Consider the following 57,671-nt stretch of genomic DNA (forward strand, 5'->3'; position numbering starts at 1 on the left):
CAGAAACGCGCAGTCGGCGGCCAGGCCGTATTGGTGCCAGCTCTGGAACGCCGCCGCGTTGGTGACGTTCGGTCCCATCGCGGCCAGCGCGTTCTGGCGTTCCGGGCTGCGGTAGCCTTCCAGGATCGCCATGTCGTAGCCGTGCTTCTCCTTCATGATCTTGAAGGCCATCAGCAGGCGCTGGGCGTAAGCCGCATCCATCAGCGCCCAGTCTCGGCTGGCCGACACCAGCATCGGTCGTTCCAGCGCCACTTCTGCCGAGGCGAATACCAGCGGCGGCAGCGTAGGCGGCGGCACCAGCTGCTCGCCCTGCAGCAGATCGGCGACCTGGGTGTTGACTTCCCGGGTCGAGGTTTCGAAGCCGCTCAGCGTGCTCCTGGTACTCATCATCAGCGCCAGCAGCGGCGGGATGCAGATCAGCGCCGCGCCGCCCAGGCACAACACATAGTGCTGACGCAGGAACGCGCCGATCTCGCCGGCCGACGCGCGGCCCGTGCGGCCCAATGCGCCGGCGTCCTGCTGCCCGCGCGCGGCCAGGCGGCCGACCCGTTGTTGCAGCCGCTGGCCGGCGCCGGCCAGCGCGTTCAGCACGAATTCGCGGCCGGCCGGGAACAAGACCATCCAGCTGATCAGGCAGGCAATGACGAAATATAGTGCGATTGCCAGTATCAGCACGACAGCATCTCCCCAGCGTAACGGTGCATCATTAGTGTCCTTAAAGCATTGCTTTGAGTATATCTTACAGTTATGACAATCCAGCGCACGATTGAAATCCCTCTGGCAAAGCACGGAAATATGAGGTGCGCACTGTTGACTTCGTACTATGCGTCGTGTTTTTCTTGAATCGCGTAAAGTAATGTGAAATTAACAAGGAGTACATTTTGCAACGTCAAGACGATCGCCCTTCGAAAGGGGGCAGGCCCAGTCTTCTTTCTTCGGAACAGCAGGCGGAAGCCGAACGCAGCCGCATCCTGAGCACGCTGGACAGCAAACCGGCCGCGCCGGCCGCTGCCGGCGTGCCCGGCCAGGCCAAAGGTTCGGGCCGGCTGGTGGTGTGGGGTGTCGTAGGCTTGGGGGCATTGGCGGCGGTCGGCGGCGTGCTTGCCTGGATGAGCAACACGCCCGACGTCGACAGCTTGCCGGTGGTGGCCGACGCCGCGCCGGCCAAACCGGCTGTGGCTGCGGCCGCGCCGGCAGCCGCGCCGGCCGAGGCGGAAGTGTCCACCGCCGCGATCCTGGAAGAGACGACGGCCGCCGTCAGCCCGCCGGCGGAAGGCAAACTGCCGTCGCTGAAGGAAATGCTGGCCGAGCCGCCCAAGTCCAAGTCCGGCCATGACGAGTTGACGCAGGCGCTGGAGCGGCCGCAGCCGAAGGCCGCGCAGCTGGCCAAGGTGGAGCGCAAGCCCGAGCATAAGCCTGAGCACAAGCCCGAACGCAAGGCCGAGAGCAAGCCGGAGCGCAAGTCCGACAACGTCAAGCTGGCGCAGAAGACCGCGCCGGCCAAGGACAAGGCGCCGGGCAAGCCGGCCGATAACGATGTCACGCTGATCAGCGCGCTGATGGCGCATTTGCAGACCCGTCCGCCGGTCAAGAAGACCAGTACGCCGGCCGACCAGCTCAAGACCTGCAAGCAGTACAACGCCGCCGGCGAAGAGCAGTGCCGCGCCCGCCTGTGCGCGGCCGACGCCAAGAAAGAGCCCGAATGCAAACCGGCGCCTGCCGCGAAGACAGCATCGAACTCATGAGCGTCGCCTTGCTTCAGCAAATCACCACGGCATTGGCGCAGTTCTCAAGCGCCACGCGTTTGTATGCGCTGAAGCTGGGCGATGACGGTGACGAGCCCGGCTCCGGCGGCCTGCTGGTGGAGGCTTTCTGCGCCGACGACATCGTGCAGGGCAGCGGCGCGCGCGACATCATCGTGCTGTCGACCGACGCCCATATCGCGCTGGCGCCCTTGCTGGGCAAGCCGGCCAGCCTCGAAGTCAGCCTGGTGGACGGCAGCCGCACCACCTTCAGCGGCGATATCACGCAGGCAGCCATGCTGGGCAGCGAAGGCGGCCTGGCGCGCTTCCGCCTGCGGCTGACGCCGTGGCTGTGGCGCCTGAGCCAGGTCCGCAACAGTCGCGTATGGCAGGACAAGACGGTGATCGAGATCGTCGAATCGGTGTTCGCCGCCTATCAACCGCTGGCGCAATGGCGCTGGAGCGAAGAGGTCGACAGCTTCCTGGCCGATGTCTGCGCGCGCAGCTATTGCTGCCAGTACCGCGAGTCCGACTACGACTTCGTGCTGCGCCTGCTGACCGAGGAAGGCCTGGCCTGGCGCTTCGAGGAAACCGAAGACGGCCTGTGCCTGGTGCTGTTCGCCGACAGCAGCCAGCTGGGCGCGGTGCCCGAGGATGCCAGCAGCGCAGCGGGCGGCGGCATCCGCTTCCATGGCGTGCGCGCCGGCGAGCAGCAGGACACGATCCAGGCCTTGCAGGCGAGGCGCAGCGTGACGGCGACGCTGACCACCTTGCTCAGCTACGATTACAAAGCCAGGAAAGCCGTCGCCGCCAGTGCGCCGGCCCAGCAGCAATACAAGAAACTGCCGCCGCTGGAAAGCTACGATGTGCCGGGACAATATGCCTATGCGAGCGGCGCGCAGGCACAGCACTATGCCGAGCTGCAGATGCAGGCACGCGAGGCGCGCAGCCAGCAGTGGCGCGGGCGTTCGACGGTGCGCACCCTGGCGGCCGGCCGCCGCATCAACGTCACGCAGGGGCCGCTGGCCGCGGCCGACGGCGCGGAGACCCCGGCTTACACGGTGCTGCGCGTCACCAGCGTCGGCGTCAACAACCTGCCGTCGCCGGCATCGCATGGGCTGGCTGAACTGTTCGGGCCGATTCCGGAATTGCTGGAGGAACTGGCGCCGGCTTACGACGACGACTTCGCGCTGGTGATCGAGCAGGCGCGCAAGACCGGCTACGCCAACAGCTTCGAAGCGGTCGCCGCCGATGTGATCTGGCGTCCTCAACGGCCGGACAGCGATGGCCGCAACCATCACAAGCCCACCGCGTCGGGCGCGCAAAGCGCCATCGTCGTCGGTGCCGACGGATCGGACCAGCCGGCCGGATCGGACGAACTTCATTGCGACGCGCTGGGCCGCGTGCGCATCCGCTACCACTGGCAGGACAACGGCGACGCGACCTGCTGGGTGCGCGTTGCGCAGCGTTCGGCCGGCGGCGGCATGGGCAGCCAGTTCCTGCCGCGCGTGGGGCAGGAGGTGCTGGTGCAGTTCATCGAGAACGATATCGACCGGCCCATCATCCTCGGCGCTTTGTACAACGGCCAGGGCGAGGGTGGCGTGGCGCCGACCCCGGCGGGACAGGCGGGAGGCGACAGCCAGGCTGCGCTGTTCAATCCGGCCAGCGATCATGCACCTTCGGCGCAGGGTAATCTGGCGGCGGGCAATAGTCCCTTGTGGCATGGCGCTTCCGCCGATACGGCCGGTCATGGCAATGCGGCCGCGCAGTGGGGTTTGCGCAGCAAGGAGTTCGGCGGCTCCGGTTACAACCAGTTGATGTTCGACGACACCGATGCGCAGGGCCGCGTGCAACTGCGCTCGACGCACGCAGCCAGTGAGCTGACGCTGGGCCATCTGATCCACAGCGCGGACAATTATCGCGGCAGTCTGCGCGGGCAGGGCGCCGAGCTGCGCACCGATGCTTATGGCGCCTTGCGTGCCGGCGGCGGGTTGCTGGTGTCGAGCTACAAAATCGATCATAGCGCCAGCGAGCGCGAGCCGATGGGCGACAACACGGCCGGAATCGCGTTGCTGAAGCAGGCCGTGCAGTTGGGGCAGACCTTCAGCGAGGCGGCCAAGACGCATGAGACGGTTGCGTTGGCAACGCACATCGGCGCGGCCAAGGCCGATGCGAGCGTGATGGACGACAAGTCCGCGCCGTTGAAGGCGATGTTGACTGCGGTGTCGGGCATGGTGGGTAATGCCAGCTTGAACGCAGCCAGGGCCGACACCGAGGAAAAGAAAACCGCTCCGGGTGATGATCAGTTGCCGCATGCCAGTTCACCGATCATCGCCGTCAGTGGCAAGGGCGGGCTGAGCGTCACTGCAGGTCAGGGTATGCAGCTGTCCAACGGCGAAACGATCGCCTTGATGAGCGGCGCCGATACGCAGTTCGCCAGTGGCGGGCAGTTGCGCGCGCACAGCCGCCAGGCGATCGGCGTGCTGGGCGGGGCGGTCAAAGCGGGCGAGAACAATATCGGCCTGCAAATCATCGCCGCCAAGGATGCCATCGATGTCCAGGCGCAAGCCGATGTGTTGAAGGTGCAGGCGCGGGATGAGGTCAACCTCGTTAGTGCCAATGCGTTTGTCGATTGGGCCGCCGCCAAGAGCATTACGCTGTCGACCGCAGGCGGCGCCAACATCACCATTGACGGCGGAAATATTACTGTTCAGTGCCCTGGGAAAATTACAGTCCGTGCTGGGACTAAGTCGTTCAGTGGCGCCACAAGCAAGACCTATTCGCTGCCTGTAATGCCGGTGTTCATTCCTGCGATCGTTCAGGATAGCCGTCTGGAGAGTACTTTTGCGTTCGACCAGTTGACACAGGTTGCGCAACGCTTCTCTAAAGTCGAGTTTGTATTTTTACTGGTGCCGATTTTTGGGTACGACATCCCGGCCGAGACGTACATCAAATTATATGAGGGGCTGCGAGCCGGTTCCATTCCTCAACCAAAACTTGTGTTAATGACGGGGTGCCACTATCCAGCGGAATTCGATAACAAGAAGCGCGAGATTCATGTGCATAAGGCCGCAGCGGACAGGGCGGCTACAAACCGTGACGAATCCTGGGAGTTGCTGACTGCGCTGCTGCACGAGTTTGGGCACTATATTGATGTGGTTCTGCGTAAAGACCTGGCACCGAAAGATGAACATGGCCAGTCCACTTTAGCTGAAGATGCCGAGGGTGAAGAGGGGGCGAAATTTGCCTATCAAATCGCTTTCTATGACTTCGAAGGCAGCAAGGAGACTACCTATGCCACGTATACTTCCCCGAGGTTTAGCGGCGACCTGAAGGTAAATTATGTCCAGGTTCGCGATGCTATTCGAAAATCACAAGGAGCTGATGCACAAGCTAAAGAGGGTAAAGACGGCGATGTCGAATACTTCGGCGCGGGCATGGGGGAGCACCACGACAAGCATCCGTCAAGCTCTTTTGGCCACCAGTCGATTGAACGAGCGCTAGGCCCGGCCTCCGCCAACTTCGGCCCCAATGTTCTGAAGCAGATTTATTTTGGCAACTGGCTAAGGGATTTTTCGCAGATTTTAGATCCTGCGATCGTCCGAAAGCCAACCGAGGAAAAGAGTTTCCCCGAAAAGATATCGCGCGCTCACTTGACAAGAGTCGTTGCGGTTCTGGCGGAGTCCGAGTTCGTTGCTAACGCTAAAGACAAAGAACTCTATAAGGTTACTGAAAAAAATCTCGGCGTGTATCGCCCAGTCGAGCATATCGACAACCCAACCAACAACGATCCACACGCACCGAATCCGCAGACGATCGATAAGGATTTTCAGCCATTGCCTGACAAGGCGTACCTGTCTGTTGATCCTGCGGTATCGATGAAGCGGTATATTGCTGCATCGCGCGATTTTATGAAGGCGGAGATAGACAAAGCTGTTGCCGCTGGTCCTGTGCTAGCCGGCTTTATGTCTTTCGGGGCTGCACTGCACGTGTTAGAGGACTATTTTGCGCACAGTAATTTTGTCGAACTGAGCCTTCGAAAGCTCGGGTATTCGAAGGTATTACCCTGGACATCGGCGGCGCCGGGGAAGCACAAGTATCCGGTAGTGACGGGGATGTTTGACAAGGATGATGTTATCGCGAGTACGGCAGGCATGATTGCTGAAACGCTGTTTAAAGTGGAGTGGGAGTTTAAGGCCAGCGAACCATTCAAGCGGACGAAGGCTCAAAAAATTGCCTTGATTTTACTCGAAGAACAAAGGGACTCAAGATATCTGACGGCATATAAATTTTTCCTGGGTGTGGGTGATAAATGGTCATCCTTGCCGGGCCATCAATATCCGGAGGGCGCGATGCACTACACCTTGGGGATGGTTGGTAATTCCACTAATATGGTGTTTTCTACGCTGATCCAGTTGATGGGCAATAGTGTCGATGATGAGCAGGTCGTGCGCGTTGGGGATCCCAATACTAGCGGATCGACAGATCCATCCCACTCACAGCTGGCGAAAGACCACGATAATCATCCTTTCCATACGCTTGCAGCGCAACTGGCAATGAAGGCGGTACAGGACGTGGGGCGAGCAATGGCGCAGCGTTGGTGGAACGAGCCTGGCGTGGCGAGATCGCCATCTGCTGTCGCTGCCGCCTATCTGGTTCACCCAGAGGACACGGGCTGGCAAGATGAACTCGTCAAGAAATGGGCTGAAACCCACGCGCGTGAACTGATCCGGGGTGAGTCGTCTACTGAATGGGCAGCTCTGGAAAAAGCGCACAAAAAGGAAGTGCTTGATATGCTGGAGAAGATGAACAGCGATTCCAAGAAACGCTGGGACTATATCAACAAGAATTTTGACGAATTGTTTGGTAAGGGTAAAGCAGGGAAATGAACTATTTTTTAACTATATTCTTGTTTATCCTGCTGATCTTAAGCGGGCCGGCGCACACTGCTTCCGAGCAGAAGCCAGCGGATTCTTCGGTTAAGAAATCGATGGCCGATCTGTGGAATAACGCGGTACGGAAGGCTGCTCAAGCTACGGGCACCGAGACTCAGGAACATAGTTACGGTGAGCCAAGAACGGTCTCGCGTGGTGCTCGGCCTGAAATTATTCTCCGGCAGGACAAAATACTCTATAACGGGAAAATGCTGGAACTAGGCAGGACGGCTTCTCAATGGGATTCGATACTTCCTGGCGAACGGCGCTGTGATGACCTCTCAAGCCCGAGCTGGTGCAATTGGGATGATCTTGGCATCCTGGTTGGATTCACTGATAAAAAACCCAAAAAAATATCATATGTCACCATATATCTCCGCTTGCCGGAAGTCGATCCAAATGACGGCTTGGTGACTATGTCGGCTGACGGGACAGTGTTGCCGCCGCTGGTGCGGTTTTATCCCAAGTCTCCATTTCCTGGCTATCTTGAGCTCGATGGTTACGGCATGGACAGGCACACCATGTTTTGGGAAGTACTGAAGCGCGCGGAAAAAAAGCGAAATATACATTGCGGTCTGCGCGATTGCGTCGCTCCGGGCGGTACGTTTGGAAGTAACACGGTTATGTATTTTGATCTTGATACGCCGGTAGAGACCGGCGCCGTAAACAACATAAATATCAGTTCTAGAGCAGTCAAATAACCGGAAAAACTCTGCCTCAGCTTTTAAGATGCCGAGTTGCCTTTTGAGATGCCAGGACTCCGTGCATACCGATAACGAACTTCTCCCTCGTTCAAGCCGCCGACGCGTCTGTGCCGCCGGTCTGATGTTTTGTTTCTTGTCTGCTTGTTAGGCGAAATCATTGAGCATCGTTGATTTGATAAAGAAAAACAGAAAAATGAAACACTATCTCATCAGATTGACCATCGCCTTGATGTCCTTAGGCAAAGGGGAGGCATTCGCAGCTCCGGTTCAGGATGCACCCGGACCTTCGGTCAAGAGCACATTTATTGAAAAATGGAATAATGCAGTAAAAAAAGCCGCCGAAGCTACTGGGACCGAATCCAAGGAAAGGGATTACGGCGAACCAAGAAAAGTCTCTAGAGGTGGTCAACCAGAAATTATTCTTCAGAAAGACAAAATAATTTATAACGGTCAGATATTGGAACTAGGAAAGACGGCAGCGCAATGGGATGCGATATTGCCTGGTGAGAGACGCTGCGATCGCCCTGCCAAGCCCAGCGCCTGTGCTTGGGATGAACTTGGCATTATGATCGTTTTTGCTCACAAGCTTCCAACAAGAATCAAGGATGTAACAGTTTATCTACGCCTTCCTGAGGTGGAAGTGGATGACGGGGTAAAACTTATGTCGGTGACTGGCGCACCGTTTCCTGCTTTTGATCGCTTCTATCCTAAGTCTGCGTTTCCGGGTTATCTTGAAATTGATGGTTATGGCATCGACAGGAATATTATGTTTTGGGAGGTTTTGAAGAAGGCAGATAGTAAACGTAATATCCATTGTGGTCTGCGCGACTGTATTGTTCCCGGTGGAATATTTGGAAGGCAATCCCTTATATATTTCGATCTCGATAAGCCAGTGATGACCGGAATGATCAATAACATCAATATTACGTATCGAGCATTAGACTAATTATCGAGTCGCTACATCCACTTTGACGATGCAGCGTTGCCTTTGAGGTGCCAAGACTCCGTGCATACCAATAGTGAACTCATCCTCCTGTCAAGCCGCCGACGCGTCCTTTGTGCCGCCGGTCTGATGTTTTGTTTCTTGTCTGCTTGTAAGGCGAAATCATTGACCATCGTTGCCGAGGCAGTGCTGTTTAGTTATCTGGACCGGCCTATTTTTGACGTAGTCGTTGGCGACACCGACGTCGGCGTATCTGGCGTATATCCAAATACGGGCGGTGGAACCATTTCGGGTGCAAGGTTCTCCGGCGGCGCGCAAGCCGTGCGTTGGACGCTTGATGGGCTTCAGGGCACGCCGCGCAACGGCGAGGTCGTGCACGCGCAAAACCATCCCGAACTTGCACCGCCTACGGCAGGTGAACACTATCTCTCCGTGCATATCTATCCGGATAACACCGTTGAACTCATCTATTCGAAAAATTACCCGCAATTTTCACCACGAGGGTTGCAGCTCGCAGCGTCACGCCAGCCTGGGTAAATGGCAGGTCTAACGGAATCCGTCATGAAGTTTATTGTCACAGTTATTGCTGCCTTATGCGGGACAAACATCTCCGTGCGCCCTCCAAACTCAGGCTGGTATGGAGTGTGGTGTACGACCTCGATCTGTTCGAAGGCGAGAGCGGAAGAAACTATGACGATCGCGCCAACACCGTGGCTCGCTATTCCCAGGGCGCCGCACAGGGAATAGCCAGCGGCCGCCTTACCTGAGGCGCCGCCTGACCCACGCGACGCCGGCGCTGAAGCAGCGGTGCATATGGCAGACCAGGCGATTCCTCAAACTCGCGCGCATCAGCAACACGTGGGCGCGTTGCACCGTGACGTTGGTAGAGGTGTAGCTGTGGCCCGGTTTGCCGTAGCCGAGGTCGATGCGCTTGAAATGGCGCCGCTTGCACATGTCTTCGATGGCCATATGCAGCATCGTGGTGCCGACCGACAGATGGTCCAGCGTGCTGTCGTGGAAGATGTTGAACAGATGCAGCGTGTCGCTGGACTGCAAGCCGAGCATCAGCGCGCAGGGCCGGCCGCCGCTGTCGATCTGGTAGCACAGCAGCATGCCGTGCCGCGCCAACTCGTGCATCTCCTGCGGAGTCCACAACTGTGCCCGGTGCTCCGGGGTGCTCAGCCGCGACAAGGCCTCGCCCATGGCCGCTAGCTGCCCGGGCTGCTCGATGCAGTGCAGCGTCAACTGCCCGCCGCCGCGCTCGCTTAGCTGGCGTTGTTGCCGCTTCAGATTGTAGCGGCGCTTGGAGTTGAACTGCGCCATGAAGGCGTCGAAGCTGGCGGGCAGGGGGATCTGGTGGCAGTCGCGCCAGTCGTTCAGTACGTGCGTCCGATAGCTGCGCCGGCTGCGGGCGATGTAACGCCACAGGCCGCTGTCCGACGGCAGCGATGTCAGCGAGATCGCCTGACATTGCGGGAAGTGCTTCAACAGAAAATCCAGCAGCAAGTCCAGCAGCGCCGGCTCGGCCGGCATCAGCGGCGCGCTGCCGAGCAGGACCACGCTTGGCACCGGCAGTGAGCCGAGGCGCAGCCGGCCGGCGGAAAAATCCATGTCGTGACACCGCAGCGTCAGCGGCACCATGCCGACCACGACGCCACTCGCGCGCTCCTTCACGGTGAACAGCTGCGGGGGCGCATGCAGCGTCGCCGTGGAGAGCAGATAGTCGAAGAATTCCGGACTCTGGTAGACGCGGCCATGGCTGTCGCTATCGGCCAGCAGTGCGCGCCAGCGGGCGATCAGGGCGTGGTCGCCGACCTGCGTGCTGGCGTCTTCAATGAGGTAGGTATGGTTGGACATGGTCGCCAGACGATCCCATATCCCGCGCTGGCGCTTGTTGATGCAGGTCGAAACGAGGCCATCAGCGGCGTCGGCGCCACACCGTATCCATCAGCGGCTTGACGCTGAAGCCGTGCACCAGTATCGACAGCATGATGACGAACAGTGTGGTGCGCGTCAGCTGCGCCGCCAGTTCCGGCGCCAGTCCCGCCTCGATGGCGAACATCAGGTAATAGATCGAGCCTATGCCGCGCACGCCGAACCAGGCGGTCATGCCGCGCATGCGCAGGCTGGTGTCGCTGCCGAGCAGGCCGGTGAAGACGCTGAGCGGGCGGGCGATCACGAACAGGAACAAGGCCATCCACAACGCATCCCACTGCATGCTTTTCAGCGAAATCATGCCGCCCAACAGCAACACCAGCGTCAGCTCGGACAGTCGCTCCAGGTGCTCCTTGAATACCAGCGATCCGGCGCTGACGATCAGCGGCGCCTCGTGCGTTGCGCTGCTCATGGCCGCTTCGGACTTCGCCGTGTCCGGCTCCATCATGCCGTGCCTGTCCTTGGGGGCGCCGGCCAGGACCAGCTCGGTCTGGCGCAGCGCGACGGCGGCGAAGAACACCGCCAGGAAGCCGGACGTCTTGGCCAGGGTGGCGACGCCGTAGACGACGGCGATCATGCCCAGCCCCACGAGGTCGTCCATGATCTCGTGCTTGGGTTCGCTGCCGCGCAGCTTCCAGCCCAGCCGGGCGACGCAGGCCCCGGCCGCCACGCCGATCAGCACCGCGCCCGCCGTGCCCCACAAGACATCCACCAGCAGCCAGCGCAGGTGGCGGCCACCGGTATCGCCCAGCCCCAACATGCCGAGGCCGAGGATGACGAAGGGGAAGGCGCTGCCGTCGTTCATGCCGGCCTCGCAGGTCAGCGTGAAGCGCAGCTGGTCCTTGTCGCCGGCGTGGCGCACCTGGACATCGGTGGCCAGCACCGGATCGGTGGGCGCCAGGATGCCGCCCAGCAGGACCGCTCCGCCCGGCGGCAAGTGCAGCACGTAGTAGCCGAACAGCGCCACCAGCCCCACCGTCAGCGTCATCGACAGCCAGGCCAGGCGCAGCGGCGCGTTCCAGCGCTGGCGCTTGAACGGCACGGGCATCTTGATCCCGGCCGAGAACAGCGAAATCAGCAGGGCGATCTCGGTCAGCACCTCCAGCAGCGCGGATTGCAGCTTGGGGTCGAAGCCGAAGATGTTGAGGAAGGTCGGGCCCAGCAGGATGCCCACGCCCAGGTAGACGATGGCGGACGTGAAGGGCGACTTCGAGATCGTGGTGGCCGCCAAGCCGCGCGCCAGCATCAGGCAGCCAACGAGCAGGAACCATTGCGTGGTGTTCACAGGCCTCCTTTGCAGCGGGACGCTGACTTTCGACATAGTCTCCGCCGTGCCGGGACTTTTGTCTGTGGCATAACCCACGGTCGGCGGCTCAAGGGCTATACATTGTGTAGGCGTCCTCCTACAATAGCCTGCAAGAATGATTTATTGCTAATGGAGAGGGCATAGATGACCGAAGTTGTGCATTGTCTGTTTATCGCGCGGAAGGGTAAGCCTGCGCTGGTCGTCAATCTGACCAAGACCTATACCGTGACGTTTTCGGCGCCGGAGACGTTGACCGTCGCCCGCAATACCAAGCGCTATGTGACGAATGGCATGAAGGCAGCCGGCGTGGCAGGCATGGCGGTTTTGTACGGCGAGAACGGCGCGGGCAAGACGAGCGCAATGATCGATATGGCCACCGTGTTTGGCGACAATCGGAAATTTAAAACTGCCGGCGGTTTGTATGAAAAAGACGGCGAGTTGTTCGTGCGCCCCGGCAAAGCGCTCCAGGGATACGCGATTGTTGGCAAGGGGTTTGCCGTCAAAAAAAGCGACGAGCAGCTGCGTTGCCTGTCGGTGTTCTATACGACTTCGCCTTTCGATGCGGATCGCCGTCGGCGGCTCGGCAACAACCATTGGGTCCGCGATGTCTCGCCGGCATATGGAGAGCGCAATACATTCGACGGCTTGTCCTTGTTGAAGGTCCGCGATCAGTTGCAGATGCCGTTTCTTGACCACGCCGGTATCAGCATCCGGTTATTGGTCAGGAGTGTGTCGAATTCGATGATCGCGATCTCCAACCTGATCGGCAACAACCGCAATCCGCTTGTGCCGAAAATCCGCCGCGCGGTGATGGCGGCTGCGGACGAGCTGCCGGAACATGAACAAATGCAGTTGCGCTGCTGGCTGAGTTTATTTGTTGCGGCCCATGAACGCAAGGCGCGGCCGTTTCCTGTCAAATTTGTCAGGCAGCTCGATCTGTTCCTGAAGTCGGCTGATACGCAGGCGGACTTGTACGGGCTTTGGAAGACGGTGATCCGCGCCACTTTCAGTTGCATGAAAAAGGATGACGTGGTGCAGGTAATGGAGCTGTTGCAACTGCTGTCGCAGCCCGATTTTTCCAAGCGGCTGGCGGCGCGCTACACCCCTGGGGAATTGCAGGCGATGCTCGCGCTGCACCTTGCCGGCCGCAACGAAAGCTTGCGGCAGTGTACGGAACTGGGTTTGCTGGAGTTTTCTTTGTCCGGCCTGAGCTCGGGCGAGACGGCGCATGCGATCATCTTTGCCTCGCTCCACGGCGGATTGGAGCGGATGAGCCGGGAAGGTGGGCGGCATCCGGTTTTCCTGCTGTTGGATGAAGGCGAAATGTTCCTGCATCCAAGCTGGCAGCGCGCCTACATCGAGAGGCTGCTGGACTTTGTACGGCATATGCGAAGACTCAAGGGCCGCCTATACCTGGTGCTGGCCACGCACTCGCTGATCGTTGCGGCGGATGCTCCGCCGTATAGCCTGGTCAACGTCACTTCCGGCGAACAGGTCAACGGTTTCGGCCTGGGTCCCCGCAGTACGCTGGCCGACGTCTACAAGGTCGCGGTCTTCCAGGGGCAGAGTTCGGAGGCCGAGTTCAAGCGTATTGAGGCGTTTATCAGGGATCCCCGACGTCAGGACCATGAGCCGATCATGAAGCTGACAGCGGCGCTCGCCGACCCGAATGTCAGGCGATTCCTCGAACAGCAGGTCGCCGAGGCGTTGGAGCGGTGCCGCGCATGATCAAACTCGAATATTTCGATCAGGCCTTGGTGGACATGCATTTCGACCGGCTTGGCAAGCATGCCGGGGGACGCCTCGACGATCTGGTCCTGAAGCAGCTGGATGCCAAAACGCGCAAGCATGTGTCCAAGTCCGATTTGGACGATATGGTCGTTTACTTCCGGTCCAATCTCCAGCAGATATTGGTGGCTCAGCCTGCCCAACTAAGGAAATTCATCGCCAAGACCAGTAAAAACAAGACCCTTGCGTGGCTGGAGGCCATCCTGTCCAAGGATGCGAAAGACCGCGATGAATGGGAGCAGGATATCGTGGCCGGCTTGCTATGGGTGTTCGACTACGATGCCTTCAGCGGTTGGGCGCACTCAGGATGGAATGCATACCAGCTGGTGGACGAGCACAAGCTGAGGATTTGTCCCTACTGCCACACCTCGCATCTGAACTACCACGTACACGGTTCGAAGGACATGCGTCCGCCGCTCGATCACTTCTATCCACGGTCGCGTTATCCCTACCTTGGCACCAGCTTGTACAACCTGATACCGAGCTGTTACCAATGCAATTCAAGTATCAAAGGCGCTGAGAATCCCCTGCTCAAGGCGTTGACGCACCCGTTCGAGATCGGGAAAAAATCGGTCAAGTTCCGTCTGCGGCTGGCGGATGGGACGCGCTTGCAGCCCAATGCGGAGAAGGTGGCTGCAAAGCAGATCAAGATCGAAGTGCTTGGCACAGGTACAGCCCAGGCTTCGGTGGACTTCTTCATCCTGCAGCAGCGCTATCAGTGGTACACGCGCGAAATCGCGGAGGTGCATTCGCGCGTATTGTCGCAGTTGGACGCGGGCGGCACGCTGGCCCATCTGGTCGGCGTGAAGCGGTTTGTGTACGGCTTCAGGGAATCGGAGGTGCGCGATTATGCGCTGGGGATCTGCATCAAGGACATCGCCGACAGCCTGATATCGAGCTACTCGCCTTGATCGTTCGAAGCGTCCCCCGGCAGCGGTGGCCGGGGGACGGGATGTGCATTAAGCCTTGTTCAGCTGCGAGCGGCTGCGGGCGTAGCCGAAGTAGATGCCCAGGCCCAGCACCAGCCAGACGGCGAAGGCCACCCAGGTGAACCAGCTCAGGTAGGTCATCAGCATGACGCAGAAGATCACGGCCAGCGCCGGGATCACCGGCACGCCAGGGCAGCGGAAGGCGCGCTTCAGGTCAGGGCGCTTCTTGCGCATGATGACCACGGCGATCGACACCAGGCTGAAGGCGGCCAGCGTGCCGATGTTGATCAGCTCGGTCAGCACGTTCAGCGGCACCACGGCGGCGATCAGGCCGAACACGATGCCAACCATCCACGTGGCCAGGAACGGCGTGTGGAAGCGCGGGTGAACGGTCGACAGCGCCTTCGGCAGCAGGCCGTCGCGCGACATGGCGAAGATGATGCGGGTCTGGCCGTAGGCCATCACCAGGATGACGGTGGTCATGCCCAGGATCGCGCCCAGGTCGACGAAGCCGGCGAACCAGTTCTCACCGGCGTGCTTCAGGGCCAGCGATACCGGATGGTCGACGCCCAGGTACTGCTGGTAAGGCACGATGCCGGTCATGATGGCCGATACCACCACGTACAGCACGGTGCAGGCGGCCAGCGAGCCGATGATGCCGATCGGCAGGTCGCGCTCGGGACGCTTGACTTCCTCGGCCGCCGACGTCACCGCGTCGAAACCGATGAAGGCGAAGAACACCAGCGCGGCGGCGCTCAGCATGCCGTTGTAGCCAAACGGCATAAACGGTTTCCAGTTCGCGGGCTCGACGTGGCGCGCGCCGACGAAGATGAACAGCAGCACCACGCCGACCTTGATCGCCACCATGATGTTGTTCAGGCGGGCAGATTCGCGCACGCCCCAGCTCAGCATCGCGGTCAGCACCAGCATGATGCACAGCGCGGGCAGGTTGATCAGCGTGTGCACGCCGGGGATGGCGCCGGGCGCGGCCGTGAGCTCGACCGGCAGGTTGATGCCGAAGCCGGAGATCAGCGACTGGAAGTAGCCGGACCAGCCGACCGACACGGCCGAGGTGGCCAGGCCGTATTCCAGCAGCAAGTCCCAGCCTATCATCCACGCGGCCAGTTCGCCCAGCGTGGCGTAGGTGTAGGTGTAGATGGAGCCGGCCACCGGCACGGTGGAGGCGAATTCGGCGTAGCAGAGCGCGGCGAAACCGCAGGCGATGGCGGCGACGACGAAGGACAGCGTCAGCGCCGGGCCGGCGGTGACGGCGCCGGTGCCGGTCAGTACGAAAATACCGGTGCCGACGATGGCGCCGATACCCATGAGTATGAGGTCGAAGGGTCCGAGTACTTTCGCCAGGCCGCCAGGTTTGCGGCTGTTGGCGATCATATCGTCCAGGTTCTTAGTGCGAAATAGGCTCAAAATGGCTCCAGTTTTATTTTGGTGGTCTCCGTCCCCGGATTGGTGCCTTGTGGGCGGCCGGGCGACGGCAAATAATACAGTAACTTCGAGGTGATGCCGAGAAGTTAAGTTGTTAATAACGATGATACGTAGATCAAGAATCGGTCTTCCAGCTTGCCCAGGTCCAGCCCGGTCGCTTCGCCGATGCGGCGCAGCCTGTAATCGAGCGTGTTGCGGTGGATGTGCAGGGCGGCGGCGGTGGCGGCGGGATGACCGTCGTGTTCAAACCACACTTCCAGCGTGCGCCGCAACAAATCCTTGCTTTTGTCCACGGCTTGGAGCCGGGCCATGGGCCGGCGCAACTGCTCCGCCTCCCAGCCGGAACCCAGCCCGGACAGCAGCACCGGCAAGGCTTGCTCGTAATAGCTGAAGCGCGAACGGCGCGGATGGCGGGCGCGGCCGATGCGCGCCGCCGTCTGCGCGCTCTGCCAGGAAATCGCCACCCCGGCCATGCCGGACTGGGCGATGCCCATGGTCAGCGTGTGCGGCTGCTGGCATTCCTCGCGCAGCATGGCGGCCAGCGCCTGCAGGCGGCGTTGCGGCCAGTGCGCGTCGTGCGCGCCCGGGGCCTCGTGGAAGTCCAGCAGCACCATCTGGTGTGCGGCGGCCGAAGCCGTCAGCACCGATGGCTGCCGCGCCAGCATGCGCAGTTGCAGGCGCTGGAGCTCGCTCAACGCCTGGTCGGTGCCGGCCGCCTTGTCGTCCAGTTCCAGCAGGAACACCAGGTGGCTGCGCTCGAAATTGACGCCCAGCCGGCGGGCCCAGGCGGCCAGGTCGGCCTCGCGCGCCGGTTCGTAGCGGATCAGGTTGAGCACGAAGGCTTCGCGGTAGCGCGAGTCGCGCTGGAGTTCGCCGGCCAGGTGGGCCTGTTCGAGGATCATCTCCGCCGTCAGCCGCACCAGCTCGCCGAACTGGCGCACCTGGTCCGGCACGCCGCTCAGGCCGACCGCGCCGCAGACCTGGCCGTTGACCGTCAACGGCAGGTTGATGCCGGGCTGGGCGCCGTGCATATTGCGCGCGCCGGCGGCGTCGACCTCCACCGTCAGCCGCTTGGCCAAGGCCAGCATCGCGCCCGCATGCAGCTCGCCGATGCGCGCCGGATTGCCGCTGGCCAGGATGGTGCCGTGGGCGTCCATCACGTTGACGTTGTAGGGAATGATCTTCATCGTCCGGCTGACGATGTCCTGCGCCAGCTCGGTGCTGAGTATGTACATGGAAGGTTCTCCTTGCCCGCCATTGTGCCAAAGAACAAAGAAATCAAAAAGATATGGATGTTTTCATGGCTTCTGTTGTGCATATGCCCAATAAGCGGCCGCACGCCGTCGGCTTTATGGTGCATTTGGCCGATGTTTTTTCAGCGGCGATTCCAGATAATCGTCTGCACAAGCCCCTAAAAAAACCAAGGAGACAAGCATGAACACCACCACCACCGCCACACTGTGGCCGGCGGCGTCCGTCCTGGACGGCGCCTACAGGAAGGCAAGCTGGCACCTGATACCGTTTATCTTCGTCTGCTACTTCTTCAACTACCTGGACCGCGTCAATGTCGGCTTCGCCAAACTGGAGATGCTCGATGCTCTCCAGTTGAGCAATACCGTCTACGGCCTGGGCGCCGGCATCTTCTTCATCGGCTACGTGCTCAGCGGCGTGCCCAGCAACCTGATCCTCCACAAGATCGGCGCCCGGCGCTGGATCGCGGTGATGATGGTGGCCTGGGGCAGCCTGTCGGCCTGCATGCTGTTCGTGCACAACCCGGTGTCGTTCTACGTGCTGCGCTTCTTCACCGGCGTGGCCGAGGCAGGCTTCTTCCCGGGCATGGTGCTGTACTTCACCCACTGGTTCCCGGCGCAGAAGCGCGGGCAGGTGATGGCGCTGTTCATGTCGGCGATACCGATTTCCGGCCTGGTCGGCGGCCCGCTGTCGGGCTGGATGCTGCAGCACTTTTCGGCCGGGCAGGCCGGCATGGCGGGCTGGCAGTGGCTGTTCCTGCTGCAAGGCTTGCCTACCGTGCTGCTGGGCGTGGGCGTGTACTTCTACCTGAACGACGGCATCGCGCAGGCCAAGTGGCTGAGCACCGAGGAAAAAGCCGCGATGCAGGCCGCGCTGGCCAGCGATGAAAAGCAGCGCCAGGCCAACAGCACTGTCGGCCAGGCGTTCTCGGATGTGGTGCGCAACGGCAACGTGTGGATGCTGGGCGTGCTGTACTTCTGCATCCAGATGGGCGTGTATGCGATCAACTTCTGGCTGCCGTCCATCATCAAGTCGCTGGGCTTCCAGAGCTCGGTCGCGGTGGGCTGGCTGAGCGCCATCCCTTATCTGTGCGCCGCCATCTTCATGGTCTGGGCCGGCCGCTCGGCCGACCGCCGCCGCGAACGCCGCTGGCACGTCAGCCTGCCGATGCTGATGGGCTTTACCGGCCTGATGATGGCTGCCAACTTCTCCAGCAATGTGGTGGTCGTGATGGTCGGCCTGAGCATGGCGACCATGGGCGCGCTGGCGGCGCTGGCGATGTTCTGGTCCTTGCCGTCGGCCTTCCTGGGCAGCGCGGCGGCGGCTGCCGGGCTGGCGCTGATCAACTCGCTGGGCCAGATCGCCGGCTTCGTCAGCCCCTTCCTGGTCGGTTGGATCAAGGACGCCACCCAGAGCACCGATACCGCCCTGTATATTTTGTCCAGCGTGCTGCTGCTTGGTGCGATACTGGTGCTGCGCGTACCCGCCAAGCTGGTCAACCGTTGATAGAGTTCTTCGATGAAAATAGTCATAGCGCCCGATTCGTTTAAGGAAAGCCTGACCGCCATGGCGGTCGCCAACGAAATCGAGGCCGGCTTCCGCGAGTTCTATCCCGATGCCGAGTACGTCAAGCTGCCGGTGGCCGACGGCGGCGAAGGCACGGTGCAGGCGATGATAGACGCCAGCGGCGGCCGCCGCGTGAACCTGTCGGTGTCCGGCCCGCTGGGCGAGCCGGTGGACGCGTTCTACGGCCTGATGGGCGACGGCGCGACGGCGGTGATCGAGATGGCCGCCGCCAGCGGCCTGGAGCTGGTGCCCACGGCGCTGCGCGACCCGCTGCGCACCAGCAGCTACGGCACGGGCCAGCTGATCCGCAACGCGCTGGACGCCGGCGCCCGCCGCTTCGTGCTGGGTGTGGGCGGCAGCGCCACCAACGACGGCGGCGCCGGCATGGTGCAGGCGCTGGGCGGACGGCTGCTCGATGCCGACGGCGTTGAGTTGCCGCCCGGCGGCGGCGCGCTGGACCGTTTGCAAGGCATCGACCTGTCCGGCCTGGACGGGCGCATCAAGGACTGCGTGTTCGACATCGCCTGCGATGTCAGCAATCCGCTGGTGGGGCCGCAGGGCGCGTCGCACATCTTCGGCCCGCAGAAGGGCGCCACGCCGGCCATGGTCGAGCAGCTGGACGCCAATCTGCGCCATTACGCCGGCGTCATCGAACGCGAGCTCGGCCAACAGGTGGCCAACGTGCCCGGCGCCGGCGCGGGCGGCGGCATCGGCGCGGCCATGCTGGTGTTCCTGGGCGGCAGCTTGCGTCCCGGTAGCGAGATCGTGACGGCGGCGGTCGGCCTTGACGCGGCCGTGGCCGACGCCGACCTGGTCATCACCGGCGAGGGCCGCATCGACAGCCAGACCATCCACGGCAAGACGCCGGTCGGCGTGGCCCGGGTGGCGCAGCGGCACGGCAAACCGGTGATCGCCATCGCCGGCTGCCTGGCGCCGGGCGCGGCCGTCGTGCACGGGCACGGCATAGCCGCCGTGTTCAGCGCGGTCAGCCGGCCGTGCACGGTCGAGCAGGCGCTGGCCGAGGCGGCGCAGAATGTGCGCAGTGCCGCGCGCAATGTGGCGGCCGTGCTCAGCCTGGGCGCGCGCCTGTAGCATCGGCGCTGGTTGCGCCGCTTCTGTGCTAGAGTTGTTCTCGTGTAAGTAAATGACCACGAGGATGAATGAAGTCCGCCGCACATCGCCCGCTACCATCGATACGAGCGCACATTTACACGCTGGTGTGGGCCTGCGCGCTGCCGGCCATCGTCGGCTTTGCGCTGCTGGCCAATAATTTCTACGAACGCGAACGCGACCAGATCCAGCTGGAATCGCTGATCACCGCGCGCGCGCTGATCCAGGCGGTGGACCGCGACCTCAACACCGGCATCACGATGGCGCTGGCGCTGGCCAATTCGCCCAGCCTCGACAACAACGACCTGGCGGCCTTCCACGCGCTGGCGAGCAAGGCCCTGCGGCCCGAGTTCCCGGGATTTAATTTCGTGCTCAGCGACCGCGACTCGGTGCAGCTGCTGAATACCGTGCGCCCCTTCGGCGCCCCCATGCCCGACCCCGGCAGCCTGGAACGGATCAGGAAAGTGTTCGACACCGGCCGCGCCGTGATTTCCGACGTCTTCATCGGCGGCGCCCTGAAGCGGCCGCTGGTGGCCGTGCATGTGCCGGTGCTGAGGAACGGCAAGGTGATCTACTGCCTGTCCGTGGGCTTCGTGCCGGAACGGCTGGGCATGGTGCTGCGCGAGCAGCGCCTGCCGACGGACCGCGTGGCCGGCATCTTCGATTCGCAAGGCGTGATCGTGGCGCGCACGCGCGAGCCGGAAAAATACGTCGGCAAGCGCGGCTCGCCGTCACTGCTGGCCAGGATGGGCAGCAGCGGCGAGGCGGCCATCGAAACGGACACGCTGGAAGGCACGGCGGTGTATTCGATGTACAGCCATTCCCGCATATCCGGTTGGGCGGTGGTGATCGGCGTACCGCGCAGCACCGTGCTGGCCGAGATGGTGGCATCGATACGCTGGATCACGCTGATCGTGGCCGGCCTGCTGGTCTTCGGCGTGGCGTCGGCCTGGTACTTCGCGCGCCGCATGGGCCATTCGGTCCAGGCGCTGTCCTATGCCGCCAGCGCCCTGGGCAAGGACACCGACCTGCGGCTGGACCGCGTGCGGCCGGTATTCCGCGAAGCCGACGACGCCATCCACACCTTGCAGGCGGTGGAGTCGGAACTGCAGCGCTACCGCCACCGCCTGGAAAGCGCGATCGAGGAACGCACCTTGCAGCTGCAATCGGCGCAGCGCGAGGCGAGCGACCGGGAGCTGCGCACCCGCACCGTGATGGATAACGTCGGCGACGGCATCATCGCCATCAACGCGGAAGGCGTGATCGAATCCTTCAACCGCGCCGCCTGCGGCATTTTCGGCTACACGCCGGAGGAGGCGATAGGCTCCAACATCATGCGGCTGATGCCGGAATCCATGCGCGGCGCCCACCACGCCGGCATGGCGCGCTACCTGGCGGGCGGCGCTCCCACGGTGGTCGGCAAGAACAACGTGGAGCTGCAAGGACTGCGCAAGGACGGCAGCACTTTCGTGCTGGAGCTGTCGATACGGGCGCTGTTCGTCGAAGGCCATCATCTGTTCGTCGGCATCGTGCGCGATGTCACGGAGCGCAAACGGGGAGAGCGGGAGCTGCGGCAGGCCATGGAGCAGGCGCAGATCGCCAGCGCCGCCAAGGATGTCTTCGTCGCCAATATGAGCCACGAACTGCGCACGCCGATGAACGCGGTGCTGGGCATGGCCCACCTGCTCAACACCACCGGGCTGTCGCCCGAGCAGGGCCGTTACCTGGAGATGATACGGGCGTCCGGGCAATCGCTGCTCGGCATCCTCAACGACATCCTCGATTTCTCCAAGATGAACGCCGGGAAGATCGAAATGCATCCGGTGCGCTTCCAGTTGGACGATGTGCTGCATTCGCTGGCCAGCATCATGAGCATCAGCGTCGGCGAGAAAAACCTGGAACTGTGCCTGGGCGTGGAGCTGGACGTGCCGCGCGCGCTGGTCGGCGACGCGTTGCGGCTGCAGCAGATCCTGGTCAACCTGACCGGCAACGCCATCAAGTTCACCGAACAGGGCGAAGTCTCGGTGCTGGTGGAGCGCGCGGCCGGCGAGGGCGCGGTGCTGTTGCGCTTCACCGTGCGCGACACCGGTATCGGCATGAGCGAAGAGCAGCTGGCGCGCCTGTTCTCGCCGTTCACCCAGGGCGACCTGTCCACCACGCGGCGCTTCGGCGGCACGGGCCTGGGCCTGACCATCTCCAAGGGCTTGATCGAGCTGCTGGGCGGCGCGATAGAAGTGAGCAGCACCGTGGGACTGGGCAGCGCCTTCTCCTTCACGCTGCCGATGAAGCTGGGCGATGGCGCCGGGGCGCCGAAGCCGGCCCACCGCCGCCACCTGCTGGTGGTGGACGACAATCCGACCAGCCGCTCCTACCTCGGCAAGACCATCCAGGCCTGGGGTTGGACCTGCGACATCGTCGCCACCGGGGCGGAGGCGCTGGCGCTGCTGCGCTCCGGCCGCGCCTACGACGCCGCGCTGGTCGACTGGCAGATGCCGGACATGGATGGACCGGCCACCATGCGCGCGGTGCAGCAGGAATCCGGCACGCCGGTGATCTGCATGGTCAACGCCTACGGCCGCAGCAAGCTGGTTCAGGACATGGAGGCCGTCGCCGCGCCGGTGTTCCTGACCAAGCCGGTGACGGCGTCCAGCCTGTACGACGCGGTGCAGACCGCATTGGCGCACCGCCATGGCGAGGCCGCCGCCGGTCCTGCCGCGCCGGGGCCGAAGGTGCTGTCCGGCGTGCGCGTGCTGCTGGTGGAGGATAATCCGATCAACCAGCAGGTGGCCAAGGGCATACTGGAGCAGGCGGGCGCCGTGGTGGCCGTGGGTGAAAACGGCGAGGAAGCGCTCAAGCTGCTGCGCGACGGCCTGCAATGCGACCTGGTGCTGATGGATGTGCAGATGCCGGTGATGGACGGCTTCACGGCGACGCGCGCGATACGCGGTGAGCTGCGCATGACGCTGCCGGTGATCGCCATGACGGCCGGCGTGATGGAATCGGAACGCGAACAATGCATCGCCGCCGGCATGGATGATTTCATCGGCAAGCCGGTCGACGTCGATCAGATGTTCGCCACCATCGCCAAGCATCTGCGCTGGGTGGCGGCCTAGAAGAAGGTGTTGATGGCGCGTTGCACGGTGTAGTCGTCGTCCACGGCCAGCAGCAGCGGCCACTTGTCGAAGGTGGTGCAGGGGTGCGAGATGCCGCAGCCTATCAGGTCGCCCACCGCCAACTCGCCAACGATGGCGTGACCTTCGGGCAGGCGCAGGTACGCGTGCTGGTCGTTCATCTTTTCGATGCGGCAGCCTTCTGGCAGCGCGGACGGCAGGCCGGCGCCGGGGCGGTGCGAAACCAGGGCGCGCGGCAGCTCCATGTCATAGGAGGCGTCGCGCTTGCCCATGCCGAGGATAGCCAACGTTGGCTCGGGCCGCGACAGCACCATGCTCCACACCTCCAGCGCCGGCCGCAGGCCTTGGCCGGGCGCGTAGCCCTCGCGTGCGTTCAGCTGTTCGATCAGGTCGTGATAGAAGCCGTGGTCGTTGGTCAGGTAGCAGCCGCTGCGCAGTACCGGCAGCACGGGGCGTGACAAATCCTGGACTTGCGCGAAGCCGCTGGCGACGAAATCGAAATACGCCGATCCGCCCGCGGTCAGCAGGATCTCGCTGCGCTTGAACAGACGCTCTGCATCGGCCTGGCGCAGCAGGTTGGACAGCTGCGCGACGAAATGGCGTACTTGCTCATGGTCCTTGTCGCGGTCGGGGCTGACCAGCAGGCCTTCGTAGCCCTCGATGCCTGCCAGCTCCAGGCCGGGCGCGGCGGCGATTTCACGCGCCAGCGCCAGTGCTTCCTCCATGCCGCGGCAACCGGCGCGCTTGCCGGCCAGGCCCAGTTCCACCAGCAGCGGCAAGGGCCGCTCGATGCCGGACTGCTGCGCCATTTGCGACAAGCGCGCAACGCCGGCGCTGGAATCGGCAAGCGCGAAAAATTCAAACGATGGATCGTCGCGCATCAGCGTCAGTACGGCGCCGATGTCGGCCGGCGCCACCAGCTGGTTCGCCAGCAGCACGCGCCGCACGCCGTAGCGGTGGGCGATTTGCGTCTGCGACACCGTCGCCAGCGTCATGCCCCAGGCGCCGTTGGACAGTTGGGCGTCGAACAGCTGCGGGCTCATGGTGGTCTTGCCGTGCGGGGCGAGTTGTACGCCGTAGCGTTCGCAGAAGCCGCGCATCCATTGCAGATTGTGCTCCAGCGCCGAGGATTTCAGCAGTGCGACCGGGAAGCTGGTGTCGGCGTTCAGTACGTTCCATCGCCGGGCGCCGATGTCGCCCTGGCGCAGCGGCGCGGTGATCGGCAAGCCTTTGACGCCGGGTTGCAGTAGTTGCTTGTCCAGTTCCATCATGGGGGCGGTGCGTGTCAAGTGGTGCTCCTGCGGTCAAAAGAGTGGAGTGCTGCGCCCAGCATCTGGAGGCGACCGCGGCGCAGCATGCCGTAGTTGTAGAAGCCGATATGGCGGATGCCCAGTTCCCACAGGCCTTGCAGCGCCTGCGGCAGCTGTGCGCCGTCGCCCAGGTCCGGCGGACCGGGACGCAGGATGGCGCGGATGCGGTCCGCTGCGCCGATGCGGCGGATACAGTCCCAGGCGTCGCTGCGGACGGCGGCGGCATCGGATTCGTAGAACGGAATCTCCAGCCAGTCCGCGACCCTGGACAGCGCGTGCAGGTCGCTGCCCTCCAGCCAGCTTTGGGCGGTAGGGCGCTGCACCGTCGCCACCACGGACAGCTGCACCTGCGGCGGCATGGCGGCGCGGATGGCGGCGACTAGTTGCGTGACGCGGTCCTGCCGCAGGCGGTTCAAGGCGGCCAGGGCGCGGTCTTCCAGCAGGTCGGCGCTCAGCCAGGCGGCTGCCTGCGCCGGCGTGGCGTCAACCGGCGCATCGAGATAGCTGTCGATGCTGCGTCGGACGCGCTGGCGCAGGCCGTCCATGTCGATGTCCACGGCCAGGCCTGCGGCCATGCAGGCATCGCAGAAGCACAGGCCGAGCATGGAGTCCAGCCACAGGTTGCTGCGCACTTGCGCGAACTCGTGATGGTAGCCGTGGGCGTAGGGCAGCCAGCCCGGCGTCTCGACCACCACGCTGGCGACGCCGCGCGCGGCCACGTCGGCGCTGAGCGCGACGGCGTAGTCGAACACCGGCTGCTGCATGGGACAAAGGCTGTACAGGTAGCCGTCGCCATAGGCGTTGCGGGCAGTGTATTGCGGATTTGCCGCGCCGAGGCGGCTGTTGTGCAGCAGTACAGTCCACGCGTGTACTGCGACGCCGCCGTTGGCGACCAGCTTGGGCAGCACTTCGCGCAGCGCCGGGTCGGAGTGGGCTTGCGGCTTGATGTCGCCGTAGCGCGCCATGTCCGGCTCGAAGTAGACCACGCCGTCTTCGGGGAAGACGACACGCGGCCCGCTGGACGCATGCGGGCGCAGGAATTTGCCGGCATGGTAGCTGACGGCGAGCGTCGCGCCGTTCATGCCCAGGCTGCGGGCCTGGTCTACAAAGCGGTCCACATCCGTGACGTCCCACGGATAACAATACAGCGAGGTGTTGTTTGGAGAATTCATGCGCGTCATTCTAGCCCAAGGCCGGGGATCGCGGCGCATCTTCAATCCTGCATTGAAGGTCTTTCAATAGCCGGGCCAATTCTCAATTGGCGTTCAGCGCGGGAGAATGGACCACTTCATCATCATCATCAGGGAATGAATTATGAAAAACAGCTCTACGCCGACGCCGCGGCGTCGCCAGTTCTTGACGCAGGCTGCCGGTGGTGCGGCCTTGCTGGCCGCCGGCCTGGCGCACAGTACTCCGGCTCCAACTACGGGTGCCGCTGCGCCCGGGGCGTTCTGGCCGAACGGTGCGCGACTCGTGATCTCGATCTCCATGCAGTTCGAAGCGGGCGGCCAGCCGGCCAAGGGCGCCGACAGCCCTTTCCCCAGGGTGGACTTCCCGGCCGGCGTGCCGTCGGACGTGGCGGCCAATACCTGGTTTGCCTACGGCTACCGCGAGGGCGTGCCGCGCATGCTGGACCTGTGGGACAAGCACGGCGTGAAGGTGACGTCGCACATGATAGGCGAGGCCGCGCGCCGGCATCCGGAGCTGGCGCGGGAAATCGTCAAGCGCGGGCATGAAGCGTCCGGCCACGGGCCGCGCTGGAGTTCGCAGTATGCGATGAACCGCAAGGACGAGCGGGCATTCCTCGTCGCCGGCCGCGAGATGGTGCGACAGGCGACGGGCGAGCAGACCGTCGGCTACAACTGCAACTGGCTGCGCCGTGGTCCCAATACCTTGTCGCTGTTGCAGGAGCTGGGCTTCCTCTACCATATCGATGACGTCAGCCGCGACGAGCCGTTTATCGAACAGGTGAATGGCCGCGATTTTGTCGTGGTGCCGTACACGCTGCGTAACAACGATATCCTGCTGATTGAGGGGCGAAATTATTCGCCGCAAGCCTTCCTGGCGCAGATCAAGGGCGAATTCGACCAGCTGTACGAAGAAGCCGGAACGCGCCGCCGCATGATGTCGATCAGCGCGCACGATCGCATCAGCGGCACGCCGCAGATGGTGCGGGTGTGGGATGAGTTCCTGACTTATGCCCGCAGCAAGGCCGGCGTGGCTTTCATGCGCAAGGACGATATCGCCCGCTACGCCCTGGGCAGCCCCTTGACGGTGCGGGAGGGCGAAACCATCTGATATATTGGGCGCTCCAATTCGTCGACAGGAGTTTGCATGCTCAATCGCCGCAGTTTTTTTCATGTTGCAGCCGGAGTCGCCGGCGGTTCGCTCATAGTGCCGCCAGCCCTGGCCGATTTGCCGCCCGCCGCCGAGGCGCTGCCGCAGAACGAAAGCTACTGGGCCAAGGTCGCCGCCCAGTACGACCCCGCACCGGATTTCATCAATCTGGAGCAGGGCTACTTCGGCATGATGGCGCGGCCGGTGGCTGAGGAGTACAAGCGCAATATCGACTACCTGAACGCGCACAGCTCGCGCTTCCTGCGCCAGGAGTTCGACAGCTCGGGCATCGAGGCGATACGCGCCCAGATTGCGATGGCGGTCGACGCGGATATCTCGGAGGTCGCCATCACGCGCGGCGCCACCGAATCGCTGCAGAACCTGATCGTCAACTACAAGCCGCTCAAGGCCGGCGATACGATCATGTATGCCGACCTCGATTACGACGCCACCCAGTATGCGATGAACGAGCTGGCGCTGCGGCGCGGCGCCGAGGTCGCCGTGGTGCGCATTCCCGAACCGCCCGGCCGCCAGGCCATCCTGGATGCGTACGCGCAAGCCATGCGGCGCCACCCGCGCACACGTTTGCTGCTGCTCACCCATATCAGCCACCGCACCGGCCTGACGCTGCCGGTGGCCGAGCTGACGCAGATGGCGCGCCAGCGCGGCATCGACGTCATCGCCGACGCGGCGCAGTCATGGGGGCAGACGGATTTCACGGTGGCCGATCTGAAGGCCGACTTCATCGGCTTCAACCTGCACAAGTGGCTGGGGGCGCCGCTGGGCGTGGGGTTTATGTACATCCGCAAGGCGCGGCTGGCGGACATCGCGGTGCATATGTCGGACCAGGATTATGCGGCCACCGACATCCGCGCGCGCGTGCATTCCGGCACGGTCAATACGGCCAACATCATGACGGTGCCTGCGGCGTTTCGCTTCCACGAGCAGATCGGCGTGGCGAACAAGTCGGCGCGGCTCAAATACCTGCGCAACTATTGGGTGGAACGGGTGCGCGGCGTCAAGGGCTTGCAGATACTGACGCCGGACGATCCATCCATGTACGGCGCCAGCACCTCCTTCCGTTTCGCCGGCAAGACCAGCAAGGAGGATAACCAGCGCCTGGCCCGGCGGCTGATGGATGAACACGGCATCTTCACCGTGTCGCGCAACGGGCCGATAGGCGGCAGCTGCGTGCGCGTGACGCCGGCCCTGTTCACGCCGCCGCGCCAGCTCGACCGGCTGGCGCAAGCCATCGAGGCGCTGGGCCGAAGCTGAGCGCGCGCGGCGGCCGGGTCAGGCGTCGGCCGCGCGCAGTGCCCGTCCGCCGCGTGCGCGGACGGTCTCCGCAGCGGCTTTGCCCGCGAGGAAGGCATGGTCCGAATTGTAGTATTCCCACTCGCTGTAGCGTCCGGCCAGCACGATGTCGTACTGCGTCAGCCAGGCGCGGATGGTCGCCACGCTGGGCGTCCGCGCGTGGTCGTACACCACGTAGGCGTAGGGCAGGTCAAGTTGGTTGGCCGCCAGCACGCGATCCTGCGGCGTCAGGAAGCCGGTGCGGACGCAGTCGGCCACGCAACGGTCGACCAGCGCATCGCCCTCGGCGGGCAGCGGCTTCGTCGGCGAGTATGAGATTTCGCAGGTGAAGCCGAAGCCGCCCGGCGGGTTGCAGTGCGGGCTGGCGTTCCCCTGCACGAAAATGCGGTGGAAGACGGTCTCCTCCGGATAGTAGATCCAGTGCTTGTTGGTCAGGCCAGGGCGGTCGACGCCAAGGTTGACGCAGCGCACCGATACGTGGCGCAGCCGCGCCGCCGCCTGGCGCACCTCGTCCGGCGCGGCGCTGCCGGCCAGCCGCACCAGCTCCGGCAGCGGCATGGTGCTGATCAGCTGTTCGTAGCATATCCGCCGGCCGTCGGCCAGCACCAGCGCGTGCTGCTGCGGCAGCAGTTCGACCACGTCGGCATCGAGCTCGACCTTGCCGCGGATATGCGGCAGGAAGCCGGTCATCATCGCCTGGAAGCCGCCGCGCAGCGGATAGCCGAAGCGCGCGTTGGGTCCCATCGGCCGCGGCACCGGCCGCAGCGCGCCGTCGATGATCTCGCCCAGGTCCGGCAACGGCACGCGCCCGCCGAGCCAAGAGGTCTCCATCTCGTTCAGCGGCACGGTCCATAGCTTGCGGTTGTAGGGGATGGCGAAATGGCGGGCGATGCCGGCGCCCCAGACGCGGTAGATGAACTCCTCGAAATTGGACGGCGGCGCCGCCGGCGCCGCGCAGGCCGCGCCGGCGACGTCGGCGGCGCCGTCGGCACAGCAGTCGTCGGGCGGCGGCGCGTCGTTCGCGGCCGCCCGACGACTGGTGCGCCGCGCCTCGAAGGCGCCGAGCAGGCACTCCTTGATCACGTCCGGCGGCAGGCCGTACAGCGCGCCCTGGAAGGGGTAGCGGGTGTAGACCTGCTTGCTGTAGATCCAGGCTTCGCGCATCTGCCAGTGCTGGTTGTCGCCCAACAGCGTGTCGTACAGCTTGAGCACGTAGGCGTCGTTGGAAAACATGATGTGGCCGGCGTGATCGAAGGTGAAGCCGCGGTCCTCGATCGAGCGGCACCAGCCGCCGACGCTGGCGTGCCGCTCCAGCAGCACCGTGTCGGCGCCGAGGTGGTAGGCGGCGGACAGGCCGGTCGGGCCGGCGCCGACGATCACGCAGCTGACCGGCGGCGACGGCCGCAGCGGGTTGACGCTGGCGCCGCACGGCGCCGCCGTGGCGGCCACGCTCATCCTGCCGCCGCCGCGCGGAGCGGCGTCCATCAGCGCGCGCATCCGGTCGGCGGTGGCGTGCCACGAGGTTAGGCCGACGATGTCGCGCATGCGCCGCGCCATGGCGGCGTGCTGCGCCGGCGTCTGCGCCAGCGCGTCGGCGCAGGCGGCGATGAAGCCGGCGTGGTCGCGGCCGATGGCCACGACGTCGCCGTAGGGCTGTTCGACGTCGCGTATCGCCGTGCTGACGATGGGCAGCTCGGCCGCCATGTATTCGAGCACCTTGGTCGGGCTGATGTAGCGGGTGGAGTCGTTCAGCGCGAACGGCAGCAGGCACACGTCCCAGCCGGCCAGGAAGTGCGGCAGGGCCTGGTAGGGCTGCATGCCAAGGTAGTGGATGTTGGCGCGCTGCGGCAGCGAGGCCGGATCGATCTTCAGCACCGGCCCGACGATCACCAGCTGCCACTGCGGCCGGGCGTCGGCCAGCGCCGCCAGCAGCCCGGCGTCGAAGCGTTCGTCGACCACGCCGTAGTAGCCCAGGCGCGGGCGGGGGATGTCGGCGTGCAGCGGGTGGCCGTTGCCGCGGTCGAGCGCCTGCTGGAAGTGCACCGCGTCGACGCTGCTGGGGAAGCAGTGGACGCTGGCGTGCCGCTGGCGCTTGGCCTCGTGCAGGCTGGGACCGCCGGTGAACACCAGGTCGGCGATCTTCAGCAGCGCCGTCTCGCGTTGCAGCAGCTGGCGCGGCGGGTTGTGGAAGGCGGACAGTTCGTCCATGCAGTCGTACACCACCAGGCTGGGGCGCAGCGCTTGCAGCAGCGGCAGCGCCATCGGTGTGTAGAACCACACGATCGGCGCCTCGCCGGCCGGCAGGTGCGCGGCCAGCAGCGGCTGCACCAGGCGGATCTGGTCGTCGTGGAAGCCGGGCGCCGCCAGCGGCGTGTGCGGCTGACATACGGTGACGTTGGGCGCGGGCGCCGATGTGCGCAGATGGCTGGCGCCGTCGTCGCGCATGGGCTCCTCGACGAACAGGATATGGTAGTGCTCGGCCAGCAGCGACATCAGATGCTGCGGGCGTTGATAGACGAAATCCCAGCGGAGGTGACTGAAAACGACGATGGTGGGCATGGCGGTCTCCTTTGTTGTTTGCGTTTGTTCGGCGCCGGCGCCGGCGGCGCCGCACAGGTGGTCGGTCAGCCGCACGGCCTGGCGCACGGCCGTCGCGTACGGCGCCACCAGCCGCCGCGCCAGCGGATCGGGGCCCTCGCGGTCGAGGTCCCACAGGCCGCTGCGATGCCAGTGGTCCGGCTGGTCCCAGTCCGGGCGGTCGACGGCCGGGTAGATGCAAACGCCGCGCAGGTCGGCGCCGTGCTGCGTCGCCAGCGCCGCCTGCGCGGCGACCTCGCGTATCCAGGCGCCGCGCCCGCTGCCGACATGGCTGGTTTCGGCCAGCAGCAGCGGCCGGCCGTAGCGCTGCCCCAGTTCGAGCAGCAGCCGGTGCAGGGGCATGCGGCGCGGCTCGCCCAGGTGCCACCACAGCCGCAGGTTGCTGCCGCTCTCCCACTGGTTGCTGTGGTAGTAGTTGGCGCCGACCAGGTCCAGGTAGGCGGGGGCGCCGCCCAGCTGCGGCTCGCTGCGCCCGCACAGCATGTCCCACGCCTCGAACTGCGAGGCGCGCCAGCCGGCCGCCTGCGCCGCCCAATCGGGCCGGTGCGCCGGCGCGGTCACGTGGATCAGCGGGTCGCAGGCCAGGAAGCGGGCGCCCGGCGTCACCTCGCGTACGGCGTCGCAGCCGGCGATTTGCGCGCGCACCAGCTGGCGCTTGCCGGCGCCGCCGGGATCCGGATGGTGCATGCCGCGGAAGCGGAACATATGGGTCGACAATCCCCAGCTGGTGAACGAAATCTCGTTGACCAGCGAATACACCGGCGCCGCGCCGGCGTAGCGCGCGAGGAACTCCGCCAGGGCGCGGCAATAGCGGGCGAAGCGCGGCACGAAATCCGGCCCGAACAGGTCGATGTCCGGCGGCCAGCCGTAGTGGAAGAATGTCCAGCTGATCTGCAGGCCCAGCTCTTGCGCGACGGCGGCGCGGCGGCCCACGCTGCGGAAGTCGTAGCGGCCGTCGCGCTCGCACAGGCGCCAGCCGGCCGACTCGCGCACCGTGCGGATGCCGAATTGCGCGAGCCGGCGGTAGTCGTCGCGCACGCGCCGCAGGTGGTCCGTGGCCCGGTTCATGTCCAGCGCGACGCCGGCGTGGTTGACATGGTCGGCGCCTTCGTAGCCGGCCTGCCAGTAGCTGGCGAACAGCGTTGCGGCGGAATTCATCGCGTTGCCTCCGTTGGAATTGAAGCGATCCCCGCCGTCGCTGGCGAAGCGCAAAAAAGTCCCGCCATGCTATCAACGATTTGGTTTCGCTTCAGTTCAATTCCGGATGGAATTGAACCGCCATCGCCATGGCAAGCTTGCTACCATAGCCGTGACATTTCGGTGCAGATGGAGCCGCCATATGAACAGGTTTGAATATCCGCGCCCGCAACTGGTGCGCGATGCATGGCAGTCCTTGAACGGCGCCTGGGAATTCGCCTACGACGACGAGCGCCGCTACAGCCAGCCCGGCGACCCGATCGACTGGGCGCGGACGATCGAGGTGCCGTTCGCGCCGGAGGCGGCCGCCAGCGGGCTGGGCGACCAGTCGTTCCACACGGTCTGCTGGTATCGCCGCAGGTTCGCACTGGCCGCGCGCGCGCCGCGCACCCGCTTGCACTTCGGCGCCGTCGACTACCGGGCGCGGGTCTGGGTCAACTGCATGCTGGTGGCGGAGCACGAGGGCGGGCATACGCCGTTTTCGGCCGACATCAGCGATGCGCTGCTGGACGGCCCGGAGCAGACCGTGGTGGTGCAGGCGGAGGACGATCCGGCCGACCTGGCCAAGCCGCGCGGCAAGCAGGACTGGCAGCTGGCGCCGCATTCGATCTGGTATCCCCGCACCACGGGCATCTGGCAAAGCGTGTGGCTGGAGCCGCTGCCGTCGACCTATATCGCCGCGTTGCGCTGGACCCCGGTGTTCGACGGCTTCGAGATCGGCTGCGAGGTGCTGGCCGGCGGCGACGTGCGCGGCGACCTTTCGGTCGAGGTCCGGGTGCTGCACGACGGCACGCTGCTGGCGGCCGACCGCTACCTGATGGTCGGACAGGAGGCCAACCGCAAGATCGTGCTGTCCGATCCCGGCATCGACGACTCGCGCAACGACCTGCTGTGGAGCCCGGAAAGCCCGACGCTGCTCGACGCCGAGCTGACGCTGTATTGCGGCGACCAGGTGATCGACCGCGTGCGCTCCTACACGGCGATGCGCTCGGTGGCGATCAACCGCGACCGCTTCATGCTCAATGGCCGGCCGTATCCGCTGCGACTGGTGCTGGACCAGGGCTACTGGCCGGACACGCTGATGACGGCGCCGTCCGACGAGGCGCTGCGGCGCGACGTCGAACTGGCCCGGCAGATGGGTTTCAACGGCGTGCGCAAGCACCAGAAGATCGAGGATCCGCGCTATCTGTACTGGGCCGACCGGCTCGGCCTGCTGGTGTGGGAAGAGATGCCGTCGGCCTACGCCTTCAGCGCCCGCGCCATCACGCGGCTGCTGAAGGAGTGGACCGAGGCGATCGAACGCGACTACAGCCATCCGTGCCTGATCGTGTGGGTGGCGTTCAACGAGTCGTGGGGCGTGCCGAATCTGACGGCGATGCAGGCGCACCGCAACGCCGTCGAGGCGCTGTACCACCTGACCCGCATGCTCGACTCGACCCGGCCGGTGATCGGCAACGACGGCTGGGAGGCGTCGGCCACCGACATCCTGGGCATCCACGACTACGAGGCCGATCCCGACCGGCTGCGGCAGCGCTACCAGGTCAACGATGAGGTGCGCACGCTGTTCGACCAGCGCCGTCCGGGCGGCCGCATCCTGACGCTGGACGGTTTCCCCCATCGCGGCCAGCCCATCGTGCTGACCGAATTCGGCGGCGTGGCCTACGATCCGGAGGCCGGCGAGCGCGCCACCTGGGGCTACGGGCGCGCGGCCGACGCCGCCTCGTTCATCGCGCATTATCGGGCCATGCTGAAGGCGGTGTCGGAGACCTCGATGTTCAGCGGCTTTTGCTATACCCAGTTCGCCGACACCTTCCAGGAAACCAACGGCCTGCTGCGGGCCGACCGCAGCCCCAAGGTTCCGCTGGAGCAGATCCATGCGGCCACCCGCAACGCCCCGCTGTGAGTTGCTCGCCGGCTGGCGGGCAGGATTAGTCCGACGGCGGGGCGGCGTCCGAGCCGATAGCCGCGGCGGTAACGGCTTCGGATAATCGTCACGACGGCACAAGGCCGTGTTTAAAAGGGGGATGCGATGAACGTGATACTGTGGATAGTCATAGGCGGCATACTGGGCTGGCTGGCCAGCCTGGTGATGAAGACCGACGCCCAGCAAGGGCTGGTGCTGAACGTGGTGGTGGGCGTGGTCGGCGCGCTGCTGAGCGGATGGTTGCTGGCGCCGATGCTCGGCACCGGCACCATCAACACGGAGGACTTCAGCGTCGAATCGCTGGCGGTTTCCTTTGTCGGCGCGCTGATCTTGCTGGCGATCGTCAACCTGTTGCAGCGGGGCCGGCTGCGTTAGGCCGGCACGGCGTTCCGCCGGCGCACCACGTAGCCGGCGCCGAGCGCCGCCAGCCACACGGGAATCAGGTAGACCGACAATTGCAGGTCCGGCGTCAGGTACATCACCGCCAGGATGCCGGCCAGGAAGGCCAGGCACAGGTAGTTGGTCAGCGGGTAGCCCAGGCTGCGGAACGCGGTAGCCTGGCCGTCGGCCTTCTTCTGTGCGCGGAAGCGCAGGTGGATCCAGCTGATCATGCCCCAGTTGATAATCAGCGCCGACACCACAAGGCCCATCAGGAAGCCAAAGGCTTTGCCGGGCATGAAGTAGTTGACGGCCACGCAGATGCCGGTCGCCAGCGCCGAAACGCCCAGCGCCGCCAGCGGCACGCCGCGCTGGTTCACCTTCAGCAGCAGTCGCGGCGCATTGCCTTGCTTGGCCAGGCCGTACAGCATGCGGGTATTGGAATAGACGCCGCTGTTGTAAACGGACAGCGCCGCCGTCAGCACCACGGCGTTGAGCGCGTGCGCCACCAGGTTGCTGTTCAAGGCGTGGAAGATCAGCACGAAGGGGCTGCCGCCGGTGACGACTTTCTGCCACGGGTACAGCGACAACAGGATGCCCAGCGCGCCGATGTAGAAGATCAGGATGCGGTAGATGGCCTGGTTGGTGGCCTTGGGGATGGTGCGCGACGGGTCGTCCGCCTCGGCGGCGGTGATGCCGATCAGTTCCAGTCCGCCGAAGGAGAACATGATGACGGCCATGGCCATCACCAGTCCGCCGATCCCGTTCGGGAAGAAGCCGCCGTGCTGCCACAGGTTGGCCACGGTGGCTTGCGGGCCGGCGTCGCCGGAGATCAGCAGGTAGGCGCCGAAGACGATCATGCCGACGATGGCGACCACCTTGATGATGGCGAACCAGAACTCCATTTCGCCGAAGGCCTTGACGTTGGAAAGGCTGATGGCGTTGATGATGACGAAGAAGGCCAGCGCCGACACCCAGGTCGGTATCGCCGGCCACCAGTACTGGACATAGATGCCGACCGCGGACAGCTCGGCCATGCTGACCAGTACATACAGCACCCAGTAATTCCAGCCCGACATGAAGCCGGCCAGGTGGCCGCAGTATTTGTCGGCGAAGTAGCTGAACGAACCGGCGACCGGCTCGTCGACCACCATCTCGCCCAACTGGCGCATGATGAAGAAGGCGATCAGCCCGGCCACGCCGTAGCCGAGCAGCACGGACGGCCCGGCCATCTGGATGGTCTGCGCAATGCCGAGGAACAGGCCGGTGCCGATGGCTCCGCCCAGCGCGATCAGCTGGATGTGCCGGCTCTTCAGGCCTCGCTTGAGTTCATTCTTCCCATCTGCCATCTGGTCCCCTGAGTGGTAAGCAAAGAGGACGATTCTAATGCAAAAGACCGCCGGTGGAATAGAAAATCAGGATGCGCCGGAGATGGCTCAATCCACGTGCCGCGGCAGCGGCTTGAATTGGTACTCGTCGCGGGCGTACTGGTGGCCGCGCTTCACGGTCAGCACCACGCTGCGCACGTTGGCGATGTCCTGCAACGGGTCGCGCTTGAGGAACGCCATGTTGGCGTACTTGCCCACTTCCAGCGTGCCGAACTCGCGCTGCCTGCCCAGCGCCATGGCGGCGTTGGCGGTGGCGGCGCGTATCGCCTGCTGCGGCGTCAAGCCTGCGTAGTTCACCAGTTTTTCCAGTTCGCCGTCCAGCGCAGGCCAGGGATCGTCGCCGGTGTTGTCGGTGTCGGTGCCGGCTATGATGCGGACGCCGGCGGCATGCATGGCGCGCGTGATATCGCCCGCCAGGTCGATGTGGCAGTGCGGGCCGTCGGCCTTGTAGACGCTCAGCGTGGCGTCCATGATGGTGCCGGACTTGGCGAGCGCCGCGATGTAGCGTTTGATGCCGGGATCGTCCGCCGTCAGGCCGGCGTAGGACGGTTCGCCGCCGTGGCCATAGGCCGTTTTGCCCGATTCGCGAACGTAGCGGGCGATCATGCAGGCGTGCGAGACGGCGGTGGCGCCCAGCGAGTCGTACGGCGTGGCGGGGTAGACCTGCAGGTGCGTCCAGACGGGGAAGTGCTGGCTGTTCGATTCCGCGATCAGCTTGCGCACCAGGGTGCCGGGCAGGTTGGCGTAGATCTTCATGCCGGTGGCGCCGGTGCCGCGCGCCTGCGCTACCGCCAGCGGCAGCCTGGTATGTTCGTCGACGGCGTACAGCCAGGGCACCTGGCCCGGCTGGGTGCCCAGGGCGGCAGCCACGGTGCGCGGATCCTTGAAGAAGCTGGGGCCTGCGACCAGCGAAGCATAGAAGATATCCGGCGACGGAATCTGGTTCAGAAGCGCGGCGCGGGACAGGCCGGCCAGTTCGCGGACATCGCCCGCCATGTCGCGCACCCCGGTGACGCCGCCGTACAGGCTGCGTTTCAGCTCCGCTTCGGCGTAGGGGCGGTCGGGATTGGTGGCGTAGTGGACGTGGGAGTCGATCAGGCCTGGCAGGGCGTACAGGCCGGCGACATCGACGATGCGTGTCTTCTCGCCGCTGTCGGCGGGCAGTTGGCCGGTCGGCACAATGGCCTCGATGCGGTCGTCGTTGACCACGATGCTCATGCCGGCGCGCGGAGCCGCATCGGTGCCGTCGATCAGCGTGACGTCCCTGTAGATCACGCGGCCGGATGCTTTGCCCGCCATCTTGTTCAGGTGATCCTGCTGCGTATCCGCTTCGCCCGCCTGCGCGTGCTGCGCGACGCCGCTCAATGCCGTCATGGCGACGATCGCCAGTGTTCTTTTCATCTTGTCCCCGTAAGTCCCGGTCTTACCGGCGCGGCGCGTAGGCCATGCATTCGACTTCCACTTCGCCGCCCAGGGCGAGGCCGTTGACGCCCATCGCGCTGCGCGCGGGCAGGCGCTGCGGCTTGAAGTAAGTGACGTACACCTTGTTGAAGTCCTCCCACTTGGCCATGTCGGCCATCATGATGGTGCACTTGACCACATCGTCCATGCCGAGGTTCACGCCCTTGAGGATGGTGGCGATGTTGTCCATGGCCTGGCGCGACTGGGCTTCGAAGCCTTTGACCAGGCCGGCCGGGCCGGTGCCCAGCTGGCCGGACACGAACACATAGTCGCCGGCCCGTACCGCCAGCGAGAACGGCCGCCCAGGTTCGTTGCCCTTGTTGTAGTAGTCGATGGCCGAGGCGCCGCCGGCGGCAAACAAGGCAAGCAGGCAGGCGAACTTCTTCAGGTATGCACGTGTCAAGGCTTTCTCCAGGTGAATGATGCCGCTATTGTCCTCGTTGTTTTTGTTCAGCCTCCATGTCGCGGTGCGCCTGCTGGCGCATCTGCGCGCGACGTCTTTCGGCTTCCTCGATCTGCGTGATCTGCCGCTCCAGCAAGGCGATGGTGTCCTGCAGGTCTTTAATCTGTTTGCTTAACAGCAGGCGGGCCTGCGGGTCTGGCTCCTCCATAAGCTGCTTTTGAAGCAGCGCGACTTTCTTGCGCAAGCCCTTGATCGACTTCAGGATCATGCTGATCTGGTCCTGAGCGTTGACGCTTAACTCCATCCTGCGCGCGCTGCCCGATAAAACGCTCGATACCATGAGTATTCTCCTGATTGACTTTTTGTACATGGTAGTCGAATTTCCCGTCTACTGCCAGCCATTCAGGCAGGGAGGTATCAGGAGCAGCAGCGCCAACACCGCGTAGGCCAGCTGCAAGGGGATCATCCACCTGGCCCAGGTGATCCACGGAATACGGGCCAGCGCCAGCACGCCGACCGTGATGCCCGACGTCGGTATCATGGGGGTAGTGAATTCTCCGAACTGATAAGCCAGTACCGCGGTCTGGCGGGAGATGCCCACCAGGTCCGCCAGCGGCGCCATGACGGGCATGGTCAGCGCGGCCTGGCCGCTGCCGGAGTGGATGAAGAAGTTAATCACGCTCTGCATGACGAACATTTTCTGGGCTGCGAACACCGGACTGGCCGACGACACCAGCGGCATCAGCGCATGCAGCATGGTGTCGATGATGTGGGCGTCCCGCGCCAGTATCATGGCGCCGCGCGCCAATGCGATCACCAGCGCCGTTCCCACAAGGTCGCGCGCGCCATGGATGAACGCCTCGGTCAACTGGTCCGAATCCAGGCGTCCCGCCAGTCCGACCAGGATGGACATCCCCAGGAACAGCGCCGCGATCTCTTCGATGAACCAGCCATAGCGCACCACGCCCAGCACCATCACGGCCAGCGTGGCGGCGAAGATCCACAGCACGGCCTTGTGTCGGCCGCTCATGCGGAGGGCGCGCTCCGCCTCCGTCGTCGGCGCCAGCTCGCGGCGCTTTTGCAGGTCGAGCTGGTAGGTCGGGCTTTTCGCCGGTTCAGCCTTGATCCTGGCCGCGTACCACATCAGAAATGCGATGGTGACGCCGGTGGCGATCGCCCATGCCAGCAGGCGATAAGCCATGCCCGAGAAGATCGGCACCCCGGCGATGCCCTGCGCGATGCCGACATTGAAAGGATTGAGAAACGCCGCCGCGAAACCGACCTGCGAGCCGACGAACGGAATGGCCACGCCGACGATGGAGTCGTAGCCCAGCGCCAGCGCCAGCGGGACGAAGATCAGGATGAACGGGATCGCCTCCTCGTTCATGCCGAAGGTCGCACCGCCCAGCGAGAACAATGTCACAAACATCGGTATCAGCGCCGCCCTGACCACGGGCGAGCGGGCGTGAGCCCGCGCGATGGACTCGATCAGGGCATCGATCGCCGCAGTCTTCTGCAGAACGGCGAAGGCGCCGCCGACGATCAATACGAAGCCGATGATCAGCGCCGCTTCGGTGAATCCCTTGATCGGGGCCATCAACAACTGCGTCAAGCCTTGCGGCCTGCCGGGTACCAGATGGAAGCTGGACGCGTCGACCAGCTGCCTGCCGTCGACAGTGTGCGTGTTGTATTGGCCTCCCGGCACCAGCCAGGTCGCGGCGGCGATCAGCACCAGGATTGCCGATAGCAGGACGAAGGTGTGCGGTAGTTTGAGTTTCATCGTCACAGGCTCAGTAGGGTTCCGGCGCGGAAGGCCGTCCGGCCGGCGACTTTGCCGACATTCATGCCGCGCAGGACGTGGCGGTGCACGCTGCGGCCGAAGAACACCCCGGCGACGGTGCAGCGCAATTCGGTCGTGTCGCCGGTGATCGGGTCGATCAGATCCGCCACCACGACGCCTGCTTCGAGATGCGCGCCCAAGGGCTGCCGGTAGACCAGTATGCCGGCATGCGGCGCCAGGATGGGTTCCACGGCTTCGAGCGGGGTCGGCGCGCAGAGCGGCGGCGGCAGCGGCGCCTCCTTCAGGTGCGGGCAGTCGATGACGCCGTTCAGCGCAAGGAAGCGCAGCAATGCCTCGGCGTCGGATTGTGCCAACTCGTGGTCGACGTCCATCTCGCCCCGCAATTCGACGGTGGCCGCAATGCAGGCCGGCGGGATCGGATAGCGCTCGCCGAAATGCGCCGCCAGATCCCACCAAAGCCGGCTGCACGCCTCGTCGAACGGCTCGCCGCCGGCGGCCATCGCCAGCAGCGTCGCGCGGGCGCCGAGCAGGGAGGCCAGCGGAGCGACGGCGCCGGCCAGCGGCGTGCCCGTGTAGACGTGCATGACCGCCTCGTTGTCGCAATGCAGATCGAGCACGATGTCGGCGTCGATCGCCAGTTGCAGCAGCGTCTTCTTCAGGCTCTCGCTGTCGTTGGCCGGCAGCCAGCCGGCCAGGGCGGCGGCCGCGTGCCGGCGGATGACGCGCACATTTTCCTGGGCGTCCCGGCCCAGTTGGCCCTCCAGTGTCAGCTTCAGGTCGTCCGCCACGTGCTTGCAGGCGCGGTTGAAATTGGCGCCGGTGGCGAGGTCGAAGCGGCCGAAGGGAATCCCGTGGATGGCCTGCGACAGGCCGATCGGATTGGCGGCGGGGACCAGCACCACCTCGCCGCGCAGCTTGCCGTCGTCCTCCAGGGTTTTCAGCCGCCGGCGCAAGTGCTGCGCCACCAGCATTCCCGGTACTTCGTCGGCGTGCAATGAAGCCTGGATGTAAGCGCGCTTACATCCAGCGATACCGAAGTGGAAGCTGTGAAGCTCGAAGGTAGCGCTGCTGTAAGGCGCGGATATGGCGTGTGTTTGCACTCTCATGGCGATGGTGCGCCCCGTTGCGGGGCGGGTTGTTGGATTGCGTTCGATTATGTATCGCAATTTTCACAAAGTAAATAAATGTAAGCCAATTTACAAAAACTTGTTGAATTTTGGGTTCGCCGTTGCTACAGTTGCCTGAAAATAGGATTCCAAATTTTCCGAAAATGTAAGTATGCTTACGATCTTTCGGAAAAAGGAGACATGCATGACGAACAGGAAATCAGCAAATAAAACGGTGGTGGCGCGGAGTTCATCGGCGGATGTCGCTTTTGCGCAGTCTCCGATAGGCCATGTGCTGTCCGGGGTGCTGGCCGAAGGGTCGGCATCGAACCGCAGCATCGCCGATTTCGTGCTGCGCAATCCTATGCGGGTGACGGCGCTGAAGATCGACGAGATGGCCGAGGGCTGCCAGGTGTCGACGGCCACCATCAGCCGCTTTGCGCGCGATATCGGCTTCGTCAACTACGGCGCCATGCGCAGCGCGGTGGCCGAGACGCTGCATTCGGAGATGCAGCCGGTGGATAAGCTGCGCCACACGATAGAGAACCGCGAGGGCTCCGCCTGGCCCGGAGACCAGAGCATGGAGTATGCACTGGCGAACATCGCGGCGACGCGCAATGCGCAGTCGCAGGCGGAGATGGGGCTGGTGGTGCAAAAGCTGAGCCGGGCGCGCACCGTGTATGTGCTGGGTTTCGGCCTGTCGTCTCATCTGGCCGGTCTGCTGTCGCTGCACCTGCAGCCGTTTTGCTCGCATGTGGTGGAGGCGGCCGGGCAGGGCGGCACCGAGGTGGCCGCGGGCCATCTGGCCAACATCGGCGCCAATGACGTGCTGGTGGTGATCTCCTTCCCGCGCTATGCGCTGGACGTGATACGCCTGGCGCAGTATGCGCGCGATCACAAGGCTTGCGTGATTTCGATCACCGACGCGCCGGCGTCGCCGCTGGTGGAGGTTTCGGAGTATGTGCTGTACGCGAACAGCGGCCATGCCGTGCTGCCTAGCAGCGCGACGGCGGCGGTCGCGGTGATCGAGGCGCTGGCGGTGTCGCTGATGGTCTCGAACAAGGACAACGTAGAAAAAGCCGCGCGCTTGACGGAGGCGATATCCGCCTACCTGTATGGCCCTGCGAGCAGCAAGAACACCAGGAACGCCGGCCGCGCCGGTACTACAAAGGTGAAGAAGCGCACCGCGAAAAGCGGGGCCACATAACCGCATCAAACGTCAACAGGGAGTGGGGAATGAGTCTGCATCAGATAGGAACGGCGCCGCAGGCGCAACGGTACGGCAAGCTGGCGGGAGCGATCCGGCTGGCGCTCGGCATGACGGCGGCGGTGGGATTGCCTGCGCAATTCGCGCAAGCCCAGTCGTCGGACGATGGCCAGAAGATCCAGAGGGTCGAGATCACCGGTTCTTCCATCAAACGCATCGATGCGGAAACCGCGCTGCCGGTGCAGATCATACGCCGCGAGGATATCGACAAGAGCGGCGTGACCACCGCCGCCGAACTCCTGAAGAACATCAGCGCCAATACCGCGCCGCTGTCGGACGGCGCCAGCATCACCGACGGCACCTCGGGCCAGCGCGGCTTCAACGGCGCCAACCTGCGCGGAATCGGCGTGTCGTCCACGCTGGTGCTGCTGAACGGCCGCCGTCTCGCCAACTTTGCGTCGCCGGGCGATAACGCCGGCGTCGACCTGAACAACATTCCGGCAGGAGCGATCCAGCGCGTGGAGGTGCTGAAGGACGGCGCCTCGGCCATCTATGGGACGGACGCGATCGGCGGCGTGATCAACTTCATCACCCGCAAGGACTATACCGGCGTCGAACTCAATGCTTCCGTGGCGGGAACGCAGGAAGGCGGCGCAGGCAAGCGTACCGCCAGCATCAGCGCCGGCCACGGCGATCTGACCAGGGACCGCTTCAATGTGTTCGGCGTGCTGGACGTGCAGCAGCTCGATGCGCTGCGTTCCAGCCAGCGCGATTTCATCAAGAGCCGCCCGCTGGCGGCCAATCTGCCGGCTCTGATGTCCAGCAATACCTATCCGGCCAATATCGATATCAGCGGTGCACAGCGCAATGCGCTGATCGCCGCCGGCGTGCTGCCCAAGGGCTCGACCGCCACCCGCATCAACCCGAGCGCGCCGAACTGCGCACCGCCCGCCACCGTGTACGCGCCGAAGGGGCCGGGCGGAGCGCTGGGCTGCAGCTACGACTATATGGAAGACACGGAGATCTATCCGGAAGCGAGCAAGATCGGCTTCATCGGCCGCGCTACGTTCCAGGTGCATCCCGATCATCAGCTGTTCCTGGAGCTGGTGCAGTCGGAGGCGAAGTCCGATTATGTGTTGAGCCCGAATCCGCAACGCATCCGCAGCCTGCCGGTCAGCCTGCTGCCGTCCATCTACAAGGCGGCGCTCAGCGCGCCGGGCTTGCCGGCCACGTTCAGCGGCATCCGCTACCGGATGACCGAGGCGGGCAACCGCACCAACCAAGTGACCAGCGACGCCCAGCGTATCGTGCTGGGCGCGACGGGCGCCGTGGCCGGGTGGGACTACGACGCCGGCCTGTCGCGCGCGGAGAACAAGGCGGTCGACAAGTATGTCGATGGCTATGTGCTGTACGATAGATTCGAAGCCGGCGTGCGCTCCGGCGCCATCAACCCATTCGGCCCCTCGTCGCAGGCGGGCCGGGACCTGATCAACGGCATCAAGGTCAACGACGAGGCGCGCAAGTCCAGGGGGACTTCGACCCAGGTGGACGGCAAGGTGTCGACCTCGCTGGCCAGCCTGGAAGGCGGCGACCTGGGATTGGCGATCGGCGCCGAAGGACGGCGCGAGAACACGACGTTCACGCCGTCGGCGCTGCTGCTGTCGAATAACATCGCCGGCGACCGCGATTCAGGCCTGGCTGCCGGTTCGACGACCGACCTGAAGGCCACCGACGACAGCCGCACCGTGTACTCTGTCTACGGCGAGATCAATGCGCCGTTGACCAAGCAGCTGGAACTGCAAGCGGCGCTGCGCTACGACCATTACAGCGAAGTGGGTTCCACCACCAATCCCAAGCTGGGCGTGCGCTGGGCGCCGGTCAGGCAGCTGGTGCTGCGCGGCTCCGCCGGCACCGGTTTCCGCGCGCCGTCGCTGTCGGATCTGAAGCGGCCAACCACCTACGGCAGCGCGTCGAGCTTCCTGACCGACCCGGTGTGCGTGAAGACAGGCCTGGACAGCATCGACGGCTGTACCGACCAGTATCCCGTCGAACGCCGCTCCAATCCCCACCTCAAGCCTGAGAAGTCGCGCCAGTTTTCGTTCGGCGTGGCGTTCGAGGCCAGCCGCGAACTCAATCTCACGCTGGATTACTGGGACATCCGCAAGACCGACGTTATCAGCACGCTGGGCGAACAGATCATCGTCGATAGTGCCGCCAAATACGAAGGTAAATACATCCAGCGCGATGCCGACGGCTACATCGCCAATATCATCCTGCAGAAGGAAAACCAGGGGAAGCTCAATACCTCCGGGCTGGATGTGGGGATCGACTACAAGAGCGCTGCAAGCGCGGCAGGGCGCTTCACCGTCAACATGACCGGAACGCTGGTGCTGCAATATGAGCGCCAGTTCGGGCCATTGGAGCCTTTGCGCAGTAACCTGGGGACGTTCCTGAACGACCAGGTGATCCAGAAGTGGCGCCACAGGATCAGCTTTGGCTGGGATCGCGGCCCGTTCGGCCTGACGCTGGCGAATCAGTTCTCGTCCGGGTATGTGGACCAGAACACCACCTACGACCCGGTCAGCGATACCGTGCTGCCGTCGCGCCGCGTGAAGCCGTACTCCTTGTGGGACTTGACCGGTAGCTGGACCGTGAGCAAGCAGATAAAATTGCGGGCCGGGGTTCTCAACCTGGCCGACACGGCGCCGCCATACTCCAATCAGGCATACTACTTCCTGGCCGGGTATGATCCTACCTATACCGACCCACGCGGAAGGAGCGCGTTTGTCAGTTTGAATTACGCTTTCAAATAATGTCGCCTTGCCGGCGGCGCCAGCTCGGCGCCGTCGGTTTTAATTGGGAATATCGTATGGTTCGTTTTCTAGGAGTGCTGGCCGCCGCCGTAGTGTGGTGCGTCCAGGTTGGAGCTGCGGAGCTGGCTCCGCAAGGTTCCCTGGTCGTCATCGGCGGCGCGTTGAGGGCGGATAATGCCGTGGTCTGGCAGCGCGTGGTGCAGCTGGCCGGCGGCGCCGGGGCGCGCATCGCCGTCCTGCCGACGGCCGCAGCGAATCCGGAACGCTCCGGCGCCAACCTGGCGGCTAATTTGAACCGCTATGGCGCGGCCGCCTTTGTGGTGCCGCTGTCGGTGCGATTGAGAGACCGCGACTACAAGCGCGACGCCGAAGACGAGGCGCTGGCCAGCTCCATCCGCACCGCCGGCGGCGTCTACTTCTCCGGCGGCGACCAGTCCTTGATTACACAGGCCTTGGTGCGCCCGGACGGCAGCCGCACGGCGGTGCTGGAAGCGATCTGGGATCTCTACCGGCGCGGCGGCGTGATCGCCGGCACCAGCGCCGGCGCGGCCATCATGAGCAGCACCATGTACTACAACGCCAGGACCGTGTTCGCCACAATGAGCGAGGGCGTCAACGACGGCCGCGAGCTGGCGCCCGGCCTGGGCTTCATCGGCAACGACGTCTTCGTGGACCAGCACCTGCTGGCGCGCGGGCGCTTTGCCCGCATGCTGCCGGCCATGCTGAAGAAGGGCTACAAGCTGGGACTCGGCATCGACGAAAACACGGCGATGGTGATCAATGCGGCACGCGAGGTCGAGGTGCTGGGTTATCAGGGCGCGCTGCTGCTCGACCTGTCGCGGGCGGCGGTCGAAGGCGGCAAGGACTTCAACATCTCGAACGCCCGCATCAGCTACCTGGATCGCGGCGACCGCTACAACCTGTCCACGCGCCAGTACACGCCGTCGGCCGACAAGGTGGACGGCAAGGTCGATCCGCAAAAGCCCTATCTGAAGGAGCCGGTGTATTCGTCCGACATCCTCGGCCACAACACCGTCCTGGTGACGATGGAAAAGCTGATCGACAACGTGCAGACCGAGGCGATCGGCATCGCCACCGCCGCGCCGGGCGAGCCGCGCCAGGAGCTGGGCTTCGAATTCAAGTTCACCCGCGTGGCCGACACGGTGGGCTACGCGTCGGCCGCGACGGAGGGGTATTCGATACTCAACCTGCGGCTCGACGTGCGGCCGGTGCAAATTACCCGTCCGTGGTACAAATAGGGTGGAAGTTTAGCGGATTCGCTAAACAAGCGGCTTTCAAGAAGGCATCCGGTTGACCGGTGCCGCGTGCAGGGCTATAAAGTTGGATCGCCCCCTACGATTGGAAGCCGAATGTCCGTGATCAAACTCCTGCCGGCCGGCGCGCTTGCGCTGGCACTCGCTGTTCCCGCCACCGCGGCGCAGCCGTCCACGCCCGCCGCTGCGGTCGATGTCTTCATCGGCACCGGCGGCGACGGCCATACCTTCCCCGGCGCGGCGCGGCCGTTCGGCATGATCCAGTTGAGTCCCGATACGCAGGTGCGGCCGTTCCGCCAAAGCTATCCGTGGGCCGCCGGCTACCGCTACGAGGACGACAGCATACTGGGCTTCTCGCACACCCACTTCTCCGGCACCGGCCACTCCGACCTGGGCGACCTGCTGCTGATGCCATACAGCGGCGAGACCAAGCTGGAGCCCGGCTATCCCGAGCGCCCCTTCAGCGGCTACCGCTCGCGCTTCAAGCACCAGGACGAGCATGCGGAGCCGGGCTACTACGCCGTCAAGCTGATGGACAACGAGGTCGATGTCGAGCTGACCGCCAGCGAGCGTGTGGGCATGCACCGCTACCGCTACGCCAAGGGCGCGGCGGCCAAGGTGATACTGGACCTGCGCAGCAGCATCTACGATTACAAGGCCAAGAATTTGTGGTCGCGCCTGCGGGTGCGGGACAACACGCTCATCACCGGCATGCGCGAAACGCGGGGCTGGGCGGCCGGGCGGCAGCTGTACTTCGCCATCTCGTTCTCGCATCCCTTGGCCTCGCGCGCGCTGCGCAACATGGAGTCGGACGTCGAGTACAAAGGCTTCGCCGGCCCTGGCAGCGGTCCGGGCGACAAGGCCATGGTCGAAGGCAAGGCGCTGGTCGGCGCGCTGGATTTTGGCGTACCTGCGGACGGCCAGCTTGAGGTGAAGGTGGCGATATCGGCCGTCAGCGAAGAGGGCGCGATTGCCAACCTGGCCGAGATGCCGGGCTGGGACTTCGACGCCGAACGCGCCAAGGCATCGGCCGCATGGAACGAGGCGCTGGGCGCGGTGGCGATCGAAGCCGCGCCGGATATGCGCAAGATGGTCTACACGGCGCTGTACCACAGCATGCTGGCGCCCAGCCTGTTCATGGACCGCGACGGACGCTATCGCGGCCCGGACAACGAAGTCCATCAGGCGCAGGGCTTCCGCTACCACTCGACCTTCTCGCTGTGGGATACGTATCGCGCGCTGCACCCTTTACTGACGCTGATCCAGCCGGAACAGCGCAACGTGGACTTTGTGCGCTCGCTGATCGAATCGCAGAAGGCCAGTCCCTACGGCATCCTGCCGGTATGGCAGTTCCATGGTCTTGAAACCTGGTGCATGATCGGCTACCACGCGGTGCCGGTGATCGCGGACGCCTACATGAAGGGCTTGAAGGGCTTCGACGCCGAGGAGGCCTTGAAGGCCATGACCAGCAGCGCGGAGTACGGCCCGTACGGCGGCCTTCAGCACTACATGAAGCTGGGCTATGTGCCGATCGACCTGGAACCGGAAGCGGCGTCCAAGACAGTGGAATACGCCTTCGACGACTGGACCATCGCCCGCATGGCTGAAAAGATGGGCAAGAAGGACATCGCAGCGCGCTACTACAAGCGGGCGCAGAACTACCGCAACTCCTTCGACGTGAAGACCGGCTTCCTGCGGGCGAAGAAGTCCGACGGCACCTTCCGCGAACCGTTCGACCCGGTGCTGTCCAACTTCGGCAGCGACTACACCGAGGGCAGCGCGTGGCAGTACTCGTGGTATATGCCGCACGATAACGCGGGCCTGATCCGCATGCTGGGCGGCGACGCCGGCCTGCAGAACAAGATCGACATGATGTTCGACGCCAAAGTGGACGAGAAGGTGTATGCGCACATGGAGGACATCTCCGGCCTGATCGGCCACTACGCGCATGGCAACGAGCCTTCGCATCATGTAGCTTACCTGTACAACTACGCCGGTGCGCCATGGAAGACGCAGAAGCGGCTGACGCAGGTGGTGGCGTCGCAGTACAACACCACGCCGGCCGGCTTGTCGGGCAATGACGACCTGGGGCAGATGTCGGCGTGGCTGGCCTTTACGGCGCTGGGCTTCTACCCGGTTGCGCCGGGCAGCAATGAGTACGTGATCGGCCGCCCGTTCCTCGACAAGGCTGTGATGAATCTGCCGAACGGGAAAACCTTCACCATCCGCAGCGTGGGCCTGAGCGCGGAGAACGTGTATGTGGCCGGCGTGACGCTGAACGGCAAGCCGCTGGCGCAGAGCTTCCTGCGTCATGAGCAGATCACCGCCGGCGGCGAACTGGTGTTCACCATGTCCGCCAAGCCGAATACCGATTGGGGCAAAGGCGCGGCATCGCGGCCGTACACGCAGACGGCTTACTGAGTCGCTTGATCGGGCTCCGGCATGGGAGTAAAGTAGCCGTTCAATCAACTGCTACTTCCTCACTTCAGGAGCCCTATATGAAACGTGTCACCGGCATTGGCGGTGTGTTCTTCAAATCCCCGGACCCGAAGCGGCTGACCGAATGGTATCGGGTGCATCTCGGTTTCGACGTGTCGGAATGGGGCGGCGTGGCCTTCCGCTGGTCCGGCACGGGAACCACGGCGTGGAGCCCGTTCAAGCAGGACTCCGACTATTTCGCTCCGAGCACCGCGCCGTTCATGTTCAACTATCGGGTGGACGACCTGCATGCGCTGCTGGCCGCGCTGCGCGCCGAAGGCTGCCAGGTCGAAGACAAGGTCGATGAATCGGAGTACGGCAAGTTCGGCTGGGTGATCGACCCGGACGGCAACAAGGTCGAGCTGTGGGAGCCGCCCGAAGGAAAGTGATATGCCTGGCGACTAGATGGGCAGGTGCACCCCGCACATGCCCAGCATGATGAGCAGCGCTGCCAGCGCGGATGCGGCGATGCCCGCCGCGCTCCAGCGGTCGGCCCGCTCGCGCCGCGCGCCATGCGCCAGCGCTACCACCCGCGCGCCCAGCACCAGATGCGACAGCGCCAGGAACACGCCGAAGTAGTAGTGCGGCACGAGGCGGATATTCCATGCGTCGTGTATCAGGCCGGCCGGAGCGCCGGTGGCGAAGTCCCAGTCGGTCTCGATGCCGGCGAAGCGGCGCGCGTAGAAGAACACCGAGTTCATATGCGCCAGAATGAAAAACACCAGATAGGCTCCTGAAGCCAGTTGCAGGCTGCGGAAAAAGTCCGCAGGCCGTGTGCTGTGCGCCCTCACCATCGCCAGGCCGGAGACGACCTGGAACAGGAACAGCGCGACGATCAGCGGTTCGACCAGATGCGCGCGATAGATGGTGCGGAAGATGTCCATCAACTGGCGATGCTGCGCTTCGCCAAGCAGGCCAGCCAGGTGGTTCGTCATGTGCATCGCCAGGAACAGCAAGATGATCGCCAGCGCGCTGATCCCGTGCCACACCCGCAACCGGGGTGAGGGCGCTTGCGCGGCGGCGGGCGTGGAGCTCTGTTTGCGCACGGTGGAGCGGACTGAATATTCTCATCGCTGCCGCCACTCATTCTCGTAAGCCACCACCACCTGCTCTCACGGACCGCCGCCGCCCAGTCGCTTATAGCACCGCCGCTTGATCTCATTGGTCACCACCAGCGCTCACCCGGGCTGCGGCCATCCCCTTGGGAGAACGAAAGGCCACTTCCGCCCCGTTACGACCTTCGCATTACATGGCTGTTATGAAAGCCCACGCCTTCTAAAATTCAATGTGTGTGTCTCAAAGAATATAGCCGAATAAATTAAAGCTGAGTCCCAAAACAGCGAACTTGATCCTACTCGCGGCGTCTGTTCTATTACTGCAACTTGACACAATAGTGTCAGACATAAAAAAGCCTGCGATCATACGAAATACAGGCTGTATGTGCCCAGCGCATCAAATCTTATTAGAACGGTATATCATCCTCCAAGGTATCCGATAGTTGCTTGACGCGGGTTTCTATCTGCCCAAGTATCTTTGCCACTTCTCCGCTGTACTTAGGGAGATTTTTAGAGGACTTTATTTTAGGCACTATCAGATTTGCCACCGTTTTAACATGATCGCTCGCTATTCTTAGTTGCTCCAGCATGGCCAACTGCTCGGCTTGTTCAGCGATTTTTAAAGTATCTTTTGCGTAATCAATTGTAAGTTGAAGCAAAACGAGCCAGTGATTTATCCCATCATCGGTGGAAGATGAAGCTGGATTTTGACTGATTGCGCGAACGATGCTAAGCGTTTCCTCTACCATGTCTTGCATACTGCGGAGTGGCGGGCTTTGATCAGTAACTTCTGTAGCGAGTATCGCCTGAATCTTCTCATCAAGTTCACTCCAGCAACGATTGAATGCCCGGCTCAGTTGAATCTCATCCAACGGAATATTTGTGTCTGTATTCACGGCCTTCATAAATTTAAAGACCTCGTCTCGGGAATAAGGTGTCGCTTGAAACTGAAGTAACGGTCCGGCCAATTGAGCTGGATCTACTCCAAATAAAAGCGGGCAAACCTTTCCATTACGGCTATCCTTTGAGACGGCACCAGCTTCAAACAATAACCAAGGAGCTGTTAGATTTTCTGCGGTTAAACAAAAAAGACCGAACTGACTGCTATGCAAACTTTCAGCAATATCAGCAGCCCAGCGCTGTCCTTTAGCCACGTCATCTGGAGTGAAGTATGGGCGTACCGACTGAATAACTTCGGGTAACCAATGCCGAAAGGCCTCCCCAATTTGTTTACTCTTCTCACCTGACCAAGAAATGAAAATCTGCATTCTGAAAACTCCCTAGTTTTACTGTTCCATTGGCCCCGTCGGCTACAGGCCGAACTCGGGCAGCGCTGATCACTTAATCAAGAAGTCATCCTTGTTTTTTCCTGCAAGCCAGAGTGGGGCCCGGCCTCGACCAGTCCAGGTCTCACCAGTCTCAGCATTTCGATACTTCGCAGGAACAGGTTGACGGACTTTTGCCGATTTTGACTTAGCGCTGCCACCAAGGTCATTCAGCGTCAGTCCGTAAGTCTTCATGATTTCTGCAATCTGAGCTTTAGCCACCACCAGTTCAGAAGAACGCACTTCCTTAGCCCTTTGTTCCAGTTCCGCGATTTTCGCTCTAATTTCTGCATATGTGCTCATGCTGTTTCCTCATATCATTTAGTAGAGCTCGCAATCTATCATCTTGGGGACGATAAATCTAGCATGTAGTCACATGGAGAAAAATTTCTTCCCCGTTGCGGACCTTCGCGCTGCCACAGCTGAATGGAAAAAAGAATTTCCAAAATTGTTTCGCTTGCGATTAAAAATTCGTGTTGTTAATTGCTTGATGCATTCGAAAAACAAATAAGTATAATCTTGGAAGCAAGTTATTATGACAACGTCTCATAAAATCAATAACATTTAAATTCTCTACTGCAGCCCTGCCCGAAGTATCTAACACTAGGCTTTTTCGTGTGGAAAGCGCCCCAGTCCATGCCTGTGGATGGTATCGAATTTTTTCAAAATGAATATTTCCTTCATCATTCAAAATTCTAACTAGAAATTTATGCTTAGATTGATTTACCAAGGATTTTAGAATTAAAAAATCCTCATTGGCTGAAAATCGCTCAAAATTTATTAAGAGTTTTTTTTGAAACGGTGATGTCAACTTCAGATAATTGAGTGTGTCTTTATTCCATCCGATTTTACTTTCGGAAAATTCTTTGCCATTTAACTTTGGACGCCCAAGTACCAGCGTAATCATTAATGGAATCGAGTCACAGGCAGCATGTAAGTTTTGAGCTAACGCAATCGTATGCGCTTCATAATATTGACGTTGAGGAAATATGTCGTTCGCTTCCGTTAAAAACAGGCCACTTCGCTCCAGCAAGAGTTTTTCTTCGGAACTGTATTTTTGAAGCTCGTGGTAATGTAAGCGAGAGTAATCACATCGCTTCGCGAAGGACTGCAACGAAAGATTCAAATCATCTTTAGCTGGGTTATAGTTGCTGGCAGTCAACATTTCGTTGATATTAATTGTGAAGTTTCTTTTCAAACCCCCTCCTTATGTATAAGAATATTGGTGTAAGGCGTAAGACAACAGGATACCAGCTTGCTTAAATGAAAATATCACACTTTTGCACAATTCGACGGAAGGGCATACCTCTGGGCCATTCGCTAATTTGGAGGTGAAAAGGGGGGCCCTATCCGACTTGCGATGCCAACAAGTGTCTGACTTCAAGTGTCGTCGGCTGGCAGTAGATGATGAGAATGAGTGAGCAGCTTGATGAGAATACTCAGCCATGGCAAAGTGGGCTACCGGAAAAAGTACAACCTCTTTAGACCCTATTCCGGCAGCGCTTTGAGCTACTTTTTAGCACGGGCCGCCGGTCGCCCCTCCTTTTTCGTTCCAGGAGCGTTGTGCCTACGCATAGTTTCACCTGAAAGTGGCATGTGATAAGAGGTGTGGATCACGCGATCCATTACGGCATCGGCAACAGTTTTGCTATCCATTAGACCGTGCCAAAGTTCCATTGGAAGCTGGCTGGTGATGATAAGAGACTTTGTCCCTATTCGGCTATCGATCAGTTCAAGTAGATCATTCTGAGCGCGTTCCGGGAATGGCTGAATTCCCCAATCGTCAAGAATAAGCAAATCGAACTTTTTCAATTTTTCCAGCGTTTGGTTGAACGTGCCCGTGGCATGCGCCGCAAAGAGGTCTTCAGTAAGCGCTGGAACGCGCGTAAAAAAGCATGAAAGTCCCAGGCGACAGGCATGGTTACCGAGCGCGTTGGCAAGCCAAGTCTTACCAGTACCTGAGGGCCCAGTCATAACCACGTTATAGCCTGAACGGACCCAATCTAATGAAGTGATACTGAGCATTGCTGACTTATCTAAGCCACGAGGGGATCGATAGTCGATGTCCTCAATGCAGGCTGAACTGATGGGTAGGCGCGCCTTCTTGAGTAGATACTGAAGCCGCTTATTGTCGCGAAGAGTAGTTTCGTGATCGACCATACTACGTACACGATGTTCGAACGGGACGTCATTGGCAGATGGATTAGTCAATTGTCGCTCGAACTCGGCGGCCATACCCGGCAGTCTCAAGTCGTTCAGTTTGTCGATAGTAGGGTTATTCATCATGGGGATGCTCCTTCGATTTATTCAGTATGCGGGCATAGTAATCGGCGCCACGGATGTTCTCGTGATCAATCTTTAATATGGAGTTTTCATGCGAAACTTGAGGAAGGAGCGTGTCCAAATTCTTGGACAAAATGGTCCGGAGCGCTTCCATGGAACTGACTTTGTTTGCCGACGCATATGTACATGCCTCTTCCACACGTTGGTTGCCGTACTTCTTGCAAAGCCACTTCATGCCTTCTGTTGTTCTATAACCGGACAGGAAGTTACGCGATTTTTTAATCTGCATTTCCAACATCGTTACAGTACACACGCCGACAGTGCTAGCCCAAGATAGAGCCTCTTCGGCCGACCAACCTGAGACTGCTTTGTGATTGGGCGGCTGATGATCGGATAATGTAACAATGCTGCCTGGTGCATTGCTTCGGATATGGCATGCAATTAGCTCACTAGCATGAAGAAATTCAATAGATTTTTCCGTCATCCTATATTCAATCTGGCTATGCCGAAACTGATATGGAACGCTGTAAAAGCTACCTTCCACTTCCACGTGATAGTCTTTTTCCGCCCTTGCCTTGCCCCATTCGGCCAACTCGTATGGCGCGCTAGGTAGGGGCAACAGCGCAGGACGTTCATGCTCGATCCATTTACTAAAACGACTCCCGGACTTTTTCTGAAACTCCTTCGAATTCAATTGAGTAAGTAGCACTGATATTTCGCGATTGACTTCCGCGAGTGAGAAGAGACGACGATTACGCAGGACGAATAGTATCCAGCGCTGGGCGAGCGAGACCCCTGCTTCAGCCTTTGGCTTGTCTTTTGGTTTGCGGGCCCGTGCAGGAAATGGTGTTGTGCCGTAGTAGTGGCACATAGCTTGGTAGGATTCGTTTATCGTTGGAAAGAATCTGTCAGCTTTAGTTACTGCCGCTTTCAGATTGTCGGGAACGATAACTCGCGGAACCCCTCCAAAATACGTAAACATACGGACGTGCGACGCCAACCAGTCGCGTACCCGCTGTGTATGTGTTGCTTCACAGAACGTGTATAGGGAGCCGCCCAGCACCCCAATAAATACTTGGCAGTCCACTGGGCGCATTGTTTGGGGATTGAAATACCGCACTGTCATTCCTGAATAGTCGACGTAAGCAACTTCGCCAAATTGATCGACGCGACGCATGGATATCCTCAGTCGCCGTCGGTACTGACTGTAGCGCTTGCAAAACTGCTGATAGCCCAGCGTATTGCTCTCAGGGGCTTGGTCGACCCATTCTTGGTGCAGAATCGCCAGAGTGGCACCTCGTTGCTGCAAGGCAAGGTGAATGTTATCGAAATGAATTTGCTGATCCGCCACTTGTGGCCCGGCCTTAGGGTATAAAAGGGCCTTGAGCTTGTCGTCGCTTATGTCACTCGGCATTGGCCAGGGGACACCAGAATTTTTGTACCGCGTGAGAATTTTGGCCACAACGGTACGATCTACGCCAACTACTTGAGAAGCTCCTCGCTGAGACATATTTCGATCCAACACATATGAAAGAATATCTTTTGCCATTCGCATACTAATTTTTTTAACGCGCATAGTTATCTCCCGACTGCACATCGCGGCGCAGTCCTCGATTCGACGAAGATCTCGAAAAATAGCTGTCCCTGCCCGAAGCGGACATAGTCGCTAGGCACATTGACAGTTGTTTAGAACGGGGGCATACTCGGCGCTGGACCTATACATTTGTTCCAGTGCATTTCAAAGGCCTGTGAGTCGCCACTCACGGGCCTTTTCATTTTCGCCCCATATTTTCTCTAAGTCATGGGGCCTCCTTTTTCTTGTCCGCAGGAAATTGGTTGCTTGGTATCCAACTATAGTCCGGCGTTACTCGCCCGTCCTTTAGACCCAGAGCGACCGCGATGGCGTGACTTTTTCCTCGCTCGGGGACTGTGCGCGCGCGTAGAACTTGATAAACAAGGCTAGGTTTAAAGCCATTCTTACGGGACCAGTCAGCTATCGAAATACCCCGTTGGCTGAACTCACTGATCACTTGGTCGGCTGTCAAAGGCACGTGAACCTCGCTTCTTATACATTACGTTAAAATGTATAACAGTCTAGGTCTTTACGCAAGTCATTGATTTTATTCAATTTTTTACAATCTCGGATTTTTGACTTTGAGAGAGAAATTCTAAAATTGGTATCCTGAGGTCTCCGCCGCTACGAGGGAAAACTCACGCAAATAGCGCGTTTTTTTGGTATGGGATGTGGTCTAAGTTGAACACAATCAAAAAACCTAATTTTTTGATGCCAAAAATACCATGGAGCATGTTATTCTCGTCAGACAACGAATGTTTCCTGGAGGAGTAGATGAGTTATAGAAACAAAACTTACGTAGCGTTCGCAAGCGAGAACATTCATTGTTACCGTCTGATGGAGGCTTGGCGTGAGAGTGAACACATCGACTTCAATTTCTACGATGCCCATGATCTTTTTATTTCTAGGGATTCTAGTCAACGGGATACGATCAAAAAGAATCTACGTGAGAGGATGAAGAATGCCAAGCAAATAGTTTTGCTTGGGACTTCAGAATGCCGAAAAAAAGGAGGCGACCCTTACACCTTTTTGGGATATGAAATCGAATTGATACTGGAATTTAATCTTCCGGTTATTGTCGCAAATATAGGGGGATCTAGAAAAGTAGAAAATACTTTTATACCACAGCCTTTGATAAATTCTGATCACTATATGGTAGCCGTTTCTTTCCAGCCGGCCATAATAAAACATGCGCTGGATAAGTACACCTTAGAGTTCTCTCAGGGAATAAAAAAAGGATGTCAAATTTATGGCGATTCGGTTTATAAATCGCTTGGAATATAAAAATGGAGATTATAGAAGACCTGAAAACATTGAGGTTTTGGCGGCATTTTTTTGTGAAAGCGTTGGCCATAGCTGGTGGAGCCTCCGGACTCATACAATTTAATAATACTGTTTTCCCTAATAACTTATGGACAGGAAATTATGTTTTTGCAAGCGTCGTAGCCATGTCTCTTGTCATGGGGCTATTTCTTTGCTGGCCAAGACCAATTACAGCCGAGTATAGCGCGCCGAAAACTAGAATTAGTGTAATAAAAGGTGATTTGTTAGATGAAAAGGGACACCTTGTAATTGGTGCATCAGATACATTTGATACCGAGCCTCCAAACATAATTGCGCGCACAAGTTTGCAGGGGCAAGTTCTAGATAAATTATATGGTGGCAATCTCGGTCTACTGGATCAACATCTCGATGCAGCCCTCAGCGGCATTCCGGCTGTGAGTACAATTGTTAAGCCAGGAAAAAAAAATAAATACAATATTGGCACGGTTGCAGTCGTCGTGCAGGGGCCTAGGAAATTATTTTTTTCGGCGTATAGTGAAATGAACGATCTTAATGAAGCCAGAGCGACTGCGGATACCGTGTGGAAAAGCCTGCAAGCATTGTGGACCTCTGCCTCTATTCACGGAAACGGCTCCACGATTTCAATACCTGTAATTGGTGGTGGACAAGCGCGTTTATCCAGTATTTTACCGGCTCAGGACTCTATACGATTTATTGCTCTATCTTTTATGATGGCGTCACGACGAGAGCGAATTTGCGACGAATTACGCATAATTGTACGAGAGGATGATTATAAAAAACTAGACAGACTTGAGATTCAATCTTTTATATCTTCACTTCGACCGTCATGAAGAAAATTTCGAATCTCGATATCCCTAAAAATACCCGATGCGCTTTTTGTGACTATCTATCTGGAAACAGACCTTATACGGTATTGCATAAAGACGAAAATATAGCCATCCTTGTTACTCGCGAGCAACGTGGTTTAGGGCATGTTCTGGCTATCCCTATTCGTCACGTAGAATCCATACTTGATATAGAAGATGAAGAAGCAGCAGAGCTAATGAAAGTGATCCGAAAGGTTGCGACAGCAATTGATCAAGCCTATGGCAGACCTGGAATTTCCATTTGGCAGAATAATGGAATTCCGGCGGGTCAAGCGATTGCTCATGTGCACTTTCATATCGCTGGAACACTTGAGATTGGAGGGACGGAACGCGGTACTGTTCCTGAGATTTCCCTTGAGGAAACCAATGCAATTGCCACCCGTATACTTCAATTTTTTTAATAATTCCGCCATCGATATCCTCCCATTTTGACTAGTTATCTATGTTCAACCTTCTGATATCATCAAATGCTGATGCTTGGCTGCAGAGCCCGTATGAGCTAGAACGTGACCGAGTTGCAATCGAGTATACGGTAGACGAAATTAGTGAGCGCTATAAGTTGCTTGACTCCACAGCAATAGATGAGCTGAAAGGGTTTCCTACACTATTCGTGACTGAGAATGAGGCCGTAGAAACTCGTATCGGTATTATTACATCGATAAAGATCAGATTATCGACTGTTTTGATCGGTTTTGAACTCGATCCTATTTTTCCGGCCCTACCCAAGGGAACAATAGAAAATATCCGTAGAGATATCGATCTAGGCAGGTGGGAGCTTTCTCGTACGCACTGGGCTATCAAAGATGAACCGATCTTCGACATCCTTGTCAAGAAAGGATACATTACGTTAGATCAGGTCAAGGAATTTCAACGGCTGCGATCAACCAACTATCCAGACCCGCAGGTCATACCCACGCCAGCGGGCGTATTGAACACAAAGCAAGTTTTCATTGTGCACGGCCACGACGACATCGCAAAACTTGAAATGGCTTCATTTATTAAAAGTTTAGGTTTGGAGCCAATCATATTGCACCTTCAAGCGAGCTCCGGACGAACTATCATAGAGAAAATTGAATACTATTCGAATGTTGGATTTGGTATTGTTTTATATACGCCCTGCGACATTGGTTGTAAGGCTGGTGCTTTGAATTATTTGTATAGGGCGAGGCAAAATGTCGTATTTGAGCATGGTTATCTTATTGGAAAACTTGGAAGATCTAGGGTGGCTGCGGTTATAAAAGGAGGGGTGGAAATTCCAAATGATATCAGTGGAGTTATTTATATTTCCCTGGATCACGAAAACATCTGGCAAGAATTCATAAAAAAAGAATTGCGAGCAGTAGGCTATAAAGTTTAATTCATTAATTCATAAGCTCATAAGCTCATAAGCTCATAAGCCAATAAAATATATTCCGAAAAATTATAGGTTATTCGGCGTGAAATTAGGATGAATTATTCTGATGTCAAATAAGAGACTGCAATATAAGGCCGCA

The 57,671-nt window shown here is 61.2% G+C and carries 43 protein-coding genes and 2 pseudogenes (1 of these 45 running past the window's edge); 24 read left to right on the plus strand and 21 right to left on the minus strand.

Annotated features, from left to right (window positions below; translation table 11 throughout):
- On the minus strand, nt 1-675 hold the 5' portion of the coding sequence (locus DUGA2_RS13505) for a M15 family metallopeptidase (RefSeq protein WP_008449031.1). It extends 165 nt beyond the left edge of the window; only the first 675 of its 840 coding nucleotides appear in the window; its start codon is at nt 673-675; its stop codon lies beyond the left edge, outside the window.
- A gap of 206 nt (nt 676-881) precedes the next feature.
- On the opposite strand from DUGA2_RS13505, the gene DUGA2_RS13510 reads away from it, so the two are divergent.
- The 6 genes and pseudogenes from DUGA2_RS13510 to DUGA2_RS33510 all read left to right on the plus strand — a co-directional run bounded on the left by DUGA2_RS13510 (nt 882) and on the right by DUGA2_RS33510 (nt 8,860).
- Nucleotides 882-1,745: a hypothetical protein gene (locus DUGA2_RS13510; RefSeq protein ID WP_070269767.1), complete on the plus strand. Its 864-nt coding sequence runs from the start codon at nt 882-884 to the stop codon at nt 1,743-1,745.
- Nucleotides 1,742-4,540 (plus strand): annotated as a pseudogene (locus DUGA2_RS34480) (type VI secretion system Vgr family protein); the annotation flags it as partial. The gene DUGA2_RS13510 and the pseudogene DUGA2_RS34480, both read left to right, overlap by 4 nt.
- A 636-nt stretch (nt 4,541-5,176) precedes the next feature.
- Nucleotides 5,177-6,631, plus strand: a pseudogene (locus tag DUGA2_RS34485) (HET-C-related protein); the annotation flags it as partial.
- Nucleotides 6,628-7,377 carry a hypothetical protein gene (locus DUGA2_RS33500; protein ID WP_141753261.1) on the plus strand — a complete coding sequence of 250 codons (750 nt, stop codon included), beginning with the start codon at nt 6,628-6,630 and terminating at the stop codon, nt 7,375-7,377. The pseudogene DUGA2_RS34485 and the gene DUGA2_RS33500, both read left to right, overlap by 4 nt.
- A gap of 160 nt (nt 7,378-7,537) precedes the next feature.
- Nucleotides 7,538-8,326 (plus strand): hypothetical protein, encoded by a 789-nt coding sequence (locus DUGA2_RS33505; RefSeq protein WP_141753262.1) that lies wholly within the window; start codon nt 7,538-7,540, stop codon nt 8,324-8,326.
- 162 nt (nt 8,327-8,488) lie between these two features.
- On the plus strand, nt 8,489-8,860 hold the full coding sequence (locus DUGA2_RS33510; RefSeq protein WP_141753263.1) for a hypothetical protein: 372 nt from the start codon (nt 8,489-8,491) through the stop codon (nt 8,858-8,860).
- A gap of 222 nt (nt 8,861-9,082) precedes the next feature.
- On the opposite strand, the gene DUGA2_RS13525 is transcribed toward DUGA2_RS33510, so the two are convergent.
- On the minus strand, nt 9,083-10,180 hold the full coding sequence (locus DUGA2_RS13525) for a GNAT family N-acetyltransferase (protein ID WP_070269769.1): 1,098 nt from the start codon (nt 10,178-10,180) through the stop codon (nt 9,083-9,085).
- A gap of 61 nt (nt 10,181-10,241) precedes the next feature.
- Nucleotides 10,242-11,543: a sodium:proton antiporter gene (locus DUGA2_RS13530; protein ID WP_070269770.1), complete on the minus strand. Its 1,302-nt coding sequence runs from the start codon at nt 11,541-11,543 to the stop codon at nt 10,242-10,244.
- A gap of 165 nt (nt 11,544-11,708) precedes the next feature.
- Between DUGA2_RS13530 and DUGA2_RS13535 the strand changes: the two genes are divergently transcribed.
- Together DUGA2_RS13535 and DUGA2_RS13540 are read left to right on the plus strand one after the other, a co-directional pair.
- Nucleotides 11,709-13,292 carry an ATP-binding protein gene (locus tag DUGA2_RS13535; protein WP_070269771.1) on the plus strand — a complete coding sequence of 528 codons (1,584 nt, stop codon included), beginning with the start codon at nt 11,709-11,711 and terminating at the stop codon, nt 13,290-13,292.
- On the plus strand, nt 13,289-14,263 hold the full coding sequence (locus tag DUGA2_RS13540; RefSeq protein ID WP_141753264.1) for an HNH endonuclease: 975 nt from the start codon (nt 13,289-13,291) through the stop codon (nt 14,261-14,263). The genes DUGA2_RS13535 and DUGA2_RS13540 overlap by 4 nt, the downstream gene beginning before the upstream one ends.
- Nucleotides 14,264-14,311: 48 nt before the next feature.
- Here the strand turns inward: DUGA2_RS13540 and DUGA2_RS13545 are convergent, their stop codons facing one another.
- Nucleotides 14,312-15,706, minus strand: a complete 1,395-nt coding sequence (locus DUGA2_RS13545; protein ID WP_070269773.1) for an amino acid permease — start codon at nt 15,704-15,706, stop codon at nt 14,312-14,314.
- 104 nt (nt 15,707-15,810) lie between these two features.
- A complete protein-coding gene (locus tag DUGA2_RS13550; RefSeq protein WP_070269774.1) occupies nt 15,811-16,959 on the minus strand; it encodes a sugar diacid recognition domain-containing protein in 1,149 nt (382 codons plus the stop codon).
- Nucleotides 16,960-17,158: 199 nt separating this feature from the next.
- Between DUGA2_RS13550 and DUGA2_RS13555 the strand changes: the two genes are divergently transcribed.
- The 3 genes from DUGA2_RS13555 to DUGA2_RS13565 all read left to right on the plus strand — a co-directional run bounded on the left by DUGA2_RS13555 (nt 17,159) and on the right by DUGA2_RS13565 (nt 22,764).
- Nucleotides 17,159-18,481: an MFS transporter gene (locus tag DUGA2_RS13555; protein WP_070269775.1), complete on the plus strand. Its 1,323-nt coding sequence runs from the start codon at nt 17,159-17,161 to the stop codon at nt 18,479-18,481.
- A 12-nt stretch (nt 18,482-18,493) separates the two neighbouring features.
- Complete coding sequence (locus DUGA2_RS13560) at nt 18,494-19,633, plus strand: glycerate kinase (protein WP_070269776.1); 1,140 nt, start codon at nt 18,494-18,496, stop codon at nt 19,631-19,633.
- A 68-nt stretch (nt 19,634-19,701) separates the two neighbouring features.
- Nucleotides 19,702-22,764: a response regulator gene (locus DUGA2_RS13565; RefSeq protein WP_070269777.1), complete on the plus strand. Its 3,063-nt coding sequence runs from the start codon at nt 19,702-19,704 to the stop codon at nt 22,762-22,764.
- Here DUGA2_RS13565 and DUGA2_RS13570 read toward each other — a convergent pair.
- The gene (locus DUGA2_RS13570) at nt 22,761-24,071 is read right to left on the minus strand and encodes an amino acid deaminase (protein ID WP_083296315.1); all 1,311 of its coding nucleotides are present in this window, start codon (nt 24,069-24,071) and stop codon (nt 22,761-22,763) included. The two genes, DUGA2_RS13565 and DUGA2_RS13570, sit on opposite strands and share 4 nt — an antisense overlap.
- A complete protein-coding gene (locus DUGA2_RS13575) occupies nt 24,068-25,264 on the minus strand; it encodes a hypothetical protein (protein ID WP_229214685.1) in 1,197 nt (398 codons plus the stop codon). The genes DUGA2_RS13570 and DUGA2_RS13575 overlap by 4 nt, the downstream gene beginning before the upstream one ends.
- Nucleotides 25,265-25,406: 142 nt before the next feature.
- Between DUGA2_RS13575 and DUGA2_RS13580 the strand changes: the two genes are divergently transcribed.
- The gene (locus DUGA2_RS13580; protein ID WP_070269780.1) at nt 25,407-26,390 is read left to right on the plus strand and encodes a polysaccharide deacetylase family protein; all 984 of its coding nucleotides are present in this window, start codon (nt 25,407-25,409) and stop codon (nt 26,388-26,390) included.
- Nucleotides 26,391-26,426: 36 nt separating this feature from the next.
- Nucleotides 26,427-27,704, plus strand: coding sequence for an aminotransferase class V-fold PLP-dependent enzyme (locus tag DUGA2_RS13585; RefSeq protein WP_070269781.1), 1,278 nt, complete (start codon nt 26,427-26,429; stop codon nt 27,702-27,704).
- A gap of 18 nt (nt 27,705-27,722) precedes the next feature.
- Here DUGA2_RS13585 and DUGA2_RS13590 read toward each other — a convergent pair whose 3' ends face one another.
- Nucleotides 27,723-31,499 carry an NAD(P)-binding protein gene (locus tag DUGA2_RS13590; RefSeq protein WP_070269837.1) on the minus strand — a complete coding sequence of 1,259 codons (3,777 nt, stop codon included), beginning with the start codon at nt 31,497-31,499 and terminating at the stop codon, nt 27,723-27,725.
- 181 nt (nt 31,500-31,680) lie between these two features.
- Between DUGA2_RS13590 and DUGA2_RS13595 the strand changes: the two genes are divergently transcribed.
- Both DUGA2_RS13595 and DUGA2_RS13600 read left to right on the plus strand, forming a co-directional pair.
- Entirely contained in the window at nt 31,681-33,441 is a 1,761-nt protein-coding gene (locus DUGA2_RS13595) for a glycoside hydrolase family 2 protein (protein WP_083296316.1), read from the plus strand.
- A gap of 126 nt (nt 33,442-33,567) precedes the next feature.
- The gene (locus tag DUGA2_RS13600; RefSeq protein ID WP_070269783.1) at nt 33,568-33,837 is read left to right on the plus strand and encodes a GlsB/YeaQ/YmgE family stress response membrane protein; all 270 of its coding nucleotides are present in this window, start codon (nt 33,568-33,570) and stop codon (nt 33,835-33,837) included.
- On the opposite strand, the gene DUGA2_RS13605 is transcribed toward DUGA2_RS13600, so the two are convergent.
- From DUGA2_RS13605 to DUGA2_RS13630, 6 genes are all read right to left on the minus strand, one after another.
- Nucleotides 33,834-35,189: an amino acid permease gene (locus DUGA2_RS13605; RefSeq protein WP_070269784.1), complete on the minus strand. Its 1,356-nt coding sequence runs from the start codon at nt 35,187-35,189 to the stop codon at nt 33,834-33,836. The genes DUGA2_RS13600 and DUGA2_RS13605 overlap by 4 nt on opposite strands.
- Before the next feature lie 87 nt (nt 35,190-35,276).
- A complete protein-coding gene (locus tag DUGA2_RS13610; protein ID WP_070269785.1) occupies nt 35,277-36,629 on the minus strand; it encodes an amidohydrolase family protein in 1,353 nt (450 codons plus the stop codon).
- A gap of 22 nt (nt 36,630-36,651) precedes the next feature.
- Nucleotides 36,652-37,092, minus strand: coding sequence for a RidA family protein (locus DUGA2_RS13615; protein ID WP_083296317.1), 441 nt, complete (start codon nt 37,090-37,092; stop codon nt 36,652-36,654).
- Between the two features lie 25 nt (nt 37,093-37,117).
- Nucleotides 37,118-37,432, minus strand: a complete 315-nt coding sequence (locus DUGA2_RS13620) for a hypothetical protein (RefSeq protein WP_141753265.1) — start codon at nt 37,430-37,432, stop codon at nt 37,118-37,120.
- A 48-nt stretch (nt 37,433-37,480) separates the two neighbouring features.
- Complete coding sequence (locus tag DUGA2_RS13625) at nt 37,481-38,872, minus strand: YfcC family protein (RefSeq protein WP_070269787.1); 1,392 nt, start codon at nt 38,870-38,872, stop codon at nt 37,481-37,483.
- 2 nt (nt 38,873-38,874) lie between these two features.
- The gene (locus DUGA2_RS13630) at nt 38,875-39,864 is read right to left on the minus strand and encodes a succinylglutamate desuccinylase/aspartoacylase family protein (protein WP_373994835.1); all 990 of its coding nucleotides are present in this window, start codon (nt 39,862-39,864) and stop codon (nt 38,875-38,877) included.
- A 340-nt stretch (nt 39,865-40,204) separates the two neighbouring features.
- Here DUGA2_RS13630 and DUGA2_RS13635 point away from each other — a divergent pair, with 340 nt between their 5' ends.
- From DUGA2_RS13635 to DUGA2_RS13655, 5 genes are all read left to right on the plus strand, one after another.
- Entirely contained in the window at nt 40,205-41,206 is a 1,002-nt protein-coding gene (locus DUGA2_RS13635; protein ID WP_070269789.1) for a MurR/RpiR family transcriptional regulator, read from the plus strand.
- Nucleotides 41,207-41,235: 29 nt separating this feature from the next.
- The gene (locus tag DUGA2_RS13640; RefSeq protein ID WP_070269790.1) at nt 41,236-44,019 is read left to right on the plus strand and encodes a TonB-dependent receptor; all 2,784 of its coding nucleotides are present in this window, start codon (nt 41,236-41,238) and stop codon (nt 44,017-44,019) included.
- A 56-nt stretch (nt 44,020-44,075) separates the two neighbouring features.
- On the plus strand, nt 44,076-45,278 hold the full coding sequence (locus DUGA2_RS13645) for a cyanophycinase (RefSeq protein WP_070269791.1): 1,203 nt from the start codon (nt 44,076-44,078) through the stop codon (nt 45,276-45,278).
- A gap of 111 nt (nt 45,279-45,389) precedes the next feature.
- Nucleotides 45,390-47,714 (plus strand): GH92 family glycosyl hydrolase, encoded by a 2,325-nt coding sequence (locus DUGA2_RS13650; protein ID WP_070269792.1) that lies wholly within the window; start codon nt 45,390-45,392, stop codon nt 47,712-47,714.
- Nucleotides 47,715-47,791: 77 nt separating this feature from the next.
- Complete coding sequence (locus DUGA2_RS13655) at nt 47,792-48,160, plus strand: VOC family protein (protein WP_070269793.1); 369 nt, start codon at nt 47,792-47,794, stop codon at nt 48,158-48,160.
- 12 nt (nt 48,161-48,172) lie between these two features.
- Here DUGA2_RS13655 and DUGA2_RS13660 read toward each other — a convergent pair whose 3' ends face one another.
- The 7 genes from DUGA2_RS13660 to DUGA2_RS32650 all read right to left on the minus strand — a co-directional run bounded on the left by DUGA2_RS13660 (nt 48,173) and on the right by DUGA2_RS32650 (nt 54,485).
- On the minus strand, nt 48,173-48,817 hold the full coding sequence (locus DUGA2_RS13660; protein WP_141753266.1) for a hypothetical protein: 645 nt from the start codon (nt 48,815-48,817) through the stop codon (nt 48,173-48,175).
- Nucleotides 48,818-49,233: 416 nt separating this feature from the next.
- Entirely contained in the window at nt 49,234-50,094 is an 861-nt protein-coding gene (locus DUGA2_RS32630) for a TIR domain-containing protein (RefSeq protein ID WP_071658904.1), read from the minus strand.
- A 69-nt stretch (nt 50,095-50,163) separates the two neighbouring features.
- Nucleotides 50,164-50,454 carry an H-NS family nucleoid-associated regulatory protein gene (locus tag DUGA2_RS32635; RefSeq protein ID WP_071658905.1) on the minus strand — a complete coding sequence of 97 codons (291 nt, stop codon included), beginning with the start codon at nt 50,452-50,454 and terminating at the stop codon, nt 50,164-50,166.
- 160 nt (nt 50,455-50,614) lie between these two features.
- Entirely contained in the window at nt 50,615-51,349 is a 735-nt protein-coding gene (locus DUGA2_RS33515) for a hypothetical protein (RefSeq protein ID WP_141753267.1), read from the minus strand.
- A gap of 311 nt (nt 51,350-51,660) precedes the next feature.
- Nucleotides 51,661-52,437 carry an IS21-like element helper ATPase IstB gene (gene istB / locus DUGA2_RS32640; RefSeq protein WP_071658906.1) on the minus strand — a complete coding sequence of 259 codons (777 nt, stop codon included), beginning with the start codon at nt 52,435-52,437 and terminating at the stop codon, nt 51,661-51,663.
- Nucleotides 52,427-54,010, minus strand: coding sequence for an IS21 family transposase (gene istA, locus DUGA2_RS32645; protein WP_168167785.1), 1,584 nt, complete (start codon nt 54,008-54,010; stop codon nt 52,427-52,429). The genes istB and istA overlap by 11 nt, the downstream gene beginning before the upstream one ends.
- A gap of 223 nt (nt 54,011-54,233) precedes the next feature.
- Nucleotides 54,234-54,485: a DNA-binding protein gene (locus tag DUGA2_RS32650; protein ID WP_071658907.1), complete on the minus strand. Its 252-nt coding sequence runs from the start codon at nt 54,483-54,485 to the stop codon at nt 54,234-54,236.
- A 296-nt stretch (nt 54,486-54,781) separates the two neighbouring features.
- Between DUGA2_RS32650 and DUGA2_RS32655 the strand changes: the two genes are divergently transcribed.
- Genes DUGA2_RS32655 through DUGA2_RS32665 form a run of 4 tightly spaced genes read left to right on the plus strand, consistent with a single transcriptional unit; the run spans nt 54,782 to nt 57,535 of the window.
- Nucleotides 54,782-55,291 (plus strand): TIR domain-containing protein, encoded by a 510-nt coding sequence (locus tag DUGA2_RS32655; protein WP_071658908.1) that lies wholly within the window; start codon nt 54,782-54,784, stop codon nt 55,289-55,291.
- 2 nt (nt 55,292-55,293) lie between these two features.
- Entirely contained in the window at nt 55,294-56,142 is an 849-nt protein-coding gene (locus DUGA2_RS33520) for a macro domain-containing protein (RefSeq protein WP_141753268.1), read from the plus strand.
- A complete protein-coding gene (locus tag DUGA2_RS32660) occupies nt 56,139-56,579 on the plus strand; it encodes an HIT family protein (protein ID WP_071658909.1) in 441 nt (146 codons plus the stop codon). Before DUGA2_RS33520 ends, DUGA2_RS32660 begins: the two co-directional genes overlap by 4 nt.
- A gap of 41 nt (nt 56,580-56,620) precedes the next feature.
- Nucleotides 56,621-57,535, plus strand: a complete 915-nt coding sequence (locus DUGA2_RS32665; protein ID WP_071658910.1) for a TIR domain-containing protein — start codon at nt 56,621-56,623, stop codon at nt 57,533-57,535.
- The last annotated feature ends 136 nt before the right edge of the window (nt 57,536-57,671 follow it).

Origin of the sequence: Duganella sp. HH101, assembly GCF_001758795.1 — a bacterium.
Taxonomy (GTDB): Bacteria; Pseudomonadota; Gammaproteobacteria; order Burkholderiales; family Burkholderiaceae_D; genus Rugamonas; species Rugamonas rivuli.

What these genes read in the sequence shown, in the direction of transcription:
- DUGA2_RS33500 (WP_141753261.1), top strand. Translation starts at nt 6,628, where the DNA reads ATGAACTATTTTTTAACTATATTCTTGTTTATCCTGCTGATCTTAAGC.
- DUGA2_RS13555 (WP_070269775.1), top strand. Translation starts at nt 17,159, where the DNA reads ATGAACACCACCACCACCGCCACACTGTGGCCGGCGGCGTCCGTCCTG.
- DUGA2_RS13525 (WP_070269769.1), bottom strand. Translation starts at nt 10,180, where the DNA reads ATGTCCAACCATACCTACCTCATTGAAGACGCCAGCACGCAGGTCGGC.
- DUGA2_RS13645 (WP_070269791.1), top strand. Translation starts at nt 44,076, where the DNA reads ATGGTTCGTTTTCTAGGAGTGCTGGCCGCCGCCGTAGTGTGGTGCGTC.
- DUGA2_RS13550 (WP_070269774.1), bottom strand. Translation starts at nt 16,959, where the DNA reads ATGTACATACTCAGCACCGAGCTGGCGCAGGACATCGTCAGCCGGACG.
- DUGA2_RS13560 (WP_070269776.1), top strand. Translation starts at nt 18,494, where the DNA reads ATGAAAATAGTCATAGCGCCCGATTCGTTTAAGGAAAGCCTGACCGCC.
- DUGA2_RS13625 (WP_070269787.1), bottom strand. Translation starts at nt 38,872, where the DNA reads ATGAAACTCAAACTACCGCACACCTTCGTCCTGCTATCGGCAATCCTG.
- DUGA2_RS13635 (WP_070269789.1), top strand. Translation starts at nt 40,205, where the DNA reads ATGACGAACAGGAAATCAGCAAATAAAACGGTGGTGGCGCGGAGTTCA.
- istA (WP_168167785.1), bottom strand. Translation starts at nt 54,010, where the DNA reads ATGCGCGTTAAAAAAATTAGTATGCGAATGGCAAAAGATATTCTTTCA.
- DUGA2_RS32630 (WP_071658904.1), bottom strand. Translation starts at nt 50,094, where the DNA reads ATGCAGATTTTCATTTCTTGGTCAGGTGAGAAGAGTAAACAAATTGGG.
- DUGA2_RS32660 (WP_071658909.1), top strand. Translation starts at nt 56,139, where the DNA reads ATGAAGAAAATTTCGAATCTCGATATCCCTAAAAATACCCGATGCGCT.
- DUGA2_RS13605 (WP_070269784.1), bottom strand. Translation starts at nt 35,189, where the DNA reads ATGGCAGATGGGAAGAATGAACTCAAGCGAGGCCTGAAGAGCCGGCAC.
- DUGA2_RS13650 (WP_070269792.1), top strand. Translation starts at nt 45,390, where the DNA reads ATGTCCGTGATCAAACTCCTGCCGGCCGGCGCGCTTGCGCTGGCACTC.
- DUGA2_RS13600 (WP_070269783.1), top strand. Translation starts at nt 33,568, where the DNA reads ATGAACGTGATACTGTGGATAGTCATAGGCGGCATACTGGGCTGGCTG.
- DUGA2_RS32635 (WP_071658905.1), bottom strand. Translation starts at nt 50,454, where the DNA reads ATGAGCACATATGCAGAAATTAGAGCGAAAATCGCGGAACTGGAACAA.
- DUGA2_RS13585 (WP_070269781.1), top strand. Translation starts at nt 26,427, where the DNA reads ATGCTCAATCGCCGCAGTTTTTTTCATGTTGCAGCCGGAGTCGCCGGC.
- DUGA2_RS33520 (WP_141753268.1), top strand. Translation starts at nt 55,294, where the DNA reads ATGGAGATTATAGAAGACCTGAAAACATTGAGGTTTTGGCGGCATTTT.
- DUGA2_RS13580 (WP_070269780.1), top strand. Translation starts at nt 25,407, where the DNA reads ATGAAAAACAGCTCTACGCCGACGCCGCGGCGTCGCCAGTTCTTGACG.
- DUGA2_RS13590 (WP_070269837.1), bottom strand. Translation starts at nt 31,499, where the DNA reads ATGAATTCCGCCGCAACGCTGTTCGCCAGCTACTGGCAGGCCGGCTAC.
- DUGA2_RS13655 (WP_070269793.1), top strand. Translation starts at nt 47,792, where the DNA reads ATGAAACGTGTCACCGGCATTGGCGGTGTGTTCTTCAAATCCCCGGAC.
- DUGA2_RS13620 (WP_141753265.1), bottom strand. Translation starts at nt 37,432, where the DNA reads ATGGTATCGAGCGTTTTATCGGGCAGCGCGCGCAGGATGGAGTTAAGC.
- DUGA2_RS32655 (WP_071658908.1), top strand. Translation starts at nt 54,782, where the DNA reads ATGAGTTATAGAAACAAAACTTACGTAGCGTTCGCAAGCGAGAACATT.
- DUGA2_RS13535 (WP_070269771.1), top strand. Translation starts at nt 11,709, where the DNA reads ATGACCGAAGTTGTGCATTGTCTGTTTATCGCGCGGAAGGGTAAGCCT.
- DUGA2_RS13540 (WP_141753264.1), top strand. Translation starts at nt 13,289, where the DNA reads ATGATCAAACTCGAATATTTCGATCAGGCCTTGGTGGACATGCATTTC.
- istB (WP_071658906.1), bottom strand. Translation starts at nt 52,437, where the DNA reads ATGATGAATAACCCTACTATCGACAAACTGAACGACTTGAGACTGCCG.
- DUGA2_RS13575 (WP_229214685.1), bottom strand. Translation starts at nt 25,264, where the DNA reads ATGAATTCTCCAAACAACACCTCGCTGTATTGTTATCCGTGGGACGTC.
- DUGA2_RS13610 (WP_070269785.1), bottom strand. Translation starts at nt 36,629, where the DNA reads ATGAAAAGAACACTGGCGATCGTCGCCATGACGGCATTGAGCGGCGTC.
- DUGA2_RS13595 (WP_083296316.1), top strand. Translation starts at nt 31,681, where the DNA reads ATGAACAGGTTTGAATATCCGCGCCCGCAACTGGTGCGCGATGCATGG.
- DUGA2_RS32665 (WP_071658910.1), top strand. Translation starts at nt 56,621, where the DNA reads ATGTTCAACCTTCTGATATCATCAAATGCTGATGCTTGGCTGCAGAGC.
- DUGA2_RS13565 (WP_070269777.1), top strand. Translation starts at nt 19,702, where the DNA reads ATGAAGTCCGCCGCACATCGCCCGCTACCATCGATACGAGCGCACATT.
- DUGA2_RS13630 (WP_373994835.1), bottom strand. Translation starts at nt 39,864, where the DNA reads ATGCTGGTGGCGCAGCACTTGCGCCGGCGGCTGAAAACCCTGGAGGAC.
- DUGA2_RS13640 (WP_070269790.1), top strand. Translation starts at nt 41,236, where the DNA reads ATGAGTCTGCATCAGATAGGAACGGCGCCGCAGGCGCAACGGTACGGC.